This window comes from Anaerococcus degeneri, assembly GCF_017874475.1.
In the GTDB taxonomy this organism is placed as follows: domain Bacteria; phylum Bacillota; class Clostridia; order Tissierellales; family Peptoniphilaceae; genus Anaerococcus; species Anaerococcus degeneri.
The window spans coordinates 1-45,281 of sequence record NZ_JAGGLO010000012.1 but is presented as its reverse complement, the minus strand read 5'-3'; the positions used below and the strand labels follow the sequence as shown (position 1 = coordinate 45,281).

Annotated in this window: 43 protein-coding genes and 1 tRNA gene; 39 read left to right on the top strand and 5 right to left on the bottom strand. The window is 35.8% G+C overall.

What is annotated here, in order from left to right:
* Nucleotides 1-310: 310 nt before the first annotated feature.
* From J2Z38_RS09405 to J2Z38_RS09375, 7 genes are all read left to right on the top strand, one after another.
* The gene (locus tag J2Z38_RS09405) at nt 311-2,176 is read left to right on the top strand and encodes a BglG family transcription antiterminator (protein WP_209775057.1); all 1,866 of its coding nucleotides are present in this window, start codon (nt 311-313) and stop codon (nt 2,174-2,176) included.
* Between the two features lie 9 nt (nt 2,177-2,185).
* On the top strand, nt 2,186-2,626 hold the full coding sequence (locus J2Z38_RS09400) for a transcriptional regulator GutM (protein ID WP_209775055.1): 441 nt from the start codon (nt 2,186-2,188) through the stop codon (nt 2,624-2,626).
* Nucleotides 2,627-2,638: 12 nt separating this feature from the next.
* Nucleotides 2,639-3,199, top strand: coding sequence for a PTS glucitol/sorbitol transporter subunit IIC (gene srlA, locus J2Z38_RS09395; protein WP_209775053.1), 561 nt, complete (start codon nt 2,639-2,641; stop codon nt 3,197-3,199).
* Nucleotides 3,192-4,196: a PTS glucitol/sorbitol transporter subunit IIB gene (gene srlE, locus J2Z38_RS09390; protein WP_209775051.1), complete on the top strand. Its 1,005-nt coding sequence runs from the start codon at nt 3,192-3,194 to the stop codon at nt 4,194-4,196. Before srlA ends, srlE begins: the two co-directional genes overlap by 8 nt.
* 8 nt (nt 4,197-4,204) lie before the next feature.
* On the top strand, nt 4,205-4,567 hold the full coding sequence (locus J2Z38_RS09385) for a PTS glucitol/sorbitol transporter subunit IIA (protein WP_209775049.1): 363 nt from the start codon (nt 4,205-4,207) through the stop codon (nt 4,565-4,567).
* A gap of 1 nt (nt 4,568) precedes the next feature.
* On the top strand, nt 4,569-5,381 hold the full coding sequence (locus tag J2Z38_RS09380) for an SDR family oxidoreductase (RefSeq protein WP_209775048.1): 813 nt from the start codon (nt 4,569-4,571) through the stop codon (nt 5,379-5,381).
* 235 nt (nt 5,382-5,616) lie between these two features.
* The gene (locus J2Z38_RS09375) at nt 5,617-6,297 is read left to right on the top strand and encodes a transaldolase family protein (protein WP_209775046.1); all 681 of its coding nucleotides are present in this window, start codon (nt 5,617-5,619) and stop codon (nt 6,295-6,297) included.
* 391 nt (nt 6,298-6,688) lie between these two features.
* Here J2Z38_RS09375 and J2Z38_RS09370 read toward each other — a convergent pair whose 3' ends face one another.
* Nucleotides 6,689-7,405 (bottom strand): MIP/aquaporin family protein, encoded by a 717-nt coding sequence (locus J2Z38_RS09370; RefSeq protein WP_209775045.1) that lies wholly within the window; start codon nt 7,403-7,405, stop codon nt 6,689-6,691.
* A gap of 132 nt (nt 7,406-7,537) precedes the next feature.
* On the bottom strand, nt 7,538-9,022 hold the full coding sequence (locus J2Z38_RS09365; RefSeq protein WP_209775043.1) for an NAD(P)/FAD-dependent oxidoreductase: 1,485 nt from the start codon (nt 9,020-9,022) through the stop codon (nt 7,538-7,540).
* Nucleotides 9,023-9,336: 314 nt separating this feature from the next.
* Here J2Z38_RS09365 and J2Z38_RS09360 point away from each other — a divergent pair, with 314 nt between their 5' ends.
* Nucleotides 9,337-11,661, top strand: coding sequence for a zinc ribbon domain-containing protein (locus J2Z38_RS09360; RefSeq protein ID WP_209775041.1), 2,325 nt, complete (start codon nt 9,337-9,339; stop codon nt 11,659-11,661).
* A 101-nt stretch (nt 11,662-11,762) separates the two neighbouring features.
* A complete protein-coding gene (locus J2Z38_RS09355) occupies nt 11,763-13,088 on the top strand; it encodes an alpha-amylase family glycosyl hydrolase (protein WP_209775039.1) in 1,326 nt (441 codons plus the stop codon).
* Between the two features lie 944 nt (nt 13,089-14,032).
* On the opposite strand, the gene J2Z38_RS09350 is transcribed toward J2Z38_RS09355, so the two are convergent.
* A tRNA-Pro gene (locus tag J2Z38_RS09350) sits at nt 14,033-14,109 on the bottom strand.
* A 211-nt stretch (nt 14,110-14,320) separates the two neighbouring features.
* Here J2Z38_RS09350 and J2Z38_RS09345 point away from each other — a divergent pair.
* The 5 genes from J2Z38_RS09345 (at nt 14,321) to J2Z38_RS09325 (ending at nt 18,724) form a co-directional block, all read left to right on the top strand.
* Nucleotides 14,321-15,052: an NAD-dependent protein deacylase gene (locus tag J2Z38_RS09345; protein WP_209775037.1), complete on the top strand. Its 732-nt coding sequence runs from the start codon at nt 14,321-14,323 to the stop codon at nt 15,050-15,052.
* Nucleotides 15,053-15,433, top strand: coding sequence for a zinc ribbon domain-containing protein (locus J2Z38_RS09340; protein WP_209775035.1), 381 nt, complete (start codon nt 15,053-15,055; stop codon nt 15,431-15,433).
* A gap of 114 nt (nt 15,434-15,547) precedes the next feature.
* Nucleotides 15,548-16,723 (top strand): coenzyme F420-0:L-glutamate ligase, encoded by a 1,176-nt coding sequence (locus tag J2Z38_RS09335; RefSeq protein ID WP_209775033.1) that lies wholly within the window; start codon nt 15,548-15,550, stop codon nt 16,721-16,723.
* Nucleotides 16,724-16,843: 120 nt separating this feature from the next.
* Nucleotides 16,844-17,782 (top strand): YitT family protein, encoded by a 939-nt coding sequence (locus J2Z38_RS09330; protein ID WP_209775031.1) that lies wholly within the window; start codon nt 16,844-16,846, stop codon nt 17,780-17,782.
* Between the two features lie 51 nt (nt 17,783-17,833).
* Nucleotides 17,834-18,724 (top strand): hypothetical protein, encoded by an 891-nt coding sequence (locus J2Z38_RS09325; protein ID WP_209775029.1) that lies wholly within the window; start codon nt 17,834-17,836, stop codon nt 18,722-18,724.
* Between the two features lie 44 nt (nt 18,725-18,768).
* On the opposite strand, the gene rd is transcribed toward J2Z38_RS09325, so the two are convergent.
* Nucleotides 18,769-18,924, bottom strand: a complete 156-nt coding sequence (gene rd / locus J2Z38_RS09320; protein ID WP_004828001.1) for a rubredoxin — start codon at nt 18,922-18,924, stop codon at nt 18,769-18,771.
* A 152-nt stretch (nt 18,925-19,076) separates the two neighbouring features.
* Between rd and J2Z38_RS09315 the strand changes: the two genes are divergently transcribed.
* From J2Z38_RS09315 to J2Z38_RS09275, 9 genes are all read left to right on the top strand, one after another.
* Nucleotides 19,077-19,454 carry an ATP-binding protein gene (locus tag J2Z38_RS09315; protein WP_209775027.1) on the top strand — a complete coding sequence of 126 codons (378 nt, stop codon included), beginning with the start codon at nt 19,077-19,079 and terminating at the stop codon, nt 19,452-19,454.
* Between the two features lie 101 nt (nt 19,455-19,555).
* The gene (typA, locus tag J2Z38_RS09310) at nt 19,556-21,373 is read left to right on the top strand and encodes a translational GTPase TypA (protein WP_209775025.1); all 1,818 of its coding nucleotides are present in this window, start codon (nt 19,556-19,558) and stop codon (nt 21,371-21,373) included.
* 8 nt (nt 21,374-21,381) lie between these two features.
* On the top strand, nt 21,382-21,969 hold the full coding sequence (locus J2Z38_RS09305) for a hypothetical protein (RefSeq protein ID WP_209775023.1): 588 nt from the start codon (nt 21,382-21,384) through the stop codon (nt 21,967-21,969).
* 2 nt (nt 21,970-21,971) lie between these two features.
* Entirely contained in the window at nt 21,972-22,607 is a 636-nt protein-coding gene (locus J2Z38_RS09300; protein ID WP_209775021.1) for a redox-sensing transcriptional repressor Rex, read from the top strand.
* On the top strand, nt 22,608-24,530 hold the full coding sequence (gene abc-f / locus J2Z38_RS09295) for a ribosomal protection-like ABC-F family protein (protein WP_209775019.1): 1,923 nt from the start codon (nt 22,608-22,610) through the stop codon (nt 24,528-24,530).
* 44 nt (nt 24,531-24,574) lie between these two features.
* Nucleotides 24,575-25,138 (top strand): alkaline shock response membrane anchor protein AmaP, encoded by a 564-nt coding sequence (amaP, locus tag J2Z38_RS09290; protein WP_209775017.1) that lies wholly within the window; start codon nt 24,575-24,577, stop codon nt 25,136-25,138.
* Complete coding sequence (locus J2Z38_RS09285) at nt 25,125-25,409, top strand: DUF2273 domain-containing protein (RefSeq protein WP_209775016.1); 285 nt, start codon at nt 25,125-25,127, stop codon at nt 25,407-25,409. Before amaP ends, J2Z38_RS09285 begins: the two co-directional genes overlap by 14 nt.
* A gap of 10 nt (nt 25,410-25,419) precedes the next feature.
* Nucleotides 25,420-25,878 (top strand): Asp23/Gls24 family envelope stress response protein, encoded by a 459-nt coding sequence (locus tag J2Z38_RS09280; RefSeq protein ID WP_209775015.1) that lies wholly within the window; start codon nt 25,420-25,422, stop codon nt 25,876-25,878.
* Between the two features lie 38 nt (nt 25,879-25,916).
* On the top strand, nt 25,917-27,143 hold the full coding sequence (locus J2Z38_RS09275) for an AI-2E family transporter (protein WP_209775013.1): 1,227 nt from the start codon (nt 25,917-25,919) through the stop codon (nt 27,141-27,143).
* Nucleotides 27,144-27,223: 80 nt separating this feature from the next.
* On the opposite strand, the gene J2Z38_RS09270 is transcribed toward J2Z38_RS09275, so the two are convergent.
* The gene (locus tag J2Z38_RS09270; RefSeq protein ID WP_209775011.1) at nt 27,224-27,838 is read right to left on the bottom strand and encodes a thiamine diphosphokinase; all 615 of its coding nucleotides are present in this window, start codon (nt 27,836-27,838) and stop codon (nt 27,224-27,226) included.
* Nucleotides 27,839-27,925: 87 nt separating this feature from the next.
* Here J2Z38_RS09270 and J2Z38_RS09265 point away from each other — a divergent pair, with 87 nt between their 5' ends.
* The 16 genes from J2Z38_RS09265 to J2Z38_RS09190 all read left to right on the top strand — a co-directional run bounded on the left by J2Z38_RS09265 (nt 27,926) and on the right by J2Z38_RS09190 (nt 45,171).
* Nucleotides 27,926-29,143, top strand: coding sequence for an AI-2E family transporter (locus J2Z38_RS09265; protein ID WP_209775009.1), 1,218 nt, complete (start codon nt 27,926-27,928; stop codon nt 29,141-29,143).
* Entirely contained in the window at nt 29,124-29,720 is a 597-nt protein-coding gene (locus J2Z38_RS09260) for a hypothetical protein (RefSeq protein ID WP_209775007.1), read from the top strand. Before J2Z38_RS09265 ends, J2Z38_RS09260 begins: the two co-directional genes overlap by 20 nt.
* A gap of 321 nt (nt 29,721-30,041) precedes the next feature.
* Nucleotides 30,042-32,417, top strand: a complete 2,376-nt coding sequence (locus J2Z38_RS09255) for a glycogen/starch/alpha-glucan phosphorylase (RefSeq protein WP_209775006.1) — start codon at nt 30,042-30,044, stop codon at nt 32,415-32,417.
* A gap of 8 nt (nt 32,418-32,425) precedes the next feature.
* On the top strand, nt 32,426-33,220 hold the full coding sequence (locus J2Z38_RS09250; RefSeq protein WP_209775004.1) for a ZIP family metal transporter: 795 nt from the start codon (nt 32,426-32,428) through the stop codon (nt 33,218-33,220).
* A 129-nt stretch (nt 33,221-33,349) separates the two neighbouring features.
* Nucleotides 33,350-34,300, top strand: a complete 951-nt coding sequence (locus J2Z38_RS09245; RefSeq protein WP_209775002.1) for an alpha/beta hydrolase — start codon at nt 33,350-33,352, stop codon at nt 34,298-34,300.
* Between the two features lie 40 nt (nt 34,301-34,340).
* A complete protein-coding gene (locus J2Z38_RS09240) occupies nt 34,341-34,808 on the top strand; it encodes a GNAT family N-acetyltransferase (protein ID WP_209775001.1) in 468 nt (155 codons plus the stop codon).
* Nucleotides 34,809-34,986: 178 nt separating this feature from the next.
* Nucleotides 34,987-35,778 carry a diadenylate cyclase CdaA gene (gene cdaA / locus J2Z38_RS09235; RefSeq protein WP_209774999.1) on the top strand — a complete coding sequence of 264 codons (792 nt, stop codon included), beginning with the start codon at nt 34,987-34,989 and terminating at the stop codon, nt 35,776-35,778.
* Nucleotides 35,771-36,763: a CdaR family protein gene (locus J2Z38_RS09230; RefSeq protein WP_209774997.1), complete on the top strand. Its 993-nt coding sequence runs from the start codon at nt 35,771-35,773 to the stop codon at nt 36,761-36,763. The genes cdaA and J2Z38_RS09230 overlap by 8 nt, the downstream gene beginning before the upstream one ends.
* Complete coding sequence (locus tag J2Z38_RS09225; protein ID WP_225304659.1) at nt 36,750-38,078, top strand: CCA tRNA nucleotidyltransferase; 1,329 nt, start codon at nt 36,750-36,752, stop codon at nt 38,076-38,078. Before J2Z38_RS09230 ends, J2Z38_RS09225 begins: the two co-directional genes overlap by 14 nt.
* A 52-nt stretch (nt 38,079-38,130) precedes the next feature.
* Nucleotides 38,131-39,480, top strand: coding sequence for a trigger factor (gene tig, locus J2Z38_RS09220; protein WP_209774994.1), 1,350 nt, complete (start codon nt 38,131-38,133; stop codon nt 39,478-39,480).
* Nucleotides 39,481-39,528: 48 nt separating this feature from the next.
* On the top strand, nt 39,529-40,125 hold the full coding sequence (clpP, locus tag J2Z38_RS09215; protein ID WP_209774992.1) for an ATP-dependent Clp endopeptidase proteolytic subunit ClpP: 597 nt from the start codon (nt 39,529-39,531) through the stop codon (nt 40,123-40,125).
* A 1-nt stretch (nt 40,126) separates the two neighbouring features.
* Nucleotides 40,127-41,341 (top strand): ATP-dependent Clp protease ATP-binding subunit ClpX, encoded by a 1,215-nt coding sequence (gene clpX, locus J2Z38_RS09210; RefSeq protein WP_233463520.1) that lies wholly within the window; start codon nt 40,127-40,129, stop codon nt 41,339-41,341.
* 53 nt (nt 41,342-41,394) lie between these two features.
* A complete protein-coding gene (lon, locus tag J2Z38_RS09205; RefSeq protein WP_209774990.1) occupies nt 41,395-43,725 on the top strand; it encodes an endopeptidase La in 2,331 nt (776 codons plus the stop codon).
* A complete protein-coding gene (yihA, locus tag J2Z38_RS09200; protein ID WP_209774988.1) occupies nt 43,722-44,309 on the top strand; it encodes a ribosome biogenesis GTP-binding protein YihA/YsxC in 588 nt (195 codons plus the stop codon). Before lon ends, yihA begins: the two co-directional genes overlap by 4 nt.
* Before the next feature lie 9 nt (nt 44,310-44,318).
* Nucleotides 44,319-44,633 carry a hypothetical protein gene (locus J2Z38_RS09195; RefSeq protein WP_209774987.1) on the top strand — a complete coding sequence of 105 codons (315 nt, stop codon included), beginning with the start codon at nt 44,319-44,321 and terminating at the stop codon, nt 44,631-44,633.
* 163 nt (nt 44,634-44,796) lie between these two features.
* Nucleotides 44,797-45,171 carry a hypothetical protein gene (locus tag J2Z38_RS09190; RefSeq protein WP_209774985.1) on the top strand — a complete coding sequence of 125 codons (375 nt, stop codon included), beginning with the start codon at nt 44,797-44,799 and terminating at the stop codon, nt 45,169-45,171.
* Nucleotides 45,172-45,281: the final 110 nt, after the last annotated feature.

Here is a 45,281-nt window from a genome sequence, read left to right as displayed (position 1 = left end):
ATTTATTTGCTAGTTAAAAATCGGGGATAGAAATTTCTATCCCGATAAAGAATGTAGTTGATTTTTAATTACCAACACGATTTGACAAAGAACCATAAAAACAAGTCCTCCAGGCAAAAGCTTGGAGGATTTTTTTTAATTTTACAAATCATAAGAACAAATAAATATACGAAAACACCTAGCTATAATATAAAATTTCAAATAATAGCCTAAATTTCCACTAAGTAGAAAAAGACTGTATTAATTATTATTTGACTTATAGTATAATTAAACTCAAGGAGGGTAAAAATATAATGTAGGAAGAGGAAATATGGTTTGGCATAAATTCGATAGTAGGGAACTTTATATATTAGAAACTTTAGAGATATGCTCTGTTGATGAGTTAGACTTACTATACAAATTGGACGTGAGTAAGAAAACACTAGCAAAAGATATCAAAGACTTAAATGTTAAGTTAGAAAATTGTGCAGTAATAGATACAAGATTGGGGGAACTATCTTTATTTGTATACAACTATACAAGATATAGAAAAGTATTAAATTCGATAAAAAAAGAAGAACTAAACTTTAATTATGAAAAATTTAGGCATAAATATATCATCAAGAGTCTTTTTGAGAAGACTAACTTAACACTAGGTGACTTATCTGATGATATGATTGTCTCAAAATCAACTCTTAGTAAAGACATCAATAAGTTAAATCAGATTTTAGAAACTTATAATTTAAAGGTAGAAGGAAAACCTAATGTTGGCATGAGCATAGTCGGTGATGAAATTGACATTAGATATTTTTACCTTGATAATTGTTATTATGAATTTCCAAAAAAGAATAAAAACGAGATGATGGTCAACAAAATAGTTGAAAGGGCCTTAAGTCAATATTTAATTGACGAGGATACTATAGAAAGAGTTGTAAGTTTTATCATGGTCTCGATAACAAGATCGGGACAGGGAAAATTTATAGGAAACTTAGAAATTAGACCAGATGTGTTTTATAAAGATTTCATTTATGAAATCGGAGAAATTTTTAGAAAACATTTAAAACAGTATCTAAGCATAAGTTTAACAGATAATGAACTTGAATTTATTCTTATACCTCTTAAGGGCATGAGAACTCCACTTATTTTGAATAATATATCAGATTTGGATATTAAGAAATCCACAGAAGATATTATAAACGAAATATTTAGAGCCATTAAAATTCAAATGGGACTTCAAGTAGATTTGGGAAACTTAACAAAAGAATTTTCTTACCATGTTTATTTTTCTATTAATAGGATAGAAATAGGCTATAAAATAGACAATCCCTTGATTGAAGAAATAAAAAGTGACTATAGAGTAGCCTACAAAATGGCTGAAATAGCATCTAATGTAATTGAAAATAGTATAAATAAAAAGGTAGCTGAATCTGAAAAATCTTTTCTTGCAACTTATTTTCAAATATATGTTGTAGAAAAATTAGATTTAGCAAATAGAAATGGGTTTAAAATAGGTATTTTCACAGAAGGAAAAATCAATGACACTTCCCTAAAGAAAAAACTTAAGGCAGAAGACCTAAACAATGATTTATCTATTGGATTATTGGATAACACTGATCTTGATTTAAGCGGTTTTGATTTGCTTATCCTAAAACAGCCTATCGATAGTGAAGTTTATCAGATAACAGGCGATGATATTTTCAATTATCAATTGATTAAAGAAGAAATTCAAGTATTAAAAGAAAACAAAAATATGATTTTAAGTAATAGATTTTTGAAATCGATATTTTTGAGTAATTTGGATGAAGATACATTTTTTAAGCTACAATTCGATTCTTTTGAGGAAAATTTCAAGTATATGATAGGTATGCTAAAAGAAAGGGAAGTAATTGATGATGATTTTGAGTCTAGAATTTTAGAAAAAGAAAATTCAAAATCTAAAATATTTACTGAGAGAGTAGCCTTTCCTCATATATCTTCAGATGCTTTAAAAGTTGCCCTGGGTATTTGTGAAAATTCATATCCAAATTTGATATTTTTAGTAGGAGTTCCGGATAATTTAGATGAACTCTTAGTCAAATTATATGATGAAATTGTTACTATATCTAATGACGACAAATTAATTGATAAAATTTCAAAAATAAAGTCTTATTCAGAGTTAATGGAGTTTTTTATTAAAGAGACTAATTTATTTAGGTAAGGAGAATAGATGAGTAATCTAATCAAATTAGGGATTTTCATACTGATAATGTACATCCTGCAGTACTTTTTAACGTTTTTACAAATGAATTCATTTAAAAAATATTTTAATATGTTCCTAGATGAAGGCAAGGTAGCCATAGGCATACAAAAAGGAGCTATAAGCTCTGGAGCAATCGTTATGTTTTGTGTGGATGAGATAGGCTATATTAAGAGATACGCTTATATTCAAGGAGTATCAGTTCTTGCTAGATTTAAAGAGAAGAAAGAATTTATTAATGTAAATATTAGAGATTTAGATGAAGAAATGTTAAAAGGACTTAGGTTGCACAAAAATTTGGTCAAAGCCATATTAAACGCAAAATCTAACTACATTAAGGTTCAAAATGGAGAGGAAATAGAACTAGAAAAATCACCATTCCAAAAAGCTGTGGGGATTTTCAAAAAATAAAAAGGAGATTATATGGATTTTTTAGTTAATTTAGCTCAGTCCTTTATAGGATTGTTTGAACTCGGAGGAGAAACACTAATGTCCTGGGTGACAGGCATTATTCCAAAAGTATTATTGCTTCTAGTATTTATGAATGCATTAATAGCCCTTATTGGTGAAGATAAAGTAAATAGATTTGGAGAAATTTGCTCAAAAAATAGAATTTTAGCTTATGGTGTTTTACCATTTGTATCAGCTTTCATGCTAGGTAACCCAATGGCTTTATCAATGGGTAAATTCTTACCAGAATTTCAAAAACCATCATACTATGCTTCTGGAGCTTACCACTGCCATACAAACAATGGTATATTCCCTCACATAAATCCAGGTGAATTATTCGTGTGGTTAGGAATTGCTCAAGGTGTTGAGGCTTTAGGCCTATCAACAGTTCCTTTAGCTATAAGATATATGCTTGTGGGTATAGTTATGAATTTCTTTGCAGGATATATAACAGATTTCACAACAAGATATGTAGAAAAACAACAAAACATCAAACTTAAGAGAACAATAGACGTGGAGGCACATAATGGCTAAAGTTAGAGTAAATAAAGGCGGCGCAGGCTTTGGTGGTCCACTTGTAATAGGACCGGAAGGTGATAAAAATATTCTTTTATATGTAACAGGCGGCGGTGCAAAACCTGATGTAGTTGACAAAATAGTTGAACTTACTGGATGTGAAGCAGTAAATGGATTTAAAACTTCAGCTCCAGAAGAAAATATATTTGCAGTAATCATAGATTGTGGTGGAACACTAAGATGTGGAATTTATCCAAAAAAAGGAATCCCTACAATAAATGTTACACCAACTGGTAAATCTGGACCTCTAGCACAATATATCACAGAAGATATATATGTATCAGACGTTGGTCTAAAACAAATTACACTTATCGAAGGCGATGAGGAAACGGTTAAAAAAGAAGCTAAAAATAAAGAAACTACTAATAAAGAAAAAGTTACTTACACAGCAGACAAAAAAGTATCAGAAACTCTTGCTGAACAATCAGGTAATACCTTTATTCAAAAAGTAGGAATGGGAGCTGGTAGAGTAATAGATATATTCTTCCAAGCTGGTAGAAATTCTGTTCAAACTGTAATAAACACAATACTTCCATTCATGGCATTTGTAGCAATGCTTATCGGTATAATACAAGGATCAGGATTTGGAAACTGGTTTGCTAATCTTCTTATACCATTAGCAAACAATATTATAGGGCTTGTAATCCTAGGGCTTGTGTGTTCGCTTCCAGTGCTTTCAGCGCTACTTGGACCAGGAGCGGTAATAAGCCAAGTTATAGGAACTCTAATTGGTAGTGAGATAGCTAGAGGAAACATAGCACCAAATCTTGCTTTACCTGCACTTTTTGCGATAAACACTCAAAACGCATGTGACTTTATCCCAGTTGGACTTGGACTAGCAGAAGCAGAAAGAGAAACTGTTGAAGTTGGCGTTGTATCAGTAATGTATTCTAGATTCTTAATCGGTGTACCAAGAGTTATTGTTGCATACCTAGCTTCATTTGGACTATATTAGGAGTAAAAATGAAAATTATATACGAGAATATAGTTAAGGAACATGGTGAACTTATAGGTGAATTTGGCGATGAAATGCTAATTTTTTTCGGAGACAATGCACCTGATGAACTAAGAGACTATTGTTATATTATAGACATAAAAGAGACAAACGGAGATATAAAAGAAGGATCTTATTTCAAAGTAAATGAAAAAAAAGCTAAAATATTAGCAGTAGGCTCTGAAGCTCAAAAGAATTTGGTGAATCTTGGACACTTAACTGTAAACCTATCAGGTAATGTAGATGACTTATTACCTGGAGCCATAGTATGCGAAAGCGTAGACATTGGTCCAATAGAAGACGGAACAGTTATAAAGATAGTGGAGGAATAAAATGAGTTGGTTAGACCTAGAAAATAAAACTGTAATAGTGACCGGAGCAGCATCCGGCATAGGCAAGGCAGTAACAGAAGGCCTCCTAGAAGTAGGAGCCAATGTAATCGCCTGCGATATAAATGACAAAGAACCTGAATTTAAAAACCAAAACGAAAAAAATCTAGTATATCAAATATGTGATGTAACAAAAAAATCAGATGTAAAAGCTGCAGTAGACGTAGCCCTAAAAAAATATGGCAGTCTAGATGCAATAGTAAATAATGCAGGCATAAACATCCCAAGACTATTAGTAGACCCAAACAAAGAAAATAGCGAATATGAGCTAGATGACAAAGTCTTTGACAGGATCATAGGCATCAATCTAAAAGGCCTATTCTACTGCTCACAAGAAGCAGCAAGAGTCTTCGTCAAAGAGAAAAAGGGCGTAATAATAAACATGTCCTCAGAATCCGGTCTAGAAGGTAGTGAGGGACAATCAATCTATGCAGCAAGTAAAAATGCAGTAAACTCATTCACAAGATCTTGGTCAAAAGAGCTAGGCAAATATGGAGTAAGAGTAGTAGGAGTAGCCCCAGGAATATTAGAAGAAACTGGACTAAGAACCCTATCCTATGAAACAGCCCTAGCCTACACAAGAGGAATAAGCATAGAAGATCTTAGGAAAGGCTACTCATCAACAAAAACAACCCCACTAGGCAGAAGTGGAAAATTAACAGAAGTAGCAAATCTAGTAACATTCCTAGCAAGCGACAGATCATCATATATCCATGGTGTTACAATAAATGTTGCAGGTGGTAAGACTAGAGGATAGTTAATAATTGAAGTAAATATAAATATTTAAATAAGAAAAAATTCTTATGAAAAAGGTCATTTGATATCGAAATTTGCTATGTTTTTGGAAATGAAGCCAAAGAAGTATATTAAAATGACCTTTTTATATTTGTAGATAATTTTCCAAATTTGTTTAACTTATTTAAAGATAAAAAATAACATAATATATAAGATATGAAACTGTGATAATTTGATGGAAGCAAGAAAGGAAAAATATGAAACTATTAATTGATCATGCTAACCTTACTGATATTAAAGGACTTATAGAACTATTTCCTATAGATGGTGTTACAACAAATCCTACTATACTTGCCAAGGAAGGAGAAAATCCTAAGGAAAGACTTATTAGTATCAGAAAATTAATTGGTCCTGATATGGACCTACATTGCCAGGTTGTTGCAACTAAAAAAGAAGAAATGATGGCTCAAGCTAGAAAACTTGTTGATATGCTTGGAAAAAACACTTATATAAAAATCCCATCTTCTGGAGAGGGATTCAAGGCTATGGAAGAACTTGCAAAAGAAGGGATAAAGATAACAGCAACTGGTATTTATTCTCCGCTTCAAGGATTTCTCGCAGCCAAGGCAGGAGCAAAGTATCTTGCTCCTTATGTGAATAGGATTGATAATCTAGGTTATGATGGCCTAGCTGTGACTAAAAAGATTCAAAATATAATTGAAGCTAATGACTTTGGTACAGAAATTTTAGCTGCTTCCTTTAAGAACTCTAACCAAGTTCTAGACCTTGTGGAAAGAGGAGTTGGAGCCCTAACCTTAGGACCAGATGTCTTTAGTGGTTTGGTAAATGATAGAAATGTTGATTTCGCTATAGGAAATTTTGAAGATGATTTTAGAAGTTTACTCGAAGAAGGCCAAACTTTCTTAGATATTTTATAAATATAAAATCTCGATTGAGATGATAGAACAATATTTAAAGTAGATGAATTTAAGGTTTCGTCTACTTTTTTCATCCACAATAGTCAGTTGTGCAAACGAAAGATTAAAGAAAAAATACCTAGTATTTAGATGGTGATTGAACTAAATTTAATAAAAAATAAAAGCCCCTTGCTTAATTATGATAATCACATGCACAATTAAACAAGGAGGTCAGAATATTGAGTATGATTAGTTTAACATATATAAAAATAAGATGCAAATATAAATTGGAATTTGATCCGATATAAAAATTTCAAAGGGAATTTAAAATAGGCTTATGATTGCAAATTGATTAAGTTATTAAGGAAAATTTTCCAATAGAAAAGCCCCTCAATCGAGGGGTTTTCCTATACTAGAATATAAAATTAAATAAGATAACTGCGATAAGTCCACCGATTATTGGGCCTACTACTGGAATCCAACCATATCCCCAGTTAGCGTCTGTTTTGTTCTTAACTGGAAGGACTACGTAAGCAATTCTTGGACCAAGGTCTCTGGCTGGGTTGATAGCATAACCTGTTAAACCACCTAGTGACATACCTATTGAAACGATTAGGCCAAAAACATATAGCTTATCTACACCAGTATCGCCTGCACCTGCTACATTACCAAAACCAAGGATAGCAAATACAAGTACAAAGGTACCGATTATTTCTGATAGTAGGTTTCTGCCTTTGTTTGGAATAGAAGGTGCTGTACAGAATGTACCTCGTACTCCTACTGGGTTATCAGATGAAGCATCATAGTGGTCTTTGAATAGGATGTAAACCAAACATTGACCAAGGAATGCTCCGACCAATTGGCCAGCTATGTATACTGGAACATCGCCAGATGCTACATCACCCTTGAAGGCTAAAGCTATTGTTAGTGCTGGGTTGAAGTGAGCACCTGTTAGGGCACCGAATATTGTAGCTGGAATAAGTACTGCAAGACCCCAAGCTAGGGTGATTTGGATTGGACCTGCTCCTTGCATACCACTTTTGTTCAAAGAAACGTTTGCTACTACACCATTACCTAATAAAATAAGTATGAGTGTACCGACCATTTCGCCTAAAAATATATCTCTCATTTTCTCTCCTTTCTGTGAATAAAAAAACAGAAAACTACCTTGGTTATTAGCTCTCTGTCTCTGATTTATTCAACTGTGAAAATGTTTACATTTATATTATATCACGGACCCTATCATTTTGCAAATTTTTTGTTAAATTTTTGATTCCTTTTCTAGAGTTTTGATAAATTTATTAATGTCAGCCTTGTTTACTCTTGTAATTCCTGAATGCTCTGAGTCAAAACGATCGGATTTGACTTGGTGGCCGAGTTCATCTTCCATGACTTCTATTACCCTTGACCTACAGAAAGACCCTTGGCAAAAGCCCATGCCTGCTCTAGTCCTTCTCTTGATAGAATCAAAGCTATTGCAAGGAAGGCCACGATTCATGGCATCTCTGATTGTTTTTTCGCTTACTTGTTCACACCTGCAGACGAGCCTTTCTGGGTCTCCTAGAGGAAGGTCGACTTTTTTGATAACCTTATTGAAATCTTCAAGTTCCTTATATTTTATAATTGGCTTCCTTTGTGGATTGTAGGATGGGTCATCTTCTAATTTTAGGCCTAAATCCTTTAAAATCTCTTCAACCATTTTTGCAATGGCTGGAGAAGAGGTGATACCTGGTGACTGGATGCCAACTACGTTTATAAAACCATTTGTTTTGGTGTTTTCGATTATAAAATCACCTGTAGATGAGGCAGGACGAAGACCTGTGAAAGATCTGATAAATTCTTTGAGGTTTATAACGTCATCCTTGACTGATTTTTGAGCCAAATCGTAGATTTCAGCCAGCCTTTCTATATGAGTTCCCCTGTCGATTTCTTCCTCGTCAATGGCATCAGGACCTAGAAGGAGGTTGTTATGATAGGTCCTTGTAACTAAGATGCCTTTTGACTTTGGACTTGGGGTTTGGAAAAGAACTTGTTTGGTCCTTGAACCAGTTCCTTTTTGCATTAGTAGGTATTCTCCGCTTCTTGGGTGTATTGTAAAATCTGTTTCGGTAATCATTTCTGACACCCTTGCACCTTCAAGGCCTGAAGCGTTAATTACAAATATTCCTTCATATTTTTCGCCATTTTCAGTTAAAACTGTAAATACTTGGTCGTTTTTTTCTATATTTGTAACCTTGCTTTCAAGTTTAAGGTCAGTCCCATTTGCAATGGCATTTTCCATTAGGGCTATGACATATTCATAAGGTGAGCAAACTCCAGCACCCTTGCAATATAGGGCGGCTGTAGCCTTATCTGAAACATTTGGCTCGATTTCTCTTAGCCTTTCTTGGTCGATTATTTCTATATCGTCAAGGCCGTTTTCAAGGCCCATGGCCATTAGTTTTTCTAGTTCTTTTTCGTCTTCTTCATCAAAGGCAAGGACAAGAGAACCATTTTCCAAAAAGCCAAAATTTAATTCTTCATCAAGTTTTTTAAATTCTTTCCTGCCTTCATAGCAGATGCGGCCTCTTAGTTCGTGGTGGGGCTCTGCGTAGCCACCGTGAACAATGGCTGAATTGGCCTTTGAAGCTCCCATAGACACGTCATTTTCTTTTTCGAGTACGAGTATATCAAGTTTGTAACGAGAAAGCCTCCTTGCTATACTAGCCCCTGTGACTCCAGCGCCTATAATTATAACATCATACATAAAAAATCCTTTCTATTTCGGGAATGGACTTATATTCCAAACCTTAGTTAATATTAAGAAACTCCTCCTAAAGACAAAAAGAGAGCGGCAAAAATAATTGCGCTCTCTCACTATCTTATTAGGTAAACCTTTTCTATATTATAGCACAAAAAATTGCTAATTTCAATTTATCTTCTTTTATTAATTTTGCATAGAAACTTTAAGAAGATTTTTAGAAAAGAATTTTTTGTTAATTTTCAAGAGACTAATACAAATTAGTTTATATTTTGACTTTTAAAAGTATATTATATATAGCATGTAAAGGGAGAATTATTATGAAATGTGAGCATTGCGGTGCGAATATTGATAAGGCCAGCAATTTTTGTCCGGTTTGCGGGGGCAAGCTTAACAAAAATGAGCCTGATAAACAAATAAATCAAGAGGGTTCAACTTCTAAGAAGAGTTTTTCAAATCTTCTTAATTTTAATTTTAAATTTAATAAAACAGCTAATGATTCTGAGGAAAAAACAGGGGCCGACCTGTCAAATTCTGAAAAGGATTATGCTATAAAAAATGACAGTGAAAAATCTGTGATTGATGAAAACCATGACCATAAATTTATTGAAGACCATACCGATAGGAATATCTTGAATGAACCAATAGTTAATAGAAACAAATTAAATACTATTGGTGAAGATAATCCTAATCCTGGCGAAGAAAAGCCTGATCCTCTGGATAGGATGGATAAGGAAAGCAGGATGTATGAAAACTTGGGAGGCAAAGCTTCGCCTTACAACAAGAAGTCGGTAATAGAGCAAGTCCAAGCCAAGGTTTCTAGGAATAAATCTAAGAAAAATAAAAAAACGGATTATTCTATAGATAATAATAAGTCCACTATGTTAAATAAAAATATAGAAGACAGGGTTGAAAAAATTATAAGTGGCGACGACAAAGACCTATCAAATCTCACCATATCTGAAGGAATTAGGAAAATTCCAAAAAAGACTAAGATAACAGTATCAGAAACTAGCGGACAAGAGCTTATAGGACCTAGACAAGGTGAAGAAATTATTAGGCCAAAAAATGAACCAACCAAGGCAAATAAGGAAGTAGAAGCTCAAAGTAGACCAGAGGCTAAAAACCAATCAATTGAGTCTTTCAAAGAAAAGTACATCACAAAAAGAAATTTACTCATAGCCCTTATTGGTATTTTGCTTGCTATAATTCTCGGTACTCTCTATATTAAAATGAACAAGGCAGAAGACATAACAATTCCTTTAAGTGATTATATCACCCTAACTTATGAGGGAGAAAATGGCCAAGCTGTGCCAAAGGCAAGTATTGATACGGAAAAATTAATCTCAGCCTATGGCAATGAAATTAAGTATATTTCAAGGGATAACAACAAGGGCTCCTATGATTCTCCTGCCCAGGAATTTGCGGCAGACCTACAAAATAATGTGGTCTTCCAATATTCAAAAGACAGCGGCCTATCAAATGGCGATGAGATTACAGTTATGGCTAATCTTGATAATATCAAGATTTCTGATAAATACAATGTCCTAATGTCAAATGCCTCAAAGGCTGTAATTATTGATGGCATTAAAACCGATGACTTTACCGATCCATTTGCTTACATCAATGTGAAATTTGAGGGAAAAAGTCCAAATATGACCCTAACTGCGGGTTTAACCGATGATGCACCTGAGTTTATGCATACAATTGACATTATTCCAGCCAAGTCAAATGGAATTAAAGAGGGCGAAGAAGTGGCGGTAAGCCTAAACTTTAACGCAGATGTCCTAAAGGAAACCTATAATGTAAGCCTATCTCCAACTAGCAAAAACTTCACAGCCAAGGCTGGTGAAGGCGAAACCAATGATGCAAGTGGGGCCGATTCTGAATATATAAGCACTACAGCTCATTTGAATGATGAAATGCTTGGAGATTTGAAATACAAGGCTGGAGAGTTAATCAAACAAACTATTTTGTATAAAAATGTAATAAATGTTGATAACATCGAATATCTAGGTTCATTTACAGGCATCAAGGAAGATGGCAGCGGGGATATTAAAAACAAGGTCTACCTAATCTATGAAGTTTCAACTTCTGAAAAACTTCCTGATTCAAACTTCCAGTCAAGCTTTAAATACTACACCTTTGTGGAATATCAAAATGTGAAAAAGGCGAAGGATTCTGACGGCAAGTTCTACAGTGCGGGACCAATCACAACAGATAATCAAATCTTCCACAAGTTCTTTGTAGAAAGCGACTATAAGTATTATCAAATTGAATACCAAGGATTTGGTTTTATAGACAAGGCCCTAGCCAATGTTGGGGCAGGACTTGAAGGTCTAAATACGACAGAAGATAATAAGACTAATATCACCGACCATTTTGCCACATCTGACGGAGTCGTTGGAGAATACGAAGCAAACGGTAGGAGGATATCACTTAAGTCCGATGGCAGCCTGGTTTACCAAACAGATAAGGCAGTCCATTTAGGATCTTATAGCGATAATGGCGGAGAAATTTCTGCCACAATTAAGGGGGTCAATGTTGATACCCCAATAATCCTCAAATACCAAAACGGAAAACTAAACGCAGAAAGTCAAGGAGAATTTGACGCAATTAGCTTTAGTAAAATAGAAAACTTTTAATAAAAGGGCCCGGTGGCCAGTGAATTGACACAAAATTTTCAATAATGATGAGATTTTCACACCACTAGGCCTTTTTTATAAGGGAAACAAAAGGAGTCATTATGTTAGAAAATAAAGATATAAAAACAACATATTACGAAGCCTATCCAAAATCATTTGTAGATTCAAATGCTGATGGAATAGGCGATTTAGAAGGGCTTAGATCCAAGCTTACCATACTTTCACAGCTTGGGGCCAATTACATTTTATTAAACCAAATTTTTGCGAAAAAAGATGGGAATATAGATTTTTACCAGGTAGATGAGGAGATTGGAAGCCTTGAAGATGTAGGGAGAATTTGCGAAAAGGGCAAGTATATCAGGGTTAAAACCATCTTAGACTTTGAAGCAAAAGACCTAATTGCGACTTATGGTGATAATTTAAAAGAAGAAATCTCAGATTTGTTGGAACACTGGAAGGACATTGGAATCAAGGGGATAAGGATAAAAAACATCGATGATTTTTCTTCTGATTCTCAAAAGGCTGGCGATGAAATAATTTCAGAAATAAGGAATATAACAAGAGAATTTGGCCTAATTTTCATTGGAGGCTTTGATAAAGTAGACCAAAAGTTTAAAAACCAGGTCGACATGGTTTATTTTTCAAAAGCCAATAGTCTAGTAAAAGAAAAAAATTCTTACAAAGAATTTTACGAATTTCTAGATATGGCCCAGTCCTTAAGTGGGGAAATGCCTGTTGGTCTAGACTTTGAAAACTTCAAAAGTCCAAGGCTTATAGAAAAAATCCTAAACCATGATGAAGAAGCAAGACCACTTACCGAAGCTCTTGCAACCCTGCTTTTTTCTTTAAAAACAGCACCTTTTATCTATCAGGGAACAGAAATAGAAGCCAAAAGCGAATATGATATAGATATAGATGCCATTTCCGATTTGGCAATCAAGAAAATATACGAAAATTATATCGAAGAAGGTTTTAATTCAGAAGAAGCTATCGAGAAATTAAAAAAAGAATCTAATTTTTCAGCAAAAATCCCATTAAGGTGGGATGAATCAAGGCTTGGAAAGTTTTCGGAAGTGGAAAATTATTACGGAACCATGGTCCAATACGACAACAACTACAAGGAATACCTAAAACACGCCGACTCATTTTTCTTCTACATGTATGACATCATCATGCTTAGAAAAAGAGACTCAGTCTTTGGCCTTGGTGACTACGAGGCACTCACAATAGACGAAACAGCCTACGCCTACAAAAGAACCTACAAGGACAAGGCCTATGTAGTCCTAGTAAACCTAACAGACGACTTCTACGAAATAGAAGAAAAAATTACCGATTTAATTAAAGATGGCAAGGTTATAAAAAACAACAACCACGACTACGACCCAGAAGTCCTAGACGCTTATCAAGCTGTGATAATCGAGTTATAGAAAATTTAATGAATTGAAAAAACACAAGCCTAAAAAAATTCTTAGAGCTTGTGTTTTTAAATTTCAAAACATCTAAGTGTAGAATTGCTAATTTATATCTTCATCCTTTTTTTAAATCATAATCCTATTGTCATCCAGGTAAAGATTGATGGTTTTTACATCATCTAGGATCTTGTATTTGAAGATAAAAAAATAAATGTTTATGGTCGGGGCCAAAGGATTCGAACCTTCGAGCCTCACCTTTCCAAAGCCGAAGTGTTACCAATAAAAAAGCAACCATCTTGGTCGCTCATTTGTATAAAAGTTACTTTTTTAGGCAATAAAAAAACAACCTTGATTGATTGTTTGAATGGTCGAGGGAAGGATTCGAACTTTCGAGCCTCACCTTCTCAAAGCCGAAGTGTTACCAACAAAAAAAGCAACCATCTTGGTCGCTCATTTGTATAAAAGTTACTTTTTTAGGCAATAAAAAAACAACCTAATGGTTGTTTGAATGGTCGGGTTGAAAGGATTCAAAACTTCGAGCCTCACCTTCTCAAAGCCAAAGAGATTCCAACAAAAAAAGCAATGCTATTGGCTGCTTATCTTGTAAAAAGTTATTAATTTTTAGGCAATAAAAAAACAACCTGGATTGGTTGTTTATCTATGGTCGGTGAAAGGATTCGGACCTTCGAGCCTCACCTTTCCAAAGCCGAAGTGTTACCAACAAAAAAAGCAACCATCTTGGTCGCTCATTTGTATAAAAGTTACTTTTTTAGGCAATAAAAAAACAACCTGGATTGGTTGTTTATCTATGGTCGGGGTGAAAGGATTCGAACCTTCGAGCCTCACCTTCTCAAAGCCGAAGTGTTACCAACAAAAAAAGCAACCATCTTGGTCGCTCATTTGTATAAAAGTTACTTTTTTAGGCAATAAAAAAACAACCTGGATTGGTTGTTTATCTATGGTCGGGGTGAAAGGATTCGAACCTTCGACCTCATGTTCCCAAAACACGCGCGCTACCAAGCTGCGCCACACCCCGTCGCCACTGACTATTATAATATACTATATAAAAAATCCTTTGTCAAATATTTTATTGTTTTTCTTTGGATTTCTTTTTATTTTTGTCTTTTCTTTTCAAAAAAGTCTATAAATATAGTACCACATTTTTCTTGTTTTGTAAAATACATTTGAAATTTCCTTGTAAGTCAGCCTATAAAGACTATAATAATAGTAGATAGGAAGGGAGTTTTATGGATACTCTTAATGAAGTCAAAAAAATTATTAACGATTCTAATAATATAGTATTTTTTGGGGGTGCTGGGGTTTCCACAGCTTCTGGTGTGCCTGATTTTAGGTCGGCTACTGGACTTTATAATAGGAAGAACGACTCTAAATATTCTCCAGAATACATGCTTAGCCATGAGTTTTTTATAAACCATCCTGATGAGTTTATGACTTATTGTAAGGAAAATCTTATGCTTGAAGGGATTAAGCCTAATAAGGCTCACTATGCCTTGGCCAAGCTTGAGAAAATGGGCAAGCTTAAGGCTGTTATTACTCAAAATGTGGATAGTCTTCATCAAGAGGCTGGAAGTAAGAATGTAATAGAGCTTCATGGCAATTTGAGGGATTATTATTGCACTAAGTGCTGCAAAAATTTTGACCTTTCCTATGTTAAGAAGTTTCCAGCTGAGGCTCATTGTGATGAGTGTGGCGGTATTGTAAGGCCTGATATTGTCCTTTATGGTGAGGGTCTTGATCAAAATAATATTTCCTATGCAGTTAATTTAATTGCCCAGGCCGATGTTTTGATTGTTGGCGGGACTAGTCTTGTGGTTTATCCTGCGGCTGGCCTCATTGATTTTTATAGGGGCAATAAATTAGTTTTGATTAATAAGGATACTACTCCAAGAGATAGTATTGCAGATTACATTATAAATGGCGATATTGCCGAAGTTATGAATAGTTTGGTAGGTGATTAGGTGCAGAGAAAATACGGTATTGACGAGTACGGAATATTTTTAGTTTGGATTGCGATTGTGGCAGTGGTTGTGGCTTATTTTATCAAGTCTACAGTTTTAAATGGCATATCTTCTTTTATTGTAATTTATGCTATTTTTAGGACCATGTCTACAAACATTGTAAAGAGAAGTCAGGAGAACCAGGTCTTTGTTGAAAATGTGATTGACCCAATTAAGGGGGTTTTTGGCAAGGGTAAGGCTAATAAGACTGAGTCTAGTGATAATGGCTTTGAGTATATTTCTTGTCCTTCTTGTGGACAAAAGTTAAGAATTCCCAAAAATAAGGGCAAAATTAAGGTAAGATGCCCAAAATGTAAGGAAAAATTCGATGCTAAAAGCTAGACTTTTAGCATTTTTTATGTTTTTTAGAAATATAAATTAATTTAAAATTTTTTGCACTTTAGTATTTATTTTTTTTGATATGGTTGTATAATTTGGTTGAAAGGGGAGAAACATATGACAAGATTAATAGGAACAGTTGCAATGGGCCTTAGGGCACCAATTGTCAAAAAAGGTGACGATTTAGTACAAATTGTCGGTGATATTGTTGAAAAAGTAGCTAAAGAAGAGGTTAAACTTCGTGATAGGGACGTTGTTGCTGTTACTGAGTCACTTCTTGCTAGAAGCCAAGGTAATTATGCTTCAATTGAGCAAATTGCTAAGGATTTTGCAAATAAGTTTGATAACGATGAGGTTGCGATTCTTTTCCCAATCCTTTCAAGGAATAGATTCTCAATCCTACTTAAGGCTTTTGCTTTATCAGGTAAAAAACTTCACATCTGCTTATCTTACCCATCAGATGAGGTTGGTAACCTTGTTATGGACGAGATGGATCTTTTCAATTCAGATGTAAATGCTTATACTGATGTATTAAGCCTTGAAGAGTTTAGAAAAGTTGCTGGAGATTATAAGCACATCTTTACTGATATGGATTATCCAGAATTTTACGGTGAAATTGCTAAAAATTCTGAAATTCACTTTTTAAATAATCCGGTAGATGCTCTTAAGTTTACAGATAATATTTTAGTTGCTTCTATTCATACAAGAAATGTTGTGAAAAGACAACTTGTAGAAGCTGGCGCTAAAAAAGTTTTGAAACTTGATGAGATTCTTACAGAGTCTGTTGATGGTTCAGGTTTTAACCCTGATTATGGTTTACTAGGCTCAAATCTTTCTACAGGTAATGTTGTAAAACTATTCCCAAGAAATGCCCAAGAATTTGTTGAGAAGATTCAAAAGAGACTTATCGCAGAAACTGGCAAGCATGTTGAGGTTATGGTTTATGGCGACGGAGCTTTCAAAGATCCAGTTGGTCACATTTGGGAACTTGCAGACCCTGTTGTTTCACCGGGATTTACAAGTGGTCTTACAGGTACACCAAACGAACTTAAATTAAAATATGTAGCAGACAATGATTTGTCAGATCTTTCTAGCGAAGAGGCTGCAGAAGAATTTAAGAGATTAGTTAGAAATAAGGATAAAAATACCGATTCTAATAAGAGACTAGGTACAACTCCTAGACAGATTACAGACCTTTTAGGTTCGCTTTCTGACTTAATTTCAGGCTCTGGAGATAAGGGAACACCTATTATTTTAATCCAAGGATATTTTGATAATTATTCAAACGATTAGGTAAAAATAAATAATGAGTAAATGAACCAACTTTGGCTAGGGAACTAGCATAAAAGTTGGTTCATTGTATAATTGATACATACAGAAAGATGTAAATTTTATTAATTTTGGAGAGTAGAATTGAAAACCGATAAATCTATTGATTTAGGCCAAAAAGACAACCAACCGATCAGAAATATCGATGAACGAAATGTCAAAACTAAGGAATACAAACTATTTTGGATGAGTTTTGCTGCTATTCTTATGGCGTGTGGAACCCACTTTTTTAAATATCCCAACTCTTTTGTAATAGGTGGGGTAGAGGGTATGAGTATTATAACATCTATGTTTGTGCCCTTTAACCGTCCCCAACTAACACTTTTTTACAACGTGGTTTTATTAGTTATAGGATTTTTTATTTTTGGTAAGAAATTTACAATAAGAACTGGCTACGTTGCCATTTTAAACTCGTTGACAGCCCTTGCCCTCGAGAGATTTTTCCCAATTAATGGCTCTCTTACAGACAATAAGATGCTTGAGCTTGTCTTTACCCTACTAATGTCATCTGTTGGTTCTGCAATTTTATTTAACCTAGCAGCTTCATCTGGAGGTACAGATATTATCGCTATGATTATGAAAAAATACACATCACTTGAAGTTGGCAAGTCACTTCTTGTTGTAGATTCAATTTTTACCATAGCTTCCATTAAGATATTTGGTATAGAAATAGGTTTATTTTCAATCTTAGGTCTTATGATGAAGGGGATTTTCGTAGATGCCATAATCGGCTCTATGAACACTGCCAAACTCTTTATAATTATTACATCAAAGACTGAAGAAATAGGCAACTTCATTAAAAAAGACCTGAACAGGTCAGCAACAATTATAGATGCCAGGGGCCTTTACAAGGGTACAAATATTTCGGTCTTTCTATGTGTGACAAGTAATTTCGAGTCCGCTAAATTTAGGTCCTTTATCAAAAAAATCGACCCATATTCATTTATTACCATCCTAAATACCTCTTCAATTATAGGTAAGGGTTGGTATTCGTCAGACACTGATCTTGATAATAACGACTGATTGTTTATAAGGCCTGATGCGGGTAAAATACTAGTAGAAAGGTGGTTGAAGATGCGAAAAATTATAAAAATAATATTAATAAGTTTTTTGACTTTAAACCTAAGTTTTACTAGTTTTGCATCAGATGCCAAACCAGGAAATGAAAAGGACGAGCAGAAGCCTGGTGTAAAAATTATCCCTGCAGAAGTTATAGAACTGGTCAAAGAAGATGAAAATCAGCTAAAGGACCCTGATAAAAAAGACGGAAATAAAGCTAATAATCCACAACAAGATTCAGGCAAAAAAGAAGAAACAAATTCCCCAAAGGCTAATGATTCAAAAAACGAGGATTCTGTATATAAGGCTAAGAGGGAGAAGAAGGAGAATCCTGCTGAGACCAAGGAAGCCTCAAGCGATAAAAATCCAGATATGGAAAGGATTGAAAAAGTTGTAGATGACTTGGTTACCAAGCTTGATAAAAATTCAAATCTTTCCAAGGCCTTAGCGGAGATGCAAGCGCAAAATGCGAGTATAACTAGCAAAAATCTCAGCCAACAAACAGAAGCAGTCCTTAAGGATTATAATAAAAAAATCCAAGCTGCAAGCTCAGACAAAGAGAGAAGAAAAATTGAAAATGAAGCAGCAAAGAAAATCCAGTCAATCAGTGAAAGCGAGACCGCTGGTAATGGGATTGATGCTAAAGACTTAAGCTCTTCAGAAAATATTCCGGAAAAAAAGAAAAAAATCCTCCTCGAGGTAAAACCTGATAAGGTCAATGATGAGGAAGATAGAAATCAAATTTTAGCCCTTAACCCTACAAGCGAAGTAGAAGAAGAAGAGGTGTTTTTCCTAGAAAATCCAATTGTGATAATCACTTTAATCTTTATAATTGCCCTTGTAGTGGCAATAGGAATTGTGATTAGAAATAATGAGAAAAAAGAAAAGCGCAAGTCAAATAAATAAAATTTCCAAAACAAAAGAGGCCCTAGGGCCTCTTAATTTTTTTATTATTCTGCTTCGAACATATCTTTGCCAACACCACAAACTGGGCATACCCAATCTTCTGGAAGATCAGCAAATTCTGTACCGGCTTCTATACCGTTATCAACATCACCTTCAGCTGGATCGTAAATGTATCCACATGCTGTACATACGTATTTCATAAAATGTCTCCTTTCATAATCTACTATGTTCTTATTATACCACAGATTTAAAATTTTAAACAGAAAACTTTTAGAATAGGTCTAAACTTATGCAAAACCATGAAAATGATAGGAAAATCCAAAAAGGGGTATCAATCTTTTAGGAGATAGGAATGGAGATAATTAGAGAGGTCATAAATTCTGACCTAAAAGATATAAAAAAATTTAGGGACAAGTTTATAGAAGTGCTTCATAAAAAAAATTATGAAGAAAACCAAATCTATAGGCTGAGATTGATTTTGGATGAGCTTGTGGCAAATTCCTATAAGCACGGCAACCTTAGGGAGAAAACTAGGCTTATAGACATTTCAATAGTTTTTGATAAGTCCTACCTCCTAATCAAGGTCAGTGACCAGGGAACTGGGATTAAATGCAGGACCGATAGCCATAAATTTTCTGAATCTGGCAGGGGAATCGACCTTGTAAAGAAGCTGTCCGATAAGGTAGTTATAAATAATTCAACCATTGCCTGTCTAATACGAAATTCTTAACAACATCCTTTAGTGGATGTTTTTATTTGCCAATAATTGATAATCAATTAACATTAGGTATAATATATTGATAGAATTTGTTAGCATGAAAGAAGGATTTAATGATTAGAGAAGATGTTAGAAATGTAGCAATAATTGCCCACGTAGACCACGGAAAAACAACACTTGTAGACGGTTTACTAAAAACATCAGGTTTATTTAGAGAAAACGAAGCAGTTAAAGAAAGGGTTATGGATTCCGATACCATAGAAAAAGAAAGAGGAATCACTATCCTTGCTAAGAATACTGCTGTATCTTATAAAGATATGAAAATTAATATTATAGACACCCCAGGCCATGCTGATTTTGGTGGGGAAGTTGAAAGGGTGTTGAACATGGCGGAATCTGTTGTTCTTGTTGTAGACAGCCACGAAGGACCAATGCCACAAACTAAGTTTGTTCTTAAAAAGGCAATAGAAATGGGACTTCCTGCCATAATTTGTATCAACAAGGTCGATAGGCCAGATCAGAGGATAGATGAGGTTGAGGATGAAATCCTAGACTTATTTATTACACTTAATGCGGATGAGTCTTATCTTGAAAGTCCTTTTGTCTTTGCTTCAGCCAAACAAGGTTGGGCAAGTCTTGAAAAAGATGTGGTTAAGGATGATATGACAGATCTTTTAGATACTATAATAGAATACACACCAGCCTTTGAGGCACCAGATACAGATGACTTTAAGGTTTTGGTTTCAACTACAGACTATAATGACTACCTAGGCACCATTGCCATTGGTAAGGTAGAAAGTGGCACAATTAGGAAAAATGCCCCAGCTATCATCACAAACTACAACGAAAAAGATAGGCTAGTTAAGTCAAAAATCGTAACAATTTATGAATTTGACGGCCTAAACAGGGTTGAGGTTGAAGAATCTAAGTTTGGTTCAATTGTAGCTATCTCAGGTATGGAAGATATTTGTATTGGCGATACCATCGGTACAGAAAGTGACCACGAGCCAATCGAATTTACAAAGATTTCTGAACCAACCCTTTCCATGACTTTCTCTGTAAATGATTCACCATTTGCAGGCCGTGATGGTAAGTATGTCACAAGTAGGCATATCAGAGATAGGCTCTACAAAGAAGCAGAAACAGACGTTTCCCTTAGGGTAGAACCAACCGATACAACCGAGGCCTTCAAGGTTTCAGGCAGGGGCGAACTCCACCTATCAGTTTTAATTGAAAACCTTAGAAGAGAAGGCTATGAATTCCAAGTTTCTAAACCAGAAGTAATGTTTAAGACTGACGAAAATGGCAAAAAACTCGAACCAATCGAGATTGCAACCATTGACGTTGACCAAGAATACACAGGATCAATCATAGAAAAACTTGGACGCAGAAAGGGTGAAATGATAGATATGCACCCATCAGCATCAGGCTACACCAGATTAATCTTTAGGATACCAGCAAGAGGCCTTATCGGTTATAGGACAGAATTTATGACTGATACCAAGGGAACAGGTATTTTAAATACAGAATTTGAAGGCTATGATAGGTACAAGGGTGACCTTGAAAGAAGACCTCTAGGAAGTCTTATTGCAACAGAAAAAGGACTTGCAACAGCCTACGGCCTAAATGCAGCCCAATCTAGGGGTCAATTATTTATCGAGCCAGGCGATGAAATCTACGAGGGTTTAATCGTAGGATCAAATGCCAAGGGCCTTGATATTGACGTAAATATTTGTAAAAAGAAAAAGATGACAAACACCAGGGCTAGTGGTAGCGATGACGCAATCATCCTCACACCTGCCAAGAAGATGAGTGTTGAAGAAATGATGGAATTTGTTGAAGAGGACGAATTAATCGAGATTACTCCTCACTACCTAAGGATTAGGAAAAAAATCCTAGATGCCCAAAAGAGGTATAAGTCCAAAAAATAGGAGTTGTTATGGAAAATAAGTTTGAAATAAGAATGAGTAAAACGCTGGTTTTTCTTATAATTGTCTTATTTCTCTTAACTTTTTCACAAAGATTTGTAAGTGGATGGATTTTAAGTCTATCGTGGTATATCTTGTTTTTAGTCTCATGGTTAGGCATGCTTGTCTATAGCTTTGATGTACTTTTAAACAAAAAGGCCAGGGGCTTTTCCATCTTTCTTGCCATAATGACAAGCATTGCCTTTGCATTTTTATCAATCCATGGCCTATCAGCCTTGGCTATATTTGTAAGGGCTTTGCCTCGTAAAATCGTTATTAATAACGCTTTCTTCCTTGCCAATAACCAACTGATTTTTTATTCGAGTCTGGTTGTTGTGTATTTTCTCCACCTTGTAAATTTAATTTTACTAAGGGATAAGGATCAAGTAGTAGAGGAGAAAGAGCTTAGTGAAGAAGAGTTGAGAAGAATAAGGGATGAAAAGTTAGACAGTATTATTGCTGAGATTGATAGTAAGGATGACAGTCTAAGCGATGAGGATAGGCAGATACTAAATTCTCACATCTTAAATGATGGAGATGAACAAGGATCGGAGATTTAATTATGGCTAAACAAAATATTTCTTTGTCTGTAATCAAGAGACTTCCTAAGTACTATAGGTACCTAGAAAGCATTAATGAAAAGGGGATAATTAGGGTATCATCAAAAGAACTATCAGATATAACAGGTCTTACAGCTAGTCAAATTAGGCAAGACTTAAACCACTTTGGTTGCTTTGGCCAACAAGGATATGGCTACAATGTAAAAGAGCTTATTGATGAGTTGTCAAAGATTATTGGTGTGGATAAGGATTATAAATTGATCCTTATAGGCTATGGTAATATAGGCCACGCACTTTATCAATACCAGTCTTTTAGGGAACTTGGTTATGAATTTGAGGCGGTTTTTGATAAGAAAGCCAAGAGTCTTTCAGATACCAATCTTAAGGTAAGAGATATCAGTGAATTGGCTGATTTCTTAGAGAAAAACACCATAGATATAGGAATTATTGCCACACCAAAGGAAGCGGCACAAAATGTGGCAGATGTTTTATGCAAGGGCGGAGTCAAGGGTATTTGGAACTTCTCACCAGTTGATTTGAAGGTATCAAATGGTACGGTTATCGAATCTGTTCACCTTGATGAATCGCTATTTACCTTGACATACTTTATGAATTCCCCAGAGGATTTTATATTTTAAATGAATGTACTTAATGTATCGAACTTGGCCAAATCATATCCAAATAAAGAGATATTTTCTGGCCTAAGTTTCAATTTAGAAAAGGGAGATAAGGCAGGACTGGTTGGACTAAACGGTGCTGGCAAGTCTACCCTTTTTAATATACTTACAGGAAGGCTTAGACCAGACGATGGTAAGATTTTTATCCCACAAGATGTTAAAGTTGGGTATTTGGAACAAATCCTAAGCCTTGATTCTGATATGACTATCTATGATTATTGTCTGTCGGTTTTTGAAGGACTTATTAAGCTTGAAGCTGATATTAGGGACCTAGAAAAAAAGATGAGTATAGAAACTGATCCCGACAAGCTTGCCGCAATCATGGATGAATACACAAGAAAATCTGAAACTTATCATAATAAAAATGGCTATGCTATAGAAAGTGAATTAGAAGGCACCCTTTCTGCCATGGGCTTTGCCAAGGCTGATTTTAATAAGAAAATTTCAGACCTATCTGGTGGCCAAAAGGCAAGGGTGGAATTAGCTGGGCTATTACTTGAAAAACCAGACCTTCTACTATTAGACGAGCCAACCAACCACCTTGACATCAAGGCCATAAATTTCCTAGAAACTTTCATCAAAAACTACAAGGGAACTGCAATAATAATTTCCCACGACAGGTATTTTTTGGATGCCACTGTAAATAGGATGATGGTCCTAGAAAATGGCAGGCTATCGTCATATGCTGGTAACTATACGACTTTTATGGCCCAGAGAAAAAAGGATATGGAAGTTAGAATCCACCAATATAAGAGCCAGCAAAAAGAAATTGAAAGACAAGAAGAAATCATCGACAGGCTTAAAAACTTAGGCGGGTCAAAGAGAAAAAGAGGGATTTCCCAATCAAGGTCAAGGCAAAAACTCCTTGATAAGATGGAGAGAATCGAAAAACCAATAGAACTTGCCGACACAATGAATCTTAAATTCACACCTAGGATCCAATCGGGTATGGATGTATTAAAGGTTGAAGATTTGAGGATGTCCTTTGATGGAGAAGAGATTTTTAAAAATATTTCTTTTGATATTTATAGAAACGAAAGAGCAGCCATCATCGGAGACAACGGAGTTGGAAAGACCACGCTTTTTAAAATCGTCCTAGGAGAACTCTACCAAGATGGTGGAAAAGCAAAGATGGGCGAAGCTGTAAATGTAGGCTATTTTGACCAAGAACAAAAGTCATTAAATATAGAAAATACAATCTTTGATGAAATCAGAGAGACTTTTCCAATGCTTACAAACTTTGAAATAAGGTCTTATCTTGCCAAGTTTATGTTCTATGATACAGATGTCTTTAGGGAAATTTCTGAACTATCTGGTGGGGAAAGGGCGAGAATATCCCTTCTTAAGCTTATGATTTCGGACTGTAATTTTATCTTGATGGATGAGCCAACCAACCACTTAGACATTGACAGCAAGGAAATCCTAGAAGATGCCATCCTAGACTTTGAGGGAACTCTTTTGATAATTTCCCACGACAGGTATTTCTTAAATAAGATTGCCTCAAAAATCCTAGATATGAAAGCTGATAGGATGGACCTTTACTTTGGTAATTACGATTATTACCAAGAAAAACTTAGGGAAATGAGTCTGACAGAAGAAGAAAAATCGTCTATAACCAAGACTCAAGTCAAAAAGGAAAGAAAAAAAGAAAAGCTCAAAAGAGATGAAGTAAGGGCATTAAAGAAAAAAATCAAGGACATAGAAAAAGATATGGAAGACATTGATAAAAAGCTTAAAGACTTGACCAAAGAAAGTCTGGCCCAAGGTTTTTATGACGACCAGGCCAGGGTAGCAGAGCTTTTTAGGGAAATGAAGGACCTTGAAGACATGAGGGATGACCTTGACGAATCTTGGCTGGCCCTTAATTTGGAACTTGAAGAATGATTGAAGAAGACGATTACGGGTATTAATTAGCTAAGGAGACTTGTATGGGAAAATTTATGAAATTTCTATATTCTTTTATGTTGATAATATTAGTCCTCCTGGGAGCCTTATTTTTGGCTATAGGAATAGATATAAATAGCTTTGGCAATTTTTTTACTGATGTTGAATTTCTAAATGCTTTGATATCAAATGAGATCTTTATGAAAGGATTTTTTATTGGTCTTGGCATAATTTTGATTGTATGTTCAATAATTATCCTTGTGACACTCAAGCAAAATTCTAATAGGGGCTATGATGTCCTTTTAGAAGATGAGAAGGGATCTGTACTCCTAAGAAGAAAATCTTTAGAAGCTGTGATCGAAAAATCAGTCAACAAGTTTTTTGAAGTCAAATGCGAGACCGCTAAGGCTGTTATTGTTGAAAATCAAAGAATAGAGGTGAAATGCTTAGCAGATTATTTTGGCAATGAAGATATAAAGGCCCTTTCGGAAAGAATAAGGTCGGAAATTATAAAGAATTTGACTGATTTTACAGAAATTACTGACATTAGATTGGATTTAAAGCTTGATAAGAAAGAAATAGAAGAGAAACGCGATGGAAGAAATTAAGAAAAATAAAGAACCTAGTATGGTAGATGTTGAGATGAGAAAACTTGATATGAAAGAAAAATCTAGGCAATCTTTTCTCACCTTTTATCGAATTAATAAGGGCAAGGTAAACTCTCTTGTAATTAGCTTTTTGACCCTTGTTTGCCTATTTAACTTTGGTTTTTTCAAAACCTTGGGTATTTGGGTAGTGATGTTAATTGGCTTTTTTATAGGAGCTTATTTTGATAGAGATGTAAGAGTACTCCAAATTATAAGGAAGATTTTAAATTAAGGAGAAGAATATGACAGAAAATTTAAACAATGATCAAATAAAAAAAGACCTTAACGACGGTAGGGAATTAGAATACGAAGAATCAAAATTAATCATAGAAGACAAGGTAGTTGCCAAAATAGCAAGAATTGCCATCAACAATGTGGACGGTATCCTTGATATGAAGGGTAATTTTGCTGATTCTATTGGATCATTTTTTGGTTCAAACGACAGATCAACAGCTGGTGTTAATGTAGAAGTTGGCGAAAAAGAAGCAAAAATAAACCTAGATGTAATCATCGAATATGGTAAAAATGCTCGTCAAATCTTTAATGACATCCAAAGAACAGTTGGCCAAAATGTTAAGGAAATGACTGGCCTTGATGTTGTGACAGTAAATGTTGATGTGGTTGACGTTTTAACAAGAAAAGAATATCAAGAAAAACAACAATCAGACAAAGAAAACGATAAAAACACAAATAATTATTAAGTCCTAGGGCCGGCGACGGTCCTTTTTTGAGGTGGGATATGAGAGAAATATTTGAAGAAAAAACAAAACAATATTTCATCATCGGAATCTTATTGATAGGCATCTTTTTTGGATTTTTTTACCTAGATAGGATAGGACAAATTCTGGGCGCAGCATACAAGGTATTTAGACCTATTGTCTACGGCCTTGTAATTGCCTTTATCATCAACCTTCCGATGAACTTTTTTCACGATGAAATTTTTACAAAATTTATAAAAGACGATAAGCACGAAAAATTAAGGAGATCTTTGTCCCTAATCCTATCTTGGATTATATTTTTTGCTACAGTAACCCTTGTCCTTACAGTCCTAATCCCAGAATTATCAAGGGCTGTCGGAGTTATTTCAGCAAATATTCCAGTATTTATGGATTCCTTGATAGATTTTTTAAATGGATCAAAGATTTTTACCAAGGTGGCTGATTTAATAGCTACTAGGCTTCAAACAATCAATATTGAAAGGATAAGCCAGAGTTTTACAAAAATCCTCCAGGACTTTTTTAGGTCTGATTCTGGATTTTTAAACAAAACAGGATATATAATCAATTCTGTATCTCAGGGAATTTTGTCCTTATCAATTGGCTTTGTCTTCTCACTTTATGTTTCAATGAATAAGACAAAACTTAAAAATGGGGCTGCAAGGCTTGCCTTTGCCAACCTAAGCGAGAAAACAGCCAAGCAATTGGTTTATGTATCCAAACTTTCCTACGATTCCTTTGCTAGGTTTCTTGAAACAAGGATTCTATCCTGCATAGCCCTTGGGATTGGCTGTTTTATAGGAATGACTATTTTGAGAATGCCATCAGCTGGCATGATTTCAATCCTAATGGGGGCATTTGATATGATTCCTTATATTGGAGCCTTCCTTGCAACATCGATTGGAATAATCTTAATCTTTACCTTTTCACCAGGCAAGGCCTTGGTCTTCCTAATTTTTGTCCTAATTTTGCAAAATGTCCAACAACAGGTATTTTATCCCCTTGTTATAGGCAAACACCAGGGGCTTCCACCAATATGGATTTTTGTATCAGTTATTATTGGTGGTGGATTATTTGGAATATTTGGCATGATTGCCTTCATCCCACTTGCAACAGTCCTCTACACCTTGTTAGAAGATAACACAAAGAGGAAGCTCAAAGATAGGGACATCACTGATGGTGAAATAGAAAAATTAACCAACAAAACCTTCCTTGAACTAAGGGAAGAAAGGGAAAAATCTTACCGATAAAAAAATCCTTCTTACTTTCATATAATGATGGAAATAAGAAGGTTTTTAATTTGGAAATATTCGAAAACGAGAAGTTTTTTTTAATTGTCAAAATCTTCAAAAATTACAAGGAGACTTCCTTCTTTGACTTTTATTTCAAAATCACAACCCTTAGTCTCATTGGAAACCCCAAGGGCATCGTCATTTGCCATCTCGTAATTTTCTAATTCATAGAAAAGTCCATTGATATCGAGGATTGACCTTTCTGTTAGGGAAAAAATTGACACATAAAAATCTTTCCCATCATACTTATAGGAAAAATCTTTGTCGATAATAAAAATTTCCTTGCCATATGCCTTAAGCCTAATATCTATGCCTTTCTTTTTGTAATAAAACATAGATTTGATATTTGAAATGGTGTGGCTTTCCCTGCCACCAAGACCTGCGTAGATTATTATTTCCTTATAGCCTTTTTCTATAGCAAAATCAATGGCTGCGACTGTGTCCGTAAAGTCCTTGATAGGGTTTAGGGCGATTAGGTTTTTAAAATCGGGTTTATTTGCTGAGTCAAAATCGCCAATTATATAGTCTGGCAAAATCCCAGCCTCCTTGGCGTATTTATAGCCCTTATCAGCTGCGATAACTAGGTCGGCGTCGGTGACTTGATCAAAAAATCCGTCAAAGTTCCCACCGCCAATTATAAAACATTTTTTCATGGCTCCTCCTTATCTTATTATAACATTATAGAAGCCAAATTCTCAAAAAAAGGTAAGATAGGACTAGAAAAAGAAAAAGAGGAAAATATGAAAGAATTAGATTTAAAATCAAGAAACTTATTAAAAGTTGTAGTTATAGGAATCTTATTATATTTTGGCTTTTACTATATAGGAAATGTGGCAGGTGCCTTTGGCAAATTTTACTCAGTAATCCAACCCTTTATCCTAGGTGGAGCCCTTGCTTTTATAATAAGTATCCCGATGAATTTTTTTGAAAGACACTTTGGCAAATTAGATAAGACCGGCAAGCACAAGAAGCTTATTTCAACTTGCGCCCTTCTCTTATCTTGGATAATTGTGATAACCTCCTTGGTGATTTTAGTAAACATCCTTGTGCCATCAATTATTAAGATTGTCTACACCTTTTCTATAAGGTGGCCAGATTTTGTTGAAGAAATTTATAAACTCCTAAAAAAATATCCGATCACAGAGCCTTTTGCTAATAAATTTAAGAATAATTTTTATGGTGTGGGTTGGTATAATGTGAGAAATGCTGTTTATTCCTTCCTTCAAGGCAAGGACGGGGATATTTTCTCAAAGGCAACAAACCTTGTAAGCTCAGTTTCAAGCGGTGTTATCGGTGTCTTTACTATGTTTGTATTTTCGATTTTTATCCTAATTTACAAACGTATGCTAAAGATAAATGGCATTAGGATTTTGTATGCAATAATGAGCGAAGAGAGGGCAGACTATATCAACAAGGTCTTCTCACTATCCTACAACACCTTCAAAGATTACCTATTTTCAAGGCTTATAGCTGTTATTTGCCTATCGATTTTGACCTTTGTGGGTATGACAGTGATGAGATTACCAAATGCGGCCATGATTTCAGTCCTAGTTGGTCTTTCCGACTTGATCCCAATCTTTGGTCCGATTTTTGGAACAGCCTTTTCAACCATTTTGATTTTTATAGAATCGCCATTTAAGGCCCTTGTATTTTTGATATACAACTTGGTTATCCAACAAATCCAAGAAAACGCCATCTATCCAGCCATAGCTGGTAATAAGATTGGTCTTCCTGCTGTTTGGGTTATGGCATCAGTTACAATCGGTGGGTCACTCTTTGGAGTATGGGGCATGCTGGTATCAATCCCAGTTGTGTCAGTAATCTACACCCTAAGCCACGAGAAAATTCACCACATGCTAGAAGAAAAAGGCTTTGACGAAGAAAAACTCCTTGCCAAGGGCGATAAGATTTATAAAATAGAGGACATAGATACTAACGATGAAGCTTACGAAGAGTAGGGACTTTGTCCCAGTTATGAGGGATAATGAAAAATTTTACGGTGGCCACCAAGAATGGCTCAAATACCAAGGGCTTTCCAAATTTTTTAGGGATAGGTCTTGCGTTGTGACAGCCTTCACAAACTCTTTTTTCTATTTGTACAAATATGGGCCAGTTGATTTTGAAACATACAACAAAACCCAGTACGAATTTTACAAAAGGATAAGACCAAAAGCCAACGGAGTGCCAACAGCAAAATCTCTTCTAAGAAGGATTGACATCATCAACCACGCCTTGGGACTTAATTTATCCTACAGGATCCTTGAGGGAAATCTAATAAAAAGACTAAGCCTTGGCCAAATGATTTCTTTTATAAATGAGGGCCTTGCTAAGGATACGCCAGTCATCCTCATAAATTGGCTATCAAGGGACATTGACATCACAAGCCACCACGGACTTTGCATCACAGAGTTAAATGAAAAGGACGGCAGGCATGAAGTTGTGGTTTCTTCTTGGGGTAGACGTCACACTTTTTACCTAGAAGATTTTTACAAACAGGCTAGGACCTACACAGGCTTAATTTATTTTACAAAATAATCTAAGGGCGGGAGAAAAATCTCGCTCTTTTTATTTGTTTTTTTATTGGTCCTTAAGCTTGAAATTGCAAGAGATATCCACTTGTCAAAAACCAACAAAGTAATTAAACTTGATAAAATTTACAAAAAAAACTATAGTAGGTAATGAGCAGGATTCTTGATAAAACAAGGTCTGGTAAAGATTTTTACTAATTTAGTGTGGTTACAAAAATTTATTTTATTTATTAGCAATGTTTAGCCACTGTAAAATAGCCGTGCTCTTAGGAAAGAAAACCTAGCAAAGAAAGATAAAAATAAAAAATATATATTCATAGGAGGAACAATGGATAAGTTAGCAAAAGACAAGTTTGCCGAGCAGTATATGGAAAACTTGCAAAGGATTACCCTAAAGAGATTTGAGGATACCTCAGATAAGGATAGGTACGATGCTTTATGTGCGACAGTAATGGGTCTTGTAAACAAAGACTGGAGAGAAACAAAGGCTAAGGCAAGGAAAGAAAGAAAGGCCTACTATCTTTCAGCAGAATTCTTAATCGGTAGATCACTTGGTAACAATCTAATCAACCTAGGTATTTATGAAGAAGTGAAAGATTTACTTTGCGAAATCGGAATCGATTTCGAAGCTATAGAAAACTACGAAGATGACGCTGCCCTAGGTAATGGTGGTCTAGGAAGACTTGCAGCTTGCTTCATGGACTCAGCTGCCAGCCAAAGCTTAAACCTAGTTGGTTATGGTGTAAGATACCGTGAAGGAATCTTCAAACAAGAAATCGAAAAAGGCTTCCAAGTTGAACACGGGGATAGCTGGATTAAAGATGGTGACGGATGGTCAATTAGAGTTGATTCTGACGCTAAAATTGTTAAGTTCAGAGACCAACAAGTAAAGGCTGTTCCATATGATATGCCAGTAGTTGGTTTTGAAAATGGAGTTGTGAACACCCTTAGACTATGGCAATCAGAACCATTCGAAGAATTTGACTTTGCAAAATTCAACAACTTTGAATACGACCAAGCAGTTGCTGAGAAAAATAGGGCAGAGGACATCACCAGAGTTTTATATCCAAACGATATGCAAAGGGCAGGTAAGCTATTAAGACTTAAGCAACAATATTTCTTCTGTTCAGCTTCTATCCAAGATATGGTAGAAACATACAAAAGAGACTTCCCAACAGACCTTAAGTTTGAAGAATTTGCAAAATACCACGTTATCCAACTTAACGACACCCACCCAATCATAGCTATTCCTGAATTGATCAGAGTATTAGTAGATGAAAATGGAATCTTCTTTGAGGATGCTGTGAATATTGCTTCAAAGGTATTTGCCTTTACAAACCACACAGTTTTACAAGAAGCTCTTGAAAGATGGTCAGAAGACTTAGTTCAAGAAGTAAGCCCAAGATGTCTAGAAATCATCGAACAAATAGATGGAAAATTAGTTGAAGAACTAAAGGCAAGAGGCTTTAGCGAAGAGCAAATCAAACCTTATAGGATTTTGGACAACAATACTGTTCACATGGCAAACCTTGCTATCTATGTAGGTTTCTCAGTAAACGGTGTTGCTGAAATCCACTCACAAATCCTAAAAGACGACACTTTCAAAGAATGGTACAGGATTAACCCAGAGAAATTCAACAACAAGACAAATGGTATCACCCCAAGAAGATGGCTTGTTTACTCAAATAGAGAATTAACAAACTTCATCACAGAAAAACTTGGCGATGATTCATGGAAGACAGACCTAGCAAAACTAAAGGGTCTAGAAAAATACCTAGATGATGAAAAAGTACTAGAAGAACTTTGGGATATCAAACAAGAAAAGAAAAACCAACTTGCAAAATATATCCTAGAAAACGAAGGAATTAAGATAAATCCAGAATCAATCTTCGATATTCAAATCAAGAGGATTCACGAATACAAGAGACAACACTTAAACATCCTTCATATCATCCACCTCTACCACAAGCTCAAAAATAATCCTGACCTAGATTTCACACCAACAACCTTTATCTTTGGTGGTAAGGCAGCTCCAGGATACTTTAGAGCAAAGGGTATAATTAAACTTGCAAATGAAGTAGCAAGAGTAGTAAACAACGACCCAGATGTAAACAAAAAGATGAAAGTTGTCTTCGTAGAAAACTACAGAGTAACCTACGCAGAAAAACTCTTCCCAGCAGCTGATGTTTCTGAGCAAATCTCAACAGCAGGTAAGGAAGCATCTGGTACAGGAAACATGAAATTCATGCTAAACGGTGCCATCACACTTGGAACACTCGACGGAGCCAACGTAGAAATCTTTGCTGAAGCAGGAGAAGAAAACAACTATAGATTTGGGGCTACAGTTGAAGAACTAGCAGAAATTGCAGATTCATACAACCCATTCGAATACTATAGCAAGGATGAAAACATCAAAGATGTAGTAGATTCCCTAGTAAGTGGAGAATTTAAAGACAACGACACCTACTACTTCTTAGACATCTATAACGAACTAATCAAGCCACAAAATGGCAACAGGGCAGACCAATACTACCTACTAAAAGATTTTGAATCCTATAGACAAACCCAAGCGAAATTAAACAAGGAATACAGAAACAAACTAGAATGGTCTAGAAAATGCTTGAAGAATATTGCAAATGCAGGATTTTTCTCATCAGACAGGACAATAGTAAACTACGCTGATGACATCTGGAAAATAGACTAGGAAGAAAAATGAACTCAGAAATATTACTCGGGGTGATGATTCCCTTTATAGGAACAACACTCGGCGCAGCCTGCGTCTATATAATGAGAAATGAACTGAAAGACAAGGTCCAAAAGGGCCTGTCTGGCTTTGCAGCAGGGGTCATGGTGGCGGCATCCATCTGGTCCCTCCTTATGCCAGCTATGGACATGGTCGAAGACAAACTGGCTCGCATGGCATGGATTCCAGCAGTAGTGGGATTTCTAGTAGGAATTGCCTTTTTGCTCTTCCTAGACTCAGTCATACCCCACCAGCATATAGATTCTGAACATCCAGAAGGAATTAAGGCAGAAAGCCTAAGAAAAACAACCATGATGGTCCTTGCAGTAATTATACATAACATCCCAGAAGGCATGGCAGTAGGCGTGTCCTTCGCAGGAGTCCTCTACGGCAAGGGCGATCTTACAATGGCAGCAGCCATGGTCTTATCAATAGGAATAGCCATCCAAAATTTCCCAGAAGGTGCAATCATCTCCATGCCACTTAAGGCAGTCGGAGTGAGCAAACACAAGGCCTTCGGCATGGGAGTATTCTCAGGCATAGTAGAGCCAATAGCAGCAATTGTCACAATCTTATTATCATCAATAATGGTACCAATCCTCCCATACCTCCTAGCCTTTGCGGCAGGAGCCATGATGTATGTGGTAGTAGAAGAATTAGTACCAGAAGCCACAGGCGAAGGCGAAAGCCACACAAATATAGGAACCATAGGGTTTTCTGTAGGTTTTGTGGTAATGATGATTTTAGATGTGATGCTAGGCTAAAAATATATTCTCAAAGAATCCCTTCGGGGGTTCTTTATTTGTCTTGAATTTACATAGATTTGACAAATAGGTGCTATAATAAGGGGTAGAATAGCAAAAGGAAGTCAAAATAATCTGCCGGAGGTTTTTATGAAAAAAGTTGCAAGAAATATATTTTTAGGTCTACTTATCTTATTAATTATAGGAGCAATTGGGATTTCAATCTTTATTGGTAAGGCCGTTTTTGATGGCTATACAAATGTGGTAAGCAGAGAAGAAACCATAAAAAATTCTCAAGAATTTAAGGAAGATTATGATGATTTAGTAAAAAACTACAAGCTAGAAAAAATTGAGATAGAAGCTCAAGATTTAGACCACAAGCTTCCTGCAATTTTTGCCAAAAAACCTGGCAATAAGAATATAGCTGTTTTAGTTCACGGAATGGGTGGCACAAAAGAAACTGTAGCACCGATTATGAACACTTTCCTAGAATTAGGCTATGACGCAATCGCCTATGATCAGAGAAATTCTGGAGAAAACATGGCTGATTTTAACACTTCAGGACTCTTAGAATCCGAAGATACAAGAGCAGTTATCGACTATATTCGTGAAAAATACCAAGATGGAAAGTTAATTCTTTGGGGAGAATCTTATGGAGGACTTACAAGTGTAATTGCTACAGGGAAAGACGATACAAATATTGACTATCTAATACTTGAAAGCCCAGTTTCTAATGGCTTTGACATGATAGAAAATGTGATGAAAGATATTTCAAAAAAACAAGGTGTTCCTCTTGATTTTATGATAAAAACTGGCGATTTATATTCAAAAGTCAAACTTGGCATAAGTTTTGCCGACATGGACGGAAGGGAATATATGAAAAATATTGAAATTCCAGTGTTAATTACTCATTCTAAGATAGACAAAGTGACCCCACCATATATGGCAGAAGACTTATATGCGGCAAAGGCCGATGACAAAAAAGAACTAATCACAGTTGATGGCTACAAACACGCATCCTATCCTTATAATGATAGGGATGGCTATAAGAAAATAGTAAAAGACTTCTTAGAAAAATATTCTGCTGATAAGGCTGATTAAAAAAGATTCAAATGGGGATTATCTTCTAAAAGGTGAAAAAATGGAATTTATAATAAAAGAAATATCAGATAAAAAAGAAAAAGAAAAAATAGCAAGGGAAATCTTAGAAGACCTCACAGAATGGTTTGGATTGCCAGAAAGCACTGAAGACTATATCAAAAAATCACAAGACAAGCCGTTTTTAGCTTGTTTGCTAGAAAGCGATTCAGTTGGATTTATGGTATTAAATGAAACCAGTCCTGATTGTGGAGAGATATTTGTAATGGGCATAAAAAAGAAATACCACCGCCAAGGTCTGGGCAAGAAATTAAATGATGGATTTGAAAACCTAGCCAAAAAAATAGGCTATAGCTATCTTCAAGTAAAAACAGTAGAAACAGGCCACTACAAAGAATATGACGCAACCAACAGCTTTTATCAAGCTATGGGCTACAAAAAACTAGAAGTCTTCCCAAGGCTTTGGGACGAAGCTAATCCTTGTCAGATTTATGTTAAATTTTTGGGTTGACTTTTAAATAAAAAATCCTACAAAGGCATAAATGCTCACATATTATGAGCGGATATTCTTTATCAAGGGTCTATGATTATTATTAGACTCTTTTTTAATGGGGAAGAAATTTTTCTGAAAAACCTAACAAAAAACAGTATTATATTATATAGAAATAAATCTATTGAAGGGACTTATCATGAATTTTTTGGATAATTTTATTACTAGCCTTATGCTTATTAGGGTTACGGATATTGTTGATATTGCGATGATTGCCTTTGTTGTTTATAAGCTTTTTTCTATTCTTAAAAACACTAGGGCGGAGCAGGTTTTGAAGGGGCTTATTTCTGTTCTTATCTTTGCTTCTATTGCAGATATTATGAATTTGAATACTGTTTCTTGGGTTATGAACCAGTTTTTGACTGTTTCCCTTGTTTTTATTATCGTTGTTTTTCAGCCTGAGCTTAGGACAGGGCTTGAAAGGCTTGGTAGGGGTAGGTCAATTTTTTCTGGTGATAAGAATAAAAAGGATGAGGATTCTATAAATGAGCTTGTTTCTGCGATGAGTTCTCTTTCTAGGCAAAAAATCGGGGCTCTTGTTGTTCTTGAAAGGCAGGTTGGTCTTTCTGATATTATCGAGTCTGGAACTATACTTAATGCTGATATTTCAAGCGAACTTTTGATCAATATTTTTATACCTAATACACCTCTCCATGACGGGGCTGTTATTATCAGGGAAAATACTATTACTGCGGCAGCTTGTTATTTGCCACTTTCAACATCCAATACCATTGCCAAGGAACTTGGCACAAGACATAGGGCTGCTATAGGTATTTCTGAAAAATCCGATGCGGTTGTTATCATTGTTTCTGAGGAAACTGGTAATATTTCTATCGCAGAAAATGGAGTAATTAATAGGTATTTTGATGAAGATTCACTTAGGATTCGCCTAAGGAATGAACTTGCTGAAAGGAGGGAAGAAGATGAATAAATTTTTTGAAAAATTTAAGAAGGTCAATGCAAATAGCGATAAACAGCTTTTAATCCTTTCTATAATTGTGGCTATTTTCATGTGGGCCTATGTTACAACATCGACTAATCCTTCAACTAACAGGACTTTTAGGAATATTCCAGTTATTATCCAAAACCAGGATAAGCTTGAAGAAAAGGGCTATACAATTGTAAGTAAGGACGATATTTCTTCTGTAAATGTAAAGCTAACTGGTTCTAGGGATAATATTGTTAGCCTTAAAGCTGATGATATTCAAGCTTCTATAAATGTTATGGATGCTAAAGAAGGGATAAAGTCAGTTGATGTTAAGGTTGACACTCCAACAGGGATTTATCTTGATTCAGTTGATCCATCAAAGATTAACCTTAATATCCAAAGGATTATTGAGAAAAAAAAGCCGGTAAATATTGTTATTGCCGATAAATTAAAGGATGGCAAGATTGTAGAAGTTAATGAGCAAAATCCTCAAGTTATTAAAATCAAGGGGCCAGAGTCAGTAATCAACCAGGTTGATAGGATAGAGGTCCATGTTGACGATCCAGAATACCTTGACGGCAAAATCCACAATGTACCTATTAAGGTCCTCGATAAGGAGGGCAAGATTGTGGAAGGCGCTGATCTTGATAGTAAGGATGTAAATCTTTCCTTTTACGTCTATGAGACTAAGAAAGTTAAGGTCAATTTCATTGTGAGGGGAGATATAGCAAATGGCTATGTTGAGACATTGAGAGCTGTTTCTCCTGACACAATAATTATAAAGGGACCTGGTCAAGTAATTAGGGATATAGATGAGATTCCGACTCAAACTTTGATTGCGGGCTATATCAGATCTTCAAAGTCTGGTGAGATTAAACTTGATTTGCCAGAAGGTGTTGAGGTTTATGATGGGGACGACACTGTATCCTATAAAATCGAAGTTCAAAAAGTCCCAACATCTACAAAGGATAGAGATGACACTGAATAAAGAAGAAGTTCTTAGAAGACTTGAAAAGGCGGGATACGAGTCCTACCTAGTGGGAGGCTTTGTCCGTGATAAAATCATGGGCAGGGCCTCTTCTGATGTTGATATAAGCACAAAAGCCAGGCCAGACCAAATAGAAGAAATTTTTAAGGACTTAAAAATTCTTGATGTTGGAAAAAAATTTGGAACAATAAGGGTCATTGGTCATGGTCAAGAATACGAAATTACTACTTTTAGGAAGGATTTTTCCTATAAGGATAAGAGAAGGCCTGGCCAGGTGGTTTTTGCTGATAATATCGAAAGCGACTTAGAAAGGCGAGATTTCACTATAAATGCCATGGCTCTTAGGAATGGTGAATTGATTGACCATTTTGGAGGTCAAAAGGATATCAAAGAAAAAATCATAAGGGCGGTTGGGAATCCTTATGAGAGGATAAGTGAAGATTATCTGAGGGCCTTGAGGGCTGTGAGATTTGCGGCAAATTTGGGTTTTGATATTGAAAAGAATTTGCAAGAGGCTATTAAGAAAAATTCTAAAAACTTAGCCTATATTTCTGTTGAAAGGCAGGCGGCAGAGCTTGATAAAATCCTAATAGGCCCAGATCCTGCCAGGGGAATTAGGCTATTGGATAAGCTTGGTCTTCTAGAAGAAATTTTTCCAGAAGTGAAGGAAATGGTAGGTTTCAACCAACATTCGCCCCACCATTATCTTGACTGTTTCGACCATAGCCTGAAGGTCTTGGAGGGAACTCCTCCAGATCTAGTAACAAGGCTAGCAGCTCTTTTCCATGATATAGGAAAGCCTGCAACTTTTTTCCTAGATGAGGACGGCAATGGAAGGTTTTTTGGTCACCAAAAAATTTCACAAGAACTTGCTGAGAAGAGATTAAAATATTTAAAATATCCAAAAAAGATAATAGAAGATGTAGGTATCCTAATTGGTCGACACATGGATTCGTCAAACCCTTATACTGAAAAATCTGTGGCAAGGCTTTTAAGAAGGCTTGGAGAAGATAATTTAAAAAGGCTCTTTGACCTTCAGGAAGCGGATATTTTGGCCACAGTCCACGAAGATATTTCAAACATAGAAAAGGGTAGAATCTTATTAAAGGAAATCCTTGAAAGAAAACCAGTCTTATCGAGAAAAGATCTTGCAATAAATGGCAAGGATTTGATAGGGCTTGGCTTTAATGAAGGCCCACTTGTAGGCGAGATTTTAAAAGAAATCGAAAGAAGAGTCTTTGAAGAAAATTTAACAAATGATAGGGATACTTTATTAACCTTGGCTAGGAATCTAGGTTCAAGGCTTGATAGGTAGGCTTATGAGTAGTATATTATTACAATGAGTAGAAAAGTACACGGAGGATGAAATGACAGAATTAAAATCACACGAAAACAACATAGCAAAGTTTGAATTTAACGTAAGCTATGATGAATTTAAGAAAGCAACAGACACAGTTTACAAGAAAAATAAAAAGAGATATAGAATCGATGGTTTTAGACCAGGACACGTTCCAAGAAGAGTTCTTGAAAAAATGTACGGTCCAGAAATATTCTACGATGATGCTATCCAAATAGTATTCCCAGAGCCATATGAAAAGGCAGTAGAAGAACTAGGTCTTGAAGTAATCGACCAACCATCAGTTGACCTTGATGACATCGAAGAAGGTAAGGACATTACTTTCAAGGTAGAAGTAGAAACAAAACCACATCCAGTTCTTGGAAACTATGACGAACTAGTAATCGAAGAAGTTTCTAGCGAAGTTACTGACGAAGATATCAAAGCTGAGCTTGATAGACAACTTGAAGAAAACGCAAGACTTGTTGAAGTTACAGACAGACCTGTAAAGGCAGAAGATAAGGTAAACATCGACTTTGATGGCTATCTTGACGGAGAAAGATTTGAAGGCGGCAAGGCAGAAGGCTATGACCTTGTAATTGGCTCAAACACTTTTATCCAAGGATTTGAAGATCAAATTATCGGCCACAATGTAGGCGATAAGTTTGATGTAAATGTAACTTTCCCAGAAGATTACCAAGCAAAAGAATTCCAAGGCAAGGACGCTAAATTTGTTGTTGAAATTAATTCTATCACAGAAAAACAACTTCCAGAACTTGACGATGAATTTGCAAAAGATATTTCAGAATATGACAGCCTAGAAGAACTTAAAAACAATTTAAGAGAAAAACTAGCTGATGACAAAAAAGAATATGCTCAAAATATGAGAGAAAACCAAGCAGTAGCAGCTTTAGTAGAAAAATCTGAAGTAAGCGCACCAAAGAGCATGGTTGACAGAGAAATAGACTACGAATTACAAAACCTTGACCAAAGACTACAAGGCATGGGACTAACACTTAGCCAATATATTGAGCTTACAAAGATGGATATTAACCAAATCCGTGACCAATATAGGGCTCAAGCAGAAGCTAGAGTTAAGGCAAATCTTGTAATTGACGAAGTAGCTCTTAAAGAAAATATTGAAGTATCTGACGAAGAAAAAGAAAAAGAACTACAAGAAACTGCTAAAAACTACGGCGTAGAAGATGTTGAAAAATTCAAAGAAATCTTCGCTAAAAACGTATCAGATGATACTCTTGTAGAAAATATTAAGAGAAGAAAAGCTGTAGAATTCCTTGCTTCAAAAGCTAAGGCTCTTCCTCACGAAGAATACCACAAATTTGTAGAAGAAAATTCTAAAAAAGAAGAAAAGGAAGACTAAGAGATTTTCTAGCAGTTTCCAAAGGGAATTTCCCAGAAAGGAGACACAGTGTTAGCTAAAAATTATTTAGTACCAACTGTTATCGAACAAACAAACAGGGGCGAAAGAGCCTATGACATATATTCAAGACTTCTAAAAGATAGGATAATCTTCCTATCTGGAGAGGTCCGTGATGAAGTAAGCGATATAATTATCGCCCAACTTCTATTCCTAGAAAGTGAAGACCCAAATAAGGATATACATTTTTATATCAATTCCCCAGGTGGAGTTGTCACAAGCGGTCTTGCAATCTATGACACAATGAATTATATAAAACCAGATGTATCTACAATTTGTATTGGCCAGGCAGCCTCAATGGGAGCGGTCTTATTATCTTCAGGAGCCAAGGGCAAGAGATTTTCCCTACCAAACTCCAATATAATGATCCACCAACCATCTGGTGGTGCCCAAGGTCAAGCATCAGACATAGTTATCCAAGCTGAGCAAATCCTTAAAATTAAGGGTAATCTCAACAGAATCCTAGCCGAAAATACTGGCAAGGACCTAGAAACTATCGAAAGAGATACAGACAGAGACTTTGCGATGACAGCAGAAGAGGCCCTAAAATACGGCCTAATTGATAAAGTTATAGAAAGTAATAAGTAAAATGGCTGATAAGGAAAAAAGTACGGTAAGATGTTCTTTTTGTGGTAAAGACGCCAGCCAGGTCAAAAGGATAATAGCAGGAGCAGATGGATATATTTGCAATGAATGCGTTGAGCTTTGCTCTGAGATTATCAAAGAAGACAATAATATTGAGGATGGTTTTGATTTTGACTTTGAACTTTCAAAACCAAAGGATATTAAGGCCTACCTTGATTCTTATGTCATTGGCCAGGAAGATGCAAAAAAAACCCTATCTGTGGCAGTTTATAACCACTACAAAAGAATTACCAGCAATGAAGAAGATTCTGAAGTTGAATTACAAAAATCAAATATTTTAATGCTTGGACCAACAGGATCAGGTAAGACTCTCCTTGCTCAAACTCTTGCCAGAAAGCTTAATGTTCCATTTGCCATTGCAGATGCTACAAGTCTTACCGAAGCAGGTTATGTTGGTGAGGATGTAGAAAATATTATCTTAAAATTAGTCCAAGCAGCTGACTATGATATAGAAGCAGCAGAACTTGGTATAATCTATGTTGACGAGATAGATAAGATTACAAGAAAAAGCGAAAACCCATCTATAACCCGTGATGTTAGTGGGGAAGGTGTCCAACAAGCCCTTCTTAAATTAATAGAGGGAACTGAGGCCAATGTTCCGCCTCAAGGTGGCAGAAAGCACCCATCCCAAGAATATATAAGGGTAGATACCACAAATATTTTATTTATCCTAGGTGGGGCCTTTGAGGGAATAGGCGATATCATAAACCAAAGACAAATTGATAAGACCATTGGTTTTGGTGCTGATATTACAAAGAGGGAAAAAACCGACCTATCCATGGTAAATACTGAAGACTTGTTGAAATTCGGTCTTATACCAGAATTTATAGGCAGGGTTCCAATTATTGTTAGCCTTGATGCCCTTGACGAAGACGCCCTTGTAAGGATTTTGAATGAGCCTAAAAACTCCCTAATCAAGCAATACCAAAAGCTTTTTGACCTTGACGATGTGAAGCTTCATTTTAACGATGATGCTATAGCTGAAATTGCGAAAAAAGCCTATGACCAAAAGACAGGTGCCAGGGGCCTTAGGACAATTATTGAAAATCTCCTTTTGGATGTGATGTATGAAATCCCATCTAGGGACGAAATCAAAGAAGTAATTGTAACCAAAGAATCTATCGATGACCATAGTAAACTAGAATACAAAAAGAAATAAAGATACAAAGGGGGAATGCTAGTCATTTCCCTTTTTGACTAAGTGAGGCAAATATGAATGAAGTTTATAAAATAAGTGAAGTAAATCTCCCCCTAATTCCCCTTAGAGGATATTGGGTTATGCCTACTACTATGCTCAATTTTGACTCATCAAGATCTATATCAAAAAATGCTGTAGAAAATGCAAAACTGAACAACGAAGAATTGTTTTTGGTAAACCAGCTTGATATTTTTGATGACAATCCAAAGCAGGACGGCCTAGAAGAGGTCGGTATAGTAGCTGAAATCAAGGAAACTTTTCCCCTACCAAATGGAGATATAAGGGTCTTTGTCCAGGCAACAGGCCTTGGAAAATTAAAAAAACTCCATGTAGCTGAAGGTTTTCTCAGGTGTGAGATTGAAAAATATGAATATATAGAAGAAAATCAAGAAAAAACAGATGTCCTAGAGGCTCTTCGCAAACTTTTGGTGAGCGATTTTAGGGAATATACCATGATTAACGATGACATTCCTGATGAAATCGCATACGGCATGACTGAGCTTGAAAACTACCACAGGTTGGTGGATTTAATTACCTATAACCTAGACCTTGCTCCAAAGGAATATTACGATATTCTTTCTACTTTTGATGCAAAAGAGAGGATGGAGCTTGTTCACAGGATAATTAATAAGGAAATTGAGCTTAAGAACCTGGGCGAAGAAATTGAGAGGACAGTTTCTGAAAATATCAACCAATCTCAAAAGGAATATTATCTTAGAGAGAAGATGGATGTCCTTAAAAAGGAACTCGCTTCTACAACTGGCCAGGCTGAAAACGAAGTTGACGAATTAAGGGCCAAGATAAAAAAGATTAAGTTTGATAAACAGGCGAGAAAGTCCCTTGAAAAAGATCTAGACAGGCTAGAATTAATTCCAGAAATGAGCCCAGACTACGGAGTCATTTCATCCTACCTTGATTTTGTAGTAGGACTTCCATGGAATAAAAAATCTAAGGAAAGCCTTGATATAAAAAGGGCTACAGAAATCTTAGACCAAGACCACTACGGCCTAAAAGACGTCAAGGAAAGAATCCTAGAGTCAATTGCAGTTAAGATTAAAAATAAATCTGTAAAGGGATCTATAATTTGTCTTGTTGGCCCTCCAGGAGTTGGTAAGACTTCTATTGCAAAATCTGTTGCCCGTGCCCTAAACCGTGAATTTGTCTCAATGAGACTTGGCGGAGTGACTGATGAATCTGAAATCAGAGGCCACAGGAGAACCTATGTTGGGGCAATGGCAGGCCGAGTCATTGCCAATATTAATCGCATTGGAGTTAAAAATCCAGTTTTCCTCTTAGATGAGATAGACAAATTAGGTTCAGATTTTAGGGGTGACCCATCAAGCGCATTGCTTGAAGTCCTTGACCCAGAGCAAAATGATAAATTTATCGACCGCTATTTGGATATACCTTTTGACCTATCAGATGTATTTTTCCTAACTACAGCCAATGACATCAATCAAATTCCAGATGCCCTATTTGATAGGCTTGAAGTTATTGAATTATCTGGCTATACCCCAAGTGAGAAATTAAATATTGCCAAAAAATACTTGGTGAAAAAGCAAATGGAAAATACTGGACTAAAAGAAGAAGAATTTTCGATTTCGGATAAGGTTATAGAAAGAGTTATCAAGGCCTATACTAGAGAAGCAGGTGTAAGGGAGCTTGAAAGGCTAATTGGCAAGATTTGTAGGCGTGCAGTCAAGGAAATCCTCGAAGGCAAAAAGACTGTCAGAGTCACCATGCAAAACTACACCAGATTTTTAGGCCGTGAGAAATTTATCGACGACCACATCTCAAAAGAAGAAAAGATTGGCGTTGTAAATGGCCTTGCTTGGACTTCTGTTGGAGGAACTATGCTTACAGTTGAGGCCAACGTCATGGAAGGTAAGGGTAATGTTGAATTTACAGGATCTCTTGGCGATGTCATGAAGGAATCAGGTCAAGCAGCCCTTGTATATATCAGATCTAATGCAGATAAACTCGGTATTAAGGGTAAATTTTACGAAACAAAAGATATCCACGTCCACGTTCCAGAAGGGGCAACTCCAAAGGACGGTCCTTCTGCAGGTATTACAATGACAACAGCAATCGCCTCAGCCCTTACAAGCAGGAAAGTTAAAAATAACCTTGCCATGACTGGTGAAGTCACTATCACAGGTGATGTTCTTGCTATAGGTGGCCTTAAGGAAAAGGCACTCGCAGCATATGCTTATGGAATCAAAAACGTGATTATTCCAAAGGATAACGAGAGAGATACAGAAGACATCGACAAGGAAATCAGGGATAAGATTAATTTCATCCCTGTTACAAACGTGTCTGAAGTAATCGAAAGGGCCCTTATATGAAAATTAAAAATATAGAACTCGAACAAGTGGCAGGTTTTAAGGCCCAATGGCCAAAAGATTCTCTTTCTGAAATCGCCTTTGTAGGTAGGTCCAATGTCGGCAAGTCTTCCTTTATAAATTCTTTTTCTAATAGGAAGGCTATCGCAAGGACATCTTCCAAACCAGGCAAGACCAGGACTATAAATTTTTATAGGGTAAATGACTCATTTAGGCTTGTGGACCTACCTGGTTACGGTTTTGCCAAAGTATCCAAGGCAGAAAAGGCCAAGTGGGATAAGCTAATCAACGAATATCTACACGACAGGGAAAACCTCAAGGAAGTATTTTTGATAGTAGACATTCGCCACGAGCCAACAGCCCTAGATAAGCAAATGTATGAATGGATTATTGATTCGGGCTTCATGGGTTTTGTAATAGCAACCAAGTTTGACAAAATTTCCAAGGGCCAAATCCAAAAACACATAAATCAAATCAAAAAGAAACTAGAAATCAAAGACGAAGGCCTAATCTTCGCCTATTCTTCAGAGACCAAACACAATAAGGACGTTTTGGAAGAGCAGGTTGAAGTTATAATAAATGCCTAAGGGGAATATATGGGATTTTTAAATCAAATTAGAGATTTTTTTGATAATCATATACTCGTTTTTAACCTCTTGGCAGTTATTATAATTTCCTTTTTAATTTCCAAGACCTATGACAAGGCCTTGGTTAAAATTAGAAGCGATAAATCTTCTAGAAATAAGATAATAATCTATGAAATTCTTGAATGTCTTTTCATATTTGTTACCTATAGTCTTTTAATAGCTGGATTTACAAATAGAAGGCTACCAAACTTAAAAGAATTTGCCCTTATGGTCCTAGTAAGCCTATGCTTGGATAGGGCTAGGATTAAAGGAAAACATAAATAAGAAAATCCTACAACCCGTCATTCCGACGTGCATAGCTAGGAGGAATCCCATAAATAAGGGAATCATTTTAACAGAATATTTACAATGAGAAGGCTCAGGCCTTCTTTTTTTTGAGGGGGCTATACTGGGTATAAATATAAAAAGAAAAGGAAAGGGGAAATTTATGGCAAGAAATTTATCTTCCAAACAAAAACGAGTTTATTTGGGTTTTTTAATAGGAATGTGGATATTGATTATGGCATCGGTTTATACCATAAAGGTCTATGATAAGTGGTATTTCTTTGTCATTTTCCTAATCTGGTCCTTAATTTTTGTGCTCTATCAAAAATATCTTGGCATCAGAGTTGATAGAAAAATTGGGACCTATCTGGGGGACCTTCCTAAAAAAGATACTTATAGGTATTACATAGCGGTATTTTTAAATATCCTAGCCATATATTTAGCCATAAGCCTTGATATAAAATTCATAGTCCTAGTAGGCCTAGCATCAGCCCTTTTGTTCTATGAATCATACAAGATGATAGAAAATGCTTATTAAAAAAGTAGGTGATTTTGACCTGAACCCGTAAACACGGAATAATTTAATAATATTTTAAGCGGAATGTAATCTGTACATGACAGGGGACATTCCGTTTAATTTTGTTTTAA

Coding starts and splice junctions, on each gene's coding strand:
- J2Z38_RS09405 (WP_209775057.1), top strand. CDS start 311: ATGGTTTGGCATAAATTCGATAGTAGGGAACTTTATATATTAGAAACT.
- J2Z38_RS09400 (WP_209775055.1), top strand. CDS start 2,186: ATGAGTAATCTAATCAAATTAGGGATTTTCATACTGATAATGTACATC.
- srlA (WP_209775053.1), top strand. CDS start 2,639: ATGGATTTTTTAGTTAATTTAGCTCAGTCCTTTATAGGATTGTTTGAA.
- srlE (WP_209775051.1), top strand. CDS start 3,192: ATGGCTAAAGTTAGAGTAAATAAAGGCGGCGCAGGCTTTGGTGGTCCA.
- J2Z38_RS09385 (WP_209775049.1), top strand. CDS start 4,205: ATGAAAATTATATACGAGAATATAGTTAAGGAACATGGTGAACTTATA.
- J2Z38_RS09380 (WP_209775048.1), top strand. CDS start 4,569: ATGAGTTGGTTAGACCTAGAAAATAAAACTGTAATAGTGACCGGAGCA.
- J2Z38_RS09375 (WP_209775046.1), top strand. CDS start 5,617: ATGAAACTATTAATTGATCATGCTAACCTTACTGATATTAAAGGACTT.
- J2Z38_RS09370 (WP_209775045.1), bottom strand. CDS start 7,405: ATGAGAGATATATTTTTAGGCGAAATGGTCGGTACACTCATACTTATT.
- J2Z38_RS09365 (WP_209775043.1), bottom strand. CDS start 9,022: ATGTATGATGTTATAATTATAGGCGCTGGAGTCACAGGGGCTAGTATA.
- J2Z38_RS09360 (WP_209775041.1), top strand. CDS start 9,337: ATGAAATGTGAGCATTGCGGTGCGAATATTGATAAGGCCAGCAATTTT.
- J2Z38_RS09355 (WP_209775039.1), top strand. CDS start 11,763: ATGTTAGAAAATAAAGATATAAAAACAACATATTACGAAGCCTATCCA.
- J2Z38_RS09345 (WP_209775037.1), top strand. CDS start 14,321: ATGGATACTCTTAATGAAGTCAAAAAAATTATTAACGATTCTAATAAT.
- J2Z38_RS09335 (WP_209775033.1), top strand. CDS start 15,548: ATGACAAGATTAATAGGAACAGTTGCAATGGGCCTTAGGGCACCAATT.
- J2Z38_RS09325 (WP_209775029.1), top strand. CDS start 17,834: ATGCGAAAAATTATAAAAATAATATTAATAAGTTTTTTGACTTTAAAC.
- rd (WP_004828001.1), bottom strand. CDS start 18,924: ATGAAATACGTATGTACAGCATGTGGATACATTTACGATCCAGCTGAA.
- J2Z38_RS09315 (WP_209775027.1), top strand. CDS start 19,077: ATGGAGATAATTAGAGAGGTCATAAATTCTGACCTAAAAGATATAAAA.
- typA (WP_209775025.1), top strand. CDS start 19,556: ATGATTAGAGAAGATGTTAGAAATGTAGCAATAATTGCCCACGTAGAC.
- J2Z38_RS09305 (WP_209775023.1), top strand. CDS start 21,382: ATGGAAAATAAGTTTGAAATAAGAATGAGTAAAACGCTGGTTTTTCTT.
- J2Z38_RS09300 (WP_209775021.1), top strand. CDS start 21,972: ATGGCTAAACAAAATATTTCTTTGTCTGTAATCAAGAGACTTCCTAAG.
- abc-f (WP_209775019.1), top strand. CDS start 22,608: ATGAATGTACTTAATGTATCGAACTTGGCCAAATCATATCCAAATAAA.
- amaP (WP_209775017.1), top strand. CDS start 24,575: ATGGGAAAATTTATGAAATTTCTATATTCTTTTATGTTGATAATATTA.
- J2Z38_RS09285 (WP_209775016.1), top strand. CDS start 25,125: ATGGAAGAAATTAAGAAAAATAAAGAACCTAGTATGGTAGATGTTGAG.
- J2Z38_RS09280 (WP_209775015.1), top strand. CDS start 25,420: ATGACAGAAAATTTAAACAATGATCAAATAAAAAAAGACCTTAACGAC.
- J2Z38_RS09275 (WP_209775013.1), top strand. CDS start 25,917: ATGAGAGAAATATTTGAAGAAAAAACAAAACAATATTTCATCATCGGA.
- J2Z38_RS09270 (WP_209775011.1), bottom strand. CDS start 27,838: ATGAAAAAATGTTTTATAATTGGCGGTGGGAACTTTGACGGATTTTTT.
- J2Z38_RS09265 (WP_209775009.1), top strand. CDS start 27,926: ATGAAAGAATTAGATTTAAAATCAAGAAACTTATTAAAAGTTGTAGTT.
- J2Z38_RS09260 (WP_209775007.1), top strand. CDS start 29,124: ATGAAGCTTACGAAGAGTAGGGACTTTGTCCCAGTTATGAGGGATAAT.
- J2Z38_RS09255 (WP_209775006.1), top strand. CDS start 30,042: ATGGATAAGTTAGCAAAAGACAAGTTTGCCGAGCAGTATATGGAAAAC.
- J2Z38_RS09250 (WP_209775004.1), top strand. CDS start 32,426: ATGAACTCAGAAATATTACTCGGGGTGATGATTCCCTTTATAGGAACA.
- J2Z38_RS09245 (WP_209775002.1), top strand. CDS start 33,350: ATGAAAAAAGTTGCAAGAAATATATTTTTAGGTCTACTTATCTTATTA.
- J2Z38_RS09240 (WP_209775001.1), top strand. CDS start 34,341: ATGGAATTTATAATAAAAGAAATATCAGATAAAAAAGAAAAAGAAAAA.
- cdaA (WP_209774999.1), top strand. CDS start 34,987: ATGAATTTTTTGGATAATTTTATTACTAGCCTTATGCTTATTAGGGTT.
- J2Z38_RS09230 (WP_209774997.1), top strand. CDS start 35,771: ATGAATAAATTTTTTGAAAAATTTAAGAAGGTCAATGCAAATAGCGAT.
- J2Z38_RS09225 (WP_225304659.1), top strand. CDS start 36,750: ATGACACTGAATAAAGAAGAAGTTCTTAGAAGACTTGAAAAGGCGGGA.
- tig (WP_209774994.1), top strand. CDS start 38,131: ATGACAGAATTAAAATCACACGAAAACAACATAGCAAAGTTTGAATTT.
- clpX (WP_233463520.1), top strand. CDS start 40,127: ATGGCTGATAAGGAAAAAAGTACGGTAAGATGTTCTTTTTGTGGTAAA.
- lon (WP_209774990.1), top strand. CDS start 41,395: ATGAATGAAGTTTATAAAATAAGTGAAGTAAATCTCCCCCTAATTCCC.
- yihA (WP_209774988.1), top strand. CDS start 43,722: ATGAAAATTAAAAATATAGAACTCGAACAAGTGGCAGGTTTTAAGGCC.
- J2Z38_RS09195 (WP_209774987.1), top strand. CDS start 44,319: ATGGGATTTTTAAATCAAATTAGAGATTTTTTTGATAATCATATACTC.
- J2Z38_RS09190 (WP_209774985.1), top strand. CDS start 44,797: ATGGCAAGAAATTTATCTTCCAAACAAAAACGAGTTTATTTGGGTTTT.